Origin of the sequence: Thermaurantimonas sp. (assembly GCF_046299575.1) — a bacterium.
Taxonomy (GTDB): domain Bacteria; phylum Bacteroidota; class Bacteroidia; order Flavobacteriales; family Schleiferiaceae; genus Thermaurantimonas.
Genome location: NZ_JBKBHX010000002.1, coordinates 173,014 through 230,684 on the forward strand (window position 1 = coordinate 173,014; position 57,671 = coordinate 230,684).

Here is a 57,671-nt window from a genome sequence, read left to right on the forward strand (position 1 = left end):
CTTTGAAGAGGTGCTGATTCGTAAGAGTTCTGACGCTGGATGGGTCTAACGGGAATTGTTTCCATCTGACCGCGGTTGTATTGTCTTGTAGCAGGCGCAGTGTATTCAGTTGGTCTTCTTTCTATTCTCTGAGGCAGCTGATAGCCACGAGTTGCTGGCATTTCTGATTGAATGCCTCTTTGAATGCGATCAGCCTGAAGGGTGTTAGCATTTATGCGTTCAGCGTAATCACCTCTAGAAATAGTAGCTGAGGATACATCGCGAGTCCTGCTTAAATCAGAAACTCTGAGACGGCTTACTGGTAAGTTTTCCTGACTTACATTGTTAGTTGTTAGTCTGTAATTCGATGAAATAGGTTCGGTAGCCACGTATTCTCTGCCTGAGCGAAGTTGACTAACGCGATTGGCAGGAGCTTCGGCAGCTGTAGATTTTCTACCCACTCCAGCACCAGTACTTGCATAGCTGCCTGTACGTATGCCTTGAAGAGGTGTAACTAAACGGGGAGGTTGAACTACAATCCATCCGGGGTTCCAACCCCAGCCAAATCCGGGATACCAGGGATTTATCCAGGGATTACTCCAAGCCATAGGATGACCCCAGAAAGGATCCCACATCATGGTGTTGTACATCCAGGGATCCCACATCCACATGCGGTTCATCATCCAGGGATCCCAGTACCAAGGATTGTATGCCCAAGATGGACCCCAACCCATTCCCCAGCGGCTCCAACCCATTCCCCATCCAAAGCCCAAGTTAAGGCCTGGTCTCATCCACATGGGGTAGAAACCCATACCCCACATAGGGTTAAACCCACCGTAAAAGTTATTATTTACAATAGTTTGACCTTGAGATTTGTAATTCGGATCAAAATAATCATCTACAGCAGATGCTGTACTTTCGTTGTTATTGTCTGATTGAGCTAAGCTACCTGTGGGAATGTTACCAATGGCAGGGTTGTAATAAATGCCATCTTCGTAAAAGTTTGATACTATCCTATTCGAAGTATTACATGAGGATACTATCAAACCCACAATTGCTCCTAAAATCAAAATCCGTTTCATGGCGTTGGTGTTTAGGGTTAATAGTTAATTTCGCACACCAAATATAGCGCAATAACTGTACCAACAAAATTCTATGGCAAAAGAACTTACATCGCGAGAATCAGATTATGCCAAGTGGTATAACGATCTGGTAATCAAAGCAGACCTGGCTGAAAACAGTGGAGTAAGAGGCTGTATGGTCATAAAGCCATACGGCTATTCGATATGGGAGAAAATTCAGGCCGAACTCGACCGAAAGTTTAAAGAGACAGGCCACGTGAATGCATATTTTCCTTTGTTTATACCTAAATCTTATTTAAGTAAAGAAGCAGCTCATGTAGAAGGCTTTGCTAAAGAGTGTGCTGTGGTGACACATTACCGATTAAAAAATTCGCCCGATAAAAAAGGAGTAGTGGTGGACGAAGAGGCTAAACTTGAAGAAGAGCTCATCGTTCGGCCCACCTCCGAAACAATCATCTGGGATACCTATCGAAATTGGATTCAGTCCTACAGAGATCTTCCTTTATTAATCAATCAGTGGGCTAATGTGGTACGCTGGGAAATGCGAACCCGCTTATTCTTACGCACTGCTGAGTTTTTGTGGCAAGAAGGGCACACTGCCCATGCAACTCGCGAAGAGGCCATGGCAGAGGCAGAGCAAATGCTCAATGTGTACGCTGATTTTGTGGAAAATTTTATGGCGATACCTGTAATCAAAGGAGTAAAATCGCCAAATGAACGCTTTGCTGGTGCTGAGGAGACCTACTGCATTGAAGCTATGATGCAAGATGGCAAGGCGTTGCAGGCTGGTACGTCACACTTTCTGGGGCAGAATTTCGCTAAAGCATTTGATGTAAAATTTGCCAATAGAGAGGGCCGTGAAGAGTATGTATGGGCTACCAGTTGGGGTGTATCTACCCGATTGATTGGCGCTCTCATAATGACGCATAGTGACGACAACGGACTTGTATTGCCTCCAAAACTTGCTCCCATTCAGGTAGTCATAGTTCCGATTTACAGAGGCAAAGAAGACTTTGAGAATGTCGATTTAGTGGCAAGAGGAATTTTTGAAAATTTAAAAAAGGCTGGTATTACAGTAAAATATGACGACCGCGATACCCATAAACCGGGTTGGAAATTTAACGAATATGAATTGAAGGGTGTTCCTATACGCATAGCCATTGGCCCGAAAGATGTGGAAAACAATCAAGTAGAAATTGCACGTCGCGATACGTTGCAAAAAATTACCGTTTCACAAATTGGACTGACCGATTTTATTAAAAACTTACTCGACGAAATACAGCAAAACATCTACGAAAAGGCCAGAAAATTCAGAGATTCAATGATCACTAAAGCGGATACTTGGGATGAGTTTGTACAAATACTCGAAACCAAGGGTGGATTCATAAGTGCTCACTGGGATGGAACATCTGAAACGGAGGAAAAAATAAAGGAGCTGACGAAAGCAACCATTCGATGCATTCCACTCGACGCACAGCCTGAAGAGGGCAAGTGCATATTAACCGGTAAACCTTCTTCTAAAAGAGTGCTTTTTGCGAGAGCATATTGATTTCTTCGACAGCTTGCCAATGAAGCCTATTTTTGCTCCTTTGATTTTTTAAAAAATTCATTAGCGAATCAAAATGAGACTCATTCAATTCAGAGAAGCCGTAGCCGAAGCCATGAGTGAAGAAATGCGCAGAGATGAGCGCGTATTTCTCATGGGCGAAGAGGTGGCTGAATACAATGGCGCATACAAAGCCTCCAAAGGCATGCTTGATGAATTTGGGCCAAAACGAGTGATTGATACTCCTATTTCCGAACTAGGTTTTGCCGGCATAGGTGTAGGCGCTGCCATGAATGGCCTGCGACCCATCATCGAATTCATGACGTTTAATTTCTCGCTGGTGGCCATTGATCAGATTATCAACAATGCCGCTAAAATTCGCCAGATGTCGGGCGGACAGTTTAGCATTCCCATCGTTTTTAGGGGTCCAACGGGTTCAGCTGGTCAGCTTGCTGCTACGCACAGCCAGGCATTTGAGAGCTGGTATGCCAACTGCCCCGGACTCAAGGTGGTGGTACCATCTAACCCTTACGATGCAAAAGGACTACTCAAATCAGCCATTCGCGATGATGACCCTGTGATCTTCATGGAAAGCGAACAGATGTATGGAGACAAAGGAGAAGTGCCTGAAGAAGAATATTTAATCCCTATTGGAAAAGCTGATATTAAGCGTCAGGGCACTGATGTTACTATCGTTTCCTTTGGCAAGATCATTAAAGTGGCTTATGCAGCTGCTGATGAATTGGCTAAAGAAGGTATCTCGTGTGAGATCATCGATCTTCGCACGGTTCGTCCAATCGACTACGATTGTGTGATAAACAGTGTTAAAAAGACCAATCGCCTTGTTATTGTTGAAGAAGCATGGCCTCTCGGAAGCATCGCCACTGAAGTAGCTTTCGCTGTTCAACGGCTTGCTTTCGACTATCTCGATGCGCCCATACGTCGCATCACAAGTAAAGATACCCCTATGGCTTATGCTCCAACATTGGTAGAAGCCTACCTGCCTCAGCCAAGAGATGTGATCAAGGCCGTAAAAGAAATTCTATACATCGCTTAACTCCCATTAGTAGGCTTTATATCCCCATCAGAAATTGTCAAATCTGATGGGGATTTCTATTTTCTACTTGAAGCATCTGTCATATGGCTGACAGAATGTCTTTCGTTCAGTATTTGGCACTTTATTCGTCAATTTTACGGCATTCGAAAACCAAAAAAAATAGTATGAGTACAACCGGTAGAATAAGTGTAACAGCCGAAAACATCTTCCCGATTATCAAAAAATTCCTCTATTCTGATCACGAAATTTTTTTAAGAGAGCTAATATCCAACGCTGTAGATGCTACTACAAAACTGAAAACTCTAGCTTCCATAGGCGAATTCAAAGGCGAACTCGGCGATCTAACCATCCAGGTCAAAATCGACAAAAACAAAAAGACCATTACCATTTCAGACCGCGGGGTGGGTATGACAGCCGATGAAATCCGTCGGTATATTAATGAAGTAGCCTTCTCAGGTGCTGAAGAGTTTGTAAATAAATACAAAGACAAGGCAGGCGATGCCGGAATCATCGGCCATTTTGGTCTTGGTTTCTATTCCGCCTTCATGGTGGCTGATAAGGTAGAAATCTACACCAAGTCGTGGACTCAAGGTACTGAAGAAGAAGGTACCCACTGGGAATGTACTGGTTCACCCGACTTTGTGATGAAATCAATTCCACGCACTGACCGCGGTACTGATATCGTCCTTCACATTGCTGACGATAGTACTGAGTTTCTCGAAGACTATCGCATACGCGACTTGCTGAAGAAATATTGCCGCTTCTTACCTGTACCCATTCAATTTGGCACCAAAGAAATTACCGAGAAGGACGAAAAGGGCAAAGAGGTTAAAAAGACAGTTCCCGACATTGTAAACAACCCCAATCCTGCCTGGATTAAAAAACCAGCCGACCTCACCCATGAGGATTACATGGCTTTCTACCACGAGTTGTACCCTCTCACCTTCGAAGAGCCTCTTTTCTACATTCACCTCAACGTCGATTACCCCTTCAATCTCACCGGAATTCTCTACTTCCCGCGCATTAAGCCTATGATGGAGCCTACTAGAAATAAAATTCAGCTCTATCAAAATCAAGTATTTGTGACCGATTCACTGGAAGGGGTAGTTCCTGAGTTTCTCACTCTGTTGCACGGTGTAATCGATAGCCGCGACATCCCTCTTAACGTATCGCGCTCATACCTACAGAGTGATGCCAATGTAAAGAAAATCAGCGCGCACATCACTAAAAAAGTAGCTGATAAGCTCGAGGAAATGTTTAAAAACAATCGCACTGACTTCGAACAAAAATGGAACGACGTTAAGATCTTCATCGAGTACGGTATGCTCTCTGAAGAAAAATTTTACGAGCGAGCCCGCAAATTTGCCCTTTTCCCAACTACTGAAGGTAAGTATTACACCCTTGACGAGCTGCGCAAAAATTTAATGGACATTCATACCGACAAAGATGGACAGCTCGTATTGCTCTACACTTCTGACAAAGATGCTCAGCATACCTATATCCAAAAAGCCAACAACGCTGGCTACACAGTACTTGTGCTGGATAGCCCTCTTACTTCACATCTGATCAATCGCCTGGAATACAGCCAGGATGAAAAGCTACGCTTTGCTCGAGTTGATGCTGGTCCACTTGATCAACTCATCCCTAAGAAAGATTCAGCAAAGCTATCAATACTCTCACAAAAGCAAAAAGACGACCTTCGCGATATTATAGCTAAGGCGGTAGATAAAGAAAAATTCTCTGTGCGTGTTGAAGACCTCTCTTCTTCCGACGAGCCGATTATTATTACACAGCCCGAGTTTATGCGCCGAATGAAGGAGATGAACATGATGGGCGGTGGCTTCTACGGTTCCGGTAATCTGCCTGAGAGCTACGACCTCATCGTAAATGCCAATCACCCTATCGCACAGCGCATACTCGATACTTCTGATGCCGATAAGCAAAAACAACTGATTCAGCACTGCACTGAGCTGGCCATGCTGCATCAGAACCTGCTCAAAGGTGAAGCCCTTTCAAACTTTATTCACCGCAGTATTCAGATGCTAAGTCAAATGTAATCTATTATCCACCTTAATTACTTTAATCCCTTTAGCACTATAATTGCTAAAAGGGATTTTTTTTTTTTTTTTAGAGAAATATCATTGCCTTAGGTAAATTTCACTACATTCATACAAAATCTGGATACCTTTGCCTGCAACAGAATCTGAATTGATGAATCCAAACTTCTTTGCAGTAATTCTCGCAGGCGGAGTAGGCTCTCGTTTCTGGCCTGCTAGTACTCAGGCCCATCCGAAACAATTTCACGACATACTTGGCACTGGCAGTACACTCATCCAACAAACCTATCAACGCATTTCTCTCATTTGCCCTCCCGAAAACATTCTGGTTTCAACAAGCGTAGAATATATTGACGATGTAAAACAGCAACTGCCCGATATACCTCAAAATAACATTATGGCAGAGCCAGCTCGCCGAAATACTGCTCCTGCCATAGCTTATGCCGTTTACAAAATCTTCGCAAAAAATCCCAATGCCTCAGTCCTGATCTGTCCGAGCGATCACCTCATATTGAAAGAATCCGAATTTCACCGCATCGCCACCCTCGGACTCACCCTGTCGCAAACTAACGACGTACTCTTTACCCTCGGTATCAAACCTACCCGCCCGGATACCGGATATGGGTATATACAGTACTTACCAGGCCCATCTCTTCACCCTGAAACTCGGAAAGTAAAAACCTTCACCGAAAAACCTAATCTCGAACTCGCCAAAATGTTTCTCGAGAGCGGTGATTTTCTATGGAATGCTGGCATCTTTATCTGGTCTGTACAGTCTTGTCGACGGGCTTTCGAAATGTACCTCCCCGAAATCCATCAAACCTTTGAGCGCGGTCTTCCACTATTTAACACTGACCAGGAAAAAGCCTACATCCAAAAAGTCTATCCCTCATGCGAGAATCAAAGTGTCGATTATGGCATAATGGAAAAAGCCGACAATGTTCATGTCATCCCCGCTGATCTCGGCTGGAGCGACCTCGGCACTTGGGGCTCACTCTACGAACACCTGAAATGGGACGAACACGGTAATGCCAAGGTAGGCGCACACATTCTCAGCTTTGACTCCCGTTCAAACATCATTCGCATCGAAGGTGACAAGGTAGCCGTAATCGACGGCCTCGAGAATTACATCATCGTAGATACTCCACATGCCTTGCTCATTTGCCGGCGCGAAAACGAACAACTCATCAAAAACTATGTAAACGAAGTTAAAATCCGAGCAGGAGAACGATTCGTATAAAAATCTTATTCACCCGACAAAGGTATCCATAGGCTTTTGAGCACGATTTCCAAAAAGATACTCTAACCCTTTGAAGCAAGGTATTCTTTTTGATTCGACCACTATAAATTAAATCAGTAAATTTTGGGTTAGCTTCATGAACGGCAGAGCTAGCTGCCTTTGCCACGGTGAATCTCTTGGGAGCTCATTGTTCGATGGGTGCTTAGCTGCGCTTCGCACTGCCGGTTTCGCCTTCGCTCTACAGGTCTATGAATGTTGACTGAGTTTATAAAACTTTCGTCTGCACATCACGCGGCAGTAGACTCAGTTTGTTTTTAATACATAAACATTAAAGAAAATTGTAACCAAAAATTTTCTTCGCTTTACTGCATGATCTGCGGAATGCTCCTCTTTAAATCCAACCGATTTAGAAAGGGGCTTTGGGAGAGTGATTTTTGAGTAAAAAATTAAATGGTTAAGAAGCTTAAACTCTTACAATAACTAAAACGGAATCTTCTTCTTTTTCGATAGCCTTCGGGTTCTACGGGTAAACTGGTTTAAGGTTAAGAGTTTAGTGTTAGAGGTTTGGCTATGCTTTAAATTATGTTGACCATTTTTAAATTTAAAAAAATTTGAATAAACTGTTTTCTAAAATAAAAAAACCGCAGAAATGAGTAATTGTAAACTCATCACAGCGGTCTTTTAATGCGTTTTCTAATTAGCGAATTACTTCTTTTTCTTACCAGTTTTGGTGTTTATACCGGCTTTTTCTCGCCAATCTTTTAGTGAATTCTGAATCATATCCGCATATCCGAAGGGACGACCTGCTGCCTTAGCCTGCTCATTTCCCATTTTTAGTGCTGTATTTCCGGCATTCACAGCCTCAGCGAAGTTACCTTTCCGGGCTAAGATTTCTCCTTTCAGATAGTGGCTGTACCAGTTGTCAGGATTTAGCTCAATGGAGCGATTGATGTATTCAAGGGCGCGATCTATCTGAATGTTCTTCGTCAAGAAGTATTGAGCTGAGTTTCGGAACACTCGCCAGTCGCGGTGGTTTTCCTTTACAGCGCGTTCGATGTTGGCCATAGCCATCTTATCCACCTCTACATCAATGTTTACGGGCACTTTTACATTTTCCCATGCGAGTACTATTGTGGCGCCATTTTCGCGCAAGGCATCTACCGAAATTGTAAAGGTCTCTATGATATCGCCTTCAAAAACGTTTGGAACCACATCTACACGAAGCACATCCTTTTTTTGGTCATAGCCATCAGAGCCCCATAAGGTGGTGTCTGAATTGAAAATCACTGTCCAACGATCTTCGCGAGGAATAGTGAGCAATCCGTATTTACCAGCTGGTAGTTTCTGTCCTTCCACAATGACTTCTGTGCTTAATGAGATGAGTGTGATTCTGTTAGCACCGGTGCGCCAGATTTGGTTGAAAGGCACCAATTCCCCAAAAATTTTACGGCCTCTGGCACTTGGGCGCGAGTAGTCAATTGTAATGTCCGTGAGTCCGACTCGCTGTTGAACCACAGCCTTAGGACTCGGCTGAGGCAGCTCCTGCCCAACAGTAAAAATTGACAAAGTAGTTGCTGCAAGTATCCAATTGAGGTGTTTCATCTTTTTCCTTTTTTTGCAAAGTAACTTATCAAAAGGTAAAGAGTTTGCTAAAGAATAGAGATTAATATTAAAATAGGATGAAAAATTCCGGATTGAAATCTTTACACCGTGGTAACAATCTAACAGAGTAAGTTTGCAATTGTTTTTTCAACATTACTGTATGAATTTTCACGTTATCACCTGGGATGTGTCGAGGATACTACTGGACCTTGGCATAATCGAGATTCGATATTACAGTTTGCTCTTTGCCCTGGGTTTTGTGCTCGGATATTTCATCATGAAACGCATTTTCAAGGAAGAAAATGTACCACTAGAGCAACTCGATACTTTGCTTACATACGTAGTAATAGCCACCATCATTGGTGCCCGCTTAGGTCATGTGTTTTTCTACCAGTGGGACTATTACAGTCAGCACCCTGAAGAGATTCTGATGGTGTGGGAAGGCGGTTTGGCCAGTCATGGTGCTGCCATAGCTATCATCATTGCACTTATCATTTTTTCAAAAAAAGTTTCCAAACGCTCTTTCTTTTGGATTATCGACCGCGTTGTGATTACGGTGGCTTTAGGGGGCAGTTTTATCAGATTGGGTAATTTGATGAATTCCGAAATATACGGCAGTCCTTCAAATAGCGAATCAGCCTTTGTATATGTGAGTCCGGTACGCGACATTTTCGAGCGATTTTTTGGGAATGAGGTGCAGGAAATCACTTTTAAAAAGACAGACAAAGTCATAAAAACAGATTCGCTGAACTTGCCCGTGTACGAGGTGAAAATGAAAATTGATCAGCGCGTAGATGGTACTCAAGTGGCAATGCTGGTGAAAAATAGACTCTTCCCGTATTTAAGTATGATCGATGCTGACGATCAAAATTTGGTACCAGCTGCTACCAGTAATCCCGAAGTAATAAAGGAAGCTAATGCAACTTTTGTAAAATTTGAACTGCTGGCCATACCGCGTATTCCAAGTCAAATCATTGAAGCTGTGGCGTATTTTCTGATTTTTTTAATTCTCTGGTGGCTGTTTTTCTTCACGAAGTTCAGGTACCAAGAGGGATTTTTGTTCGGAGCTTTTTTGGTTTTGGTATTTGGCTTTCGCTTTGTGATCGAATTTTTCAAAGCCAATCAAGTGGCTTTTGAAGACAATTTAACGCTTAACATGGGGCAATATCTCAGCATTCCGCTAGTGATAGCTGGTGTAGCTTCGATAGTGTATTCTTTTGTAAAAAGGAAGGCGTAAAGACATGGTACATCGACTTATTGCAGTAGCTCTGCTCATCGGAGTTGTTATATCGTGCACTTGTGAAAATGATTCGAAAACCGTGGATCCAATAAGTACTACGTACGAACCCAAGTTCAGAGAAGATGGACAGCTGTGGTTTCTCGACGAAAGCGGTAAAGACACCAATCTACGTATCGCTGTAGAGGTAGCAATGACAGACGAGGAGATTCAGTACGGCATGATGTACCGAAAATCAATGGATGAACTGAAGGGGATGCTCTTTTTGATGAAAAACGAGCGTCCTCAGTCATTTTGGATGAAAAACACCTACATACCGCTTGATATCATTTACATCAATTCTCAATTTCGCATTGTAAGCATTCAGAAAAACGCTGAGCCACTTAGTGAAACTTCGCTTCCGAGCTTTGAGCCGGCACTGTATGTGCTCGAGGTTAATGGCGGATTTTGTGACCGTCATAATGTAAAGGTTGGAGATAAGGTCTACTTCGAGCATAGGAGGCAATAGCCCATGCGTGTCGTAAGCTTAGTACCATCGTTGACAGAACTACTCTACCACCTCAGTGTAAATGTGGTTGGAATTACGAAGTTTTGCATCCATCCGGCGGAGTGGTATCGAACTAAGCCTCGCGTTGGGGGAACGAAAAATCCTGATATCCAACGTATAAAAGAGCTCAGTCCTGACCTAATCATTGCGAATAAAGAGGAGAATCGGAAGGAAGACGTTGAGCAGCTCAGCAAACTAAGCCGGGTACTTGTTACAGATATTACCAATATAAAAGATGCACTTACAGTTATACGCCTAATCGGCAAAGAGTGCAATGCAGCACATGCTGCCAATTGCCTAGTGCACAGCATCGCTGAACTTTGGAAACCACTGCAAGGCAGTGCTGATGGTATCAGAGTTCTATACCTGATTTGGCGAAAGCCGTATATGGTTGCAGGTACTGATACTTACATCCATTCCGTTTTGCAGTACTTAGGTTTTACGAATGTGGTTCAGGAGAGCAGGTATCCTCAGCTTGAAGCTCAGGCCATTAGAGATTTACAACCTGATGTAGTTTTCTTATCTTCAGAGCCTTATCCTTTTCGGGAGAAACACCTCAGTGAGTTAATAGAAATAGCACCTTCAGCAAACGTTCGGCTGGTCGATGGAGAGGCTTTCAGCTGGTATGGCTACAGGATGATTCCAGCAGCTGAGTATTTTTACACATTGATTAAGGATTTAAAAAGTATAAAAAAATGACTTCTTCGTATCGGTTTTTCGCGTTTTTCTTAAGCTTTGTAGTATCAGCAATAGGCTGCAGCAAGAAAGACGATCAGGCGGAAAAGGATGATGAATTGATTCGCAACTATCTGGCCCAGAATGGCCTGGAGGCCACACGTACCAGTAGCGGACTGTATTACTTGATTTCTGAACAGGGCACAGGGCAATTTCCGACGATCGACAGTCGTGTGCGTGTGGTGTACAAAGGCTACTTGCTCAACGGAACTGTGTTTGACGAAACTGATCCTGCTGGTTTGGAGTTTGACTTGCGTGCTGTTATTGCCGGATGGCAGGAAGGGCTTACCTACTTCAGAGAGGGTGGCAAGGGAAAGTTATTCATCCCATCGAGACTGGGATACGGTAAGCAATCGGTTGGCAACATTCCGCCAAACAGTGTTTTGATTTTCGACATTTATCTGCTGAAAGTTCGGTAAACGGAAAATAAAATGTAAGCGTGAAAGGAATTGGAATGATTAGCACGAATAAAAGGCTGCCTTAAAAACGAACTTTTAGAAGAAGATCTTTGATAATTTATATAAAACTCATCAAGATTTTTAACATTTTCTCCCCACCTCCTACTTAAGAAAGCTTCAACAAGCATTATCCGTTCAAGCAACTATCCACGCCCTTATGTGCAATAAAAATGGAAAAATTTGTTTTTTCTGAAATAATTTTTGAAGGAGGTAGAAAAGATTCTGTTTTTCGTAAAAGTTTCAGTTTTAAAATATTGTCTTAGGTCGTTGTTTCGTAGTCAGCACAAGCTTCAGAAGCTGCCCGATAGATCAGTATGCAAGGTGCGCGCCCTGGTAAAAAATGAAAAAGCACCCGGCCATCGGTGGTCGAGTGCTCATGTATCTAAAGGTGTAAGTCGCTAATTTACATCCTCATGCAAGGCGAGATAGGGTAGCTTTGAATGGTATGCTACCTTGGTGGTAACTGACTTGTGGAAGATGGACTCAAAGAAGCTGTAGTTGCGGCTCATCAGGGCAATCATATCTGCGCGGTCTTCAGCGGCAAACTGTAGCAGGGTGTCTTCTACGTTTTCGCCACTGAGTACTTCGAAGCGGTGGGGTATGCCTTTGAGGTATTCGGAGATACGTTGTTTGGCTTCGATTACAGTCTGGTTATCAATGCCATAATTTACAATTACGTGGGCGATTACGACTTCGGCATTGAAGATAGAAGCAATTTCGGCGAGCTGGGTGAGGGCAGTGCCGTTGCGCTTAGATTTGAAATCGGCACCGAAGACGATCTTACGGATGTTTGAGAAGTGAGAGCCTGCAGGTATAGTAATAACAGGTACAGTAACGCTCTGGAGTATGGAGGCTGCATTTGAGCCAATGAGGATTTCTTCGATGCCACTAGCTCCCTTGGTGCCGAGTATTACCATATCAGCTCCTTCTTCCTCTACAGCCTTTTTGACGAGTCGGATGGGGTTACCAACAAGGCAACGGGTTTCAAATGGAATACCAGCTGCTTGGAGTTTTTCTTCCACTTTTTTCATACCTGCTTCTGAGTTTTCTTTCATTATTTCGAGCAGGGAGTGGGTCATCACTGTTTCGGCGTAGGGGAGGTCGTAGGCATTCAGGGCGATTATTTTGGCTCCAGTTTTTTTTGCAAAGTCAATGGCAAAATTGAGTGCCTTGTCGGCATTAGCGGAATAGTCCGTTGGGAAGATGATTGTTTTCATACAGGTTGATTATCTTAAGACGAAAGTAGTGCAGCTGAAAATATGGATTATATGATAATTATCAACCGTATTTAGGTAGATTTTTTAAGGACGAGGCCTTTGAGGTAGCGACCTTCGGGGTGATAGATGCTTACAGGGTGATCGGCGGGCTGATGAAGGCGATACAATATTTGAAAATCAATGCCTGTGTCCATAGCGGCTGATGTGATGGTGTTGACGAAAAGTTCTTCGGAGATGTTTTGGGAACACGAGTAGGTCATCAGCAAGCCACCGGGAGCAAGTTTGTTCATGGCAAGGGCATTCAGGCGCTTGTAGCCGATCACGGCATTGTGCGTGACTCGGTGGCTTTTTGCAAAGGCAGGCGGATCAAGCACGATGATGTCAAAGGTGCGATCGAGGTGGGTGAGGTATTCGAAGGTATCAGCAGTGAGTGAGGTGTGCTTACTGCGATCAAGTTGGTTGATTTCCAGATTATTTTCTAAGAGGTCAATGGCGCGTTGGCTAATATCGAGCGATACTACTTCGCGGGCTCCCGCTGCCAAGGCATAGATGCTGAAGCCACCGGTGTAAGAAAAGGTGTTAAGCACTGACTTGCCAGGGCATAGGTCCGACAGGAGTTTGCGATTCTCCCGTTGGTCGATAAAGAATCCTGTTTTTTGACCTTGCTGAAAGTCGATGAAAAACTTGTGGCCATTTTCACGAGCGATGATTTGAACTGCTGGTTCGCCTGCTGACCATTGATTTTGAAGGGTGGAGTCGTGCAAGGCATCGGCACTCTTGTCGTAGATGGCAGTAAGGCGGCTTCCTAAGTGGCATCGAAGAGCATTGTAAATAGTTTCGCGTATGTGATACATGCCCAGGTGATGGCACTGCACAATGCAGTAGCCGGCGTAGTAGTCCACTACAAGTCCGGGCAATCCGTCGCCTTCGCCAAAGATGAGGCGAAAGCAATCGGTGTGGGCTGAGGAGAAAAAGCCGAGTTGCTCTCGCGTATGAATGGCTGCTTTGATCTTTTGATTAATGTAGTGCTCTACGGGCAGTTTTTCTGCAGTCCAGCTTAGCATTCGAACGGCGATGCTGCCTGAAGAGAGGAATCCGATACCTCTGATAGTTCCTTTGGCATCGGCCACGAATACGGGTGTGCCATCGTCGGCTGATTTTGGGATGCTGCGCAAGGCGCCACTGAAGATCCACGGATGACGTTGAAAGAAAATTTTTTCTTTTTCCGGTTTAATATGTACAACAGGATAGTTTAGTTGTAAGGGTTTCAAAGTTGTGAGGCGATTTTTTTAAGTTGCACAAAATCAGGAATGGTCTTGCTTATGAGGTAGCAGGTATCGCTGGAATAGGTGTAAATATGGTGATCGATGCCATTAGTGATCAATATGGATGGACTTTTAAACCACTTATTGTAGCGCAAGGCCTGGGCAAGAACTTCATCGTCAAGAGAAACTTCGGGGCTTTTGCATTCGGCCAGAAGCATGATGCCCTGAGCACCGAATACGGCTAAGTCAAATCGCTTAGTGAGACCGTAAAGTGTAAAGGCTTTTTCGAGAGCAAGAGTCATTGGGGGGTATCCGCGTGAAAGAAGTTCAGCTACTAAATGTTGTCGCACCCACTCTTCTGGTGTGAGCTGAAGCCAACGACGGCGAATGACATCATACACTTGCCATCCGACGGCAACACTCCTGAAGACGTGTGGTGGAGGAGAATTGAGGTTTAGGGGTTTAAAATCGACAAAAAGATCTTTCATTCGGACAATTGCAAGCTAGTGAAGTATTTGTTTTTTTGGCTTTTGGATACAAATTATCTATAGCCATAGCGCTTAAGTTTTCTTGAGTCATAGCGCCAATTGGGATCGACCTTAACGTAAAGTTCTAAATAGATTTTTTTCATAAAAAAGTGCTCAAGTGCCATTCGCGCGTCGGTACCTACTCGCTTGAGAGCGCTACCCCCTTTACCAATGATGATCGCCTTTTGTGTTTCGCGCTCTACAATGATTACCGCTCTGATGCGTATAATGTTTTCTTCTTCTTTAAACTCCTCAACAACCACCTCACAGGCGTATGGAATTTCTTCTTTGTAGTGCAGCAGTATTTTTTCGCGAATGACTTCCGATACGATGAAGCGCTCAGTTTTATCAGTGAGCTGATCGGTATCGAAGTAGGGTGGATGTAGGGGGAGCAGTTCAAGCAGCCGGTTTTTAAGTTCAATTACATTAAATCCGTGCAGGGCCGATATAAGCCATATTTCGGCTTTTGGTACGGTTGACTTCCAGTATTCAACTTCGGCAAGGGCCTCTTCCTGGGCAATGGTGTCCACCTTGTTAATGGCTACTATTAAGGGTACTTCGCTGTGCACGATGGCATCAAAGAGCTCTTTGTTTTTGGCTTCTCTTTCACCAGGCACAGCAAGGTACAGAGCTATGTCGGCATCTTCTAGTGCTTCTTTTACAGCGTTCATCATTGATTCCTGCAAGGCATATTTTGGCTCAATGATGCCGGGTGTATCGGAAAAGATCATTTGATAGCCGGGTTCGTTAAGTATGCCCAGCATGCGCACGCGTGTAGTCTGGGCTTTGGGAGTAACAATAGCAAGTCGCTCGCCCAGCATTGCGTTGAGCAGGGTCGATTTACCGGCGTTTGGATTGCCGAAGATATTGACGTATCCAGCTTTAAAAGGTATTGTGTCAGAATTTTCCATATCAGGGCAAAATTAACCGAAGTTTCTCGGCGTCCACATTGCCGCCTGTGAGTATTACGGCCACACGTTTTTGTTTAAACATATCCTTGTGCTTCAGCAACACTGCCACCGGTACGGCACAGCTTGGTTCGATTATTACTTTCAGATGGAAAGTAATCCAGCGCCAGGCATCGATAATTTCTTCTTCAGTCACTGTAAGGATGTCGTGTACATACTTACAAATGACTTCGAAGGTGATATCGCCGAGTGAGGTGCGAAGTCCGTCAGCAATTGTATTAGCTGCTCCAACTGGAATGAGCTTACCGGCGTTAAAAGACTGGTATGCGTCGTCAGCATTTTTAGGTTCGCAGCCTATTACTTTTGTTTTTGGTGAGTATTGGCGCGCAGCGAGTGCAGTGCCTGAGAGCAGTCCGCCTCCGCCCACCGGCGTCAATAAATAGTCAGGCTCAAGGTCTTCCTGAAAGATTTCATAAGCACAAGTCCCTTGCCCTTCGATGATGTCCCAGTGGTTATACGGGGGTATAAAGATGGCTCCTGTTCGCTCTACTATTTGTTGAAGTGTTTCCTCCCGAGCCTGAAGGGTTGGTTCGCAAAAGGTGATCTCACCGCCCCAGTAATGCACAGCTTCAATTTTGGTCTTTGGAGCTGAACTGGGCATTACCACGTAGGCGTAAGAGCTAAAAATTTTAGCTGCCCAGGCAAGAGCCTGTCCATGATTGCCGCTGCTGTGAGTTGCTACTCCGTTTTTTAGAAGGCTTTTATCCAGTTTGCTCAGAGCATTTGCTGCACCTCGCGCTTTAAAGGCGTGAATTTTCTGCAAGTTTTCGCATTTAAAAAAAGTAGTATTTTCTAAAAAACCATTGATGTAATCTTCTGTTAGTAATGGTGTACGTAAAATAAAATTTTTTATTCGATGATGTGCTTCGGCGATATTGATTTCCATATTCATTGCAGTGTTTATTTCAATTCTGAAATGTACATAAAACTCTATTTTTGTAATGAATAACAGTGTTTCAAATGGATGATTATATTCTAAAGCGATCAAAAAGTACTCTCTACGCTATTGTAAATCAAGCTCATGAAATAATTCACTGTAATGAAGCTTTCAAAAATTATTTTCAATTAGATGAAAATTTTTTTGGAAAAATTCAGGATTTATTTGTAGCTGAAGAACAGGAAAAATTAAGACAAATTGTATTAAATGTACTTCAAAACGACGAGCATTACACCAATTTAAAATTTGGGACTACTTCCGAATCATTCGGCCAGAATCAAGGAGTGAATTGGGAATTATACAGAATAAATTGTAAAGAAGAAAATTGTGTTTTTTTAATAGGTAGTTTATTGTATACAAATGAACATATCCTACTCACTGAAAATTTAAAAAAACTTGAGGCTATTCTAACCTCTACAAATGAAAGCAGCATCATTTTATCGAAAGATAATCGCGTTGAATACTTCAGTGCTCAGGCGTACAAAGAAGTAAGACAATTTTTCGGAAAGGAAATAAAGGTTGGGGACGATTTTGATCAATACATCATACCTGATTTACGTGAGCTTTTCTACGAAAAATTCAACGATGCACTATCTGGAAAAGAAATTTTTTACGAAATAAATATACCGGTAGGTGGCAGTAATGGATTATGGTTTTTTGTAAAATTTGTTCCTGTGCGTTCAAGCGATGGAACAATCGGGTCAGTACTTTACTCAGCTCGAAACATTAACGATATAAAGCAATACGAATCCGAACTTACAAGGCAAAAGTTTTATCTAAAATCTATGTATGAAAGTACCGATACAGCAATTGCAATTTTTGACAGAAATCTAAAAATGATTTATGCGAATAAAAGAGCTTTTGAGCTGACAGAAATTAAGTTTGGCAGGAAAATTCGTCAAGGTGATTTCGCCCTTGAATTTATCTATTTAGATAATCAGGATTACTTTAAAAATCAAATTGATAAAGCTTTACAAGGCGAAACAGTAATTTTTGAGTTTAATGACGGAGATGAGTTTTGGAAATTTAAAATCTTTCCAATCCTGGATGAAAATAATAACAATTTAGGCATTTCTATACATATTTCAGATATCACTGCCATTAAAAACTATGAGAAAAAAATCATCGAACAGGCACAGTTTCTCAAAAAGCTTGCGTGGTCGCAGAGTCATGAATTGCGTGGTCCATTATCGACAATTTTAGCAATAAGCGAAAACATAAACGACATCGAAGAACCTGATTTAAAAGAAATAGTGCTTAGTAAGCTGAGAAAATATGCAGATCAGATGGATCAGATTGTGAAATCAACGGTTAATAGCATTAATCAGATATCGGAGAAATACGGTATTTGAAGTGTAAGTACTCCGGGCGTTTTAAAATCATACAAATGAGTGAGGGAGGTACACTGATACCTCCCTCTACTTTTGAACAAAATCAATAAAACAATGAAAACGCCGTTCAAGACATTAGGTACTTTAATCTTGCTCCTCTTTGTAAATGTTCAAAGCCTGTTTGCACAAGATAAAGCCTTGGAACAACAGCTGAACCGTTCTGGCTTGAAATTCAGCTATGATAACAATACTAGAAGATACAAACTGATTTTTGATCTAAATGAAGGTCGCTCTCAGGTTGTTTTTATAAATGGCTGGACATACGAATTAGGTGGTTTACAGATTCGAGAAATATTTTCACCCGTAGCTACACTTCAAAACAAGACCGATTTTTCTCAGCGTGTTCTTTTCAACATGCTTGAAAAAAATTACGATTACAAAATCGGCAACTGGCAGATCCACGGTGGAGAGCCTCCTTTTATCTTACAATACTCGATTAAAATCAATTCAGACATTAAAGACGATGTAATGAGAGAGCTTTTGTCGTTCGCTGTTCGAATAGCCGACGCAATGGAAAAAGAACTCACCGGCACAGATGATTTTTAAGAATTATTTTCAATCGAAAAATAACAGCATCGATGAAAGTAGGGGAGGTGATTGCCAATAGATATGAATTGGTCTCTAAGTTGGGTAGTGGAGGCTTTGGAGCAGTATGGAAGGCCACAGACCGACTAGCAGGCAATATAGAAGTTGCTATAAAAATCTATGCCCATGTGACTGGACTCGACGATACAGCTTTGGCTCAGTTTCAGAAGGAATATACATTGGTAATGGATTTACATCATCCAAATCTTTTAACAGCCAAGCATTTCGATATCTGGGAAAATCGCCCTTTCCTCATCTTTCCGCTGATGACGGGCGGAAGCCTCTATCAAAAGATACTCAATTCCGAAGGACTATCGGAAGATGAGATCGCTCAAGTGCTCTATCAAGTGGCCGATGGTTTGAGCTATTTGCACGAAAATGATGTGATTCATCAAGATGTAAAACCTGATAATGTATTGATCGATTCTAAAGGTCGGTATTTACTTACCGATTTTGGCATCAGCAGTCGCATGCGAAGCACGCTACGCAGAGCAACAGGAGTACAAAACAGTAAAACCATATCTTTCGCTCCTCCTGAGCGCTTTGGCAGCAATCAACAAATAGTGCCTGAAGGCGATATCTTCTCACTTGGAGTAATGATATATGAAATGGCAACTACATCGCTTCCTTGGATGGGTATGGGCGGTATGCACCTGATGCCCCATTCAGAGTTGCCAACTCTACCCGATCGGTATTCTGCCGGTCTAAACACATTAATGAATGCAATGCTCAACTACTATCCATCAAAACGTCCAACAGCTCAGCAGATTAAAGCTGCTGCTGCGCGCTATTTGGAGAATGGAATCTGGAATGTGGAGGATTTTTTAAAAATTTCTCAACCTGGCAGTCAACAGGTGCATTTGGGAAGATCCACCAGTGTATTTGAGCCAATCACTTCTCCAATGTCACAGAAATCGTCAGGCTCCAGTGCTCAGAAGACGGTGATTTCATCGCAAATTGCTGCAGAAGAGCGTTCTACTCATGGCGATCAGAAATATCAAGACATCCAAACCAATCACTCAAAACCAAAAGGACGCAAAGCCATGATGGCTGCAATTGCTGCAGTTGTGGTTCTTGTAGGAGGTGTGATCGGATGGACTAAGTACAGTAAAGCTAAAGAAAGTGAACAAATAGAAACATTTAAGGCCAATGCTAATCAGCTTTTAGCTGCAAAGCAATTTAAAAATGCCTATTTCTACACAGATTCCTTATTGGCTCTTTCTAATTACAGTAACTTAGATGAACTTAAATCACTCAGACAACAGGCTCTTGATAGTATGGCTGAAAATTTTAATAAATCTCATGTATTGTTTAGATTGAGTTACATCTTACAAAACAAAGAGGAAATGAAGAAACATCTGGAAGATTTATTGAAATTTACCATTAATCAGGATACCATTGAGAAATACAAAAAAATACTCGCCGATATTTCAACCGATACCCCTGAAAATTTGACTCCCCCAGAACAACTGTTTGGAAATAACAGACAAAAGTCAGAATCGACAACCACAGCCACCACTCTAAAACCATCGACTCCGGCACAATCTACTTCTGCACCAGCTGTCACCACCACCTCAACCGGCAGTAGTACTAAAGTACCCTCACAGTCGTCGGCTTCAGCGATTTCATCAGATATTAATACCTTTTTTGATGACAAGGGAGCGACAATCACAGCTTTGAAAGTTGACCGTCTGTATTGGATGGTGACTCGTTCAAATCCCACAGTGCTTCGGAACAGTTCACCGATAAGACAAATCATCGATCACGAGGAGTGGAACAGCACTTTAGCGCCTGCCTACTTTTTACACAATGGTACTTACCTGTATAATGGTATTGCAACAAACGGAGGCAAGATTTGCCCGGAGGGCTGGCGATTGCCAACTCAGTCAGATTGGGAGAATTTGATTAAATCGCTCACCTCTTCACCTAACGTTCTTTTAGATCACAGGAAATTCGGATTGAAAACTGTTGGCTATCGCAGTGCCGATGGTATGATGAAGGAGGTTGGTTATGCTTTCTTCTGGGTAGCTGATAATGCTGCACCTAATGCAGCTGGTAAATATGCAATTTACCTCTCAGTAAGCAATGGAAAAATTTACTACGACTATGAGCGGCTAATGGGCGATTGGGGCCATACAGGCTTACAATGCAGATGCGTAAAAGAGATTTAGGTTAAAAGGTCTTTTAAAGCATCTTCAATCTCAGAAAACTCGAATGAAAAGCCCTCATTCAGCAATCGCTTAGGAATTACTGCACTCCCCTCCAGTGTTATTGATGCCATTTCGCCCAGCATTAGATGAAGTACAAAAGCAGGAACAGGAGGAAAGAAAAAAGGCTTCCGCAGTACTTTGGCAATTGCGTGCATAAGTTCTCTATTGGTCACCGGACTTGGGGCCGTCGCATTGTAAATGCCTTTCATTTCTTCTTTTACCACCGCTTGCACATAGATGTTGACTAAATCGCGAATATGAATCCAGCTTACCATTTGTTTGCCACTACCTATAGGCGAACCAACACCTAATTTTACTGGAAGCAGCATTTTTTTTAGGGCACCACCTTCCGGGTCGAGTACTATTCCCGTTCTGATTTTTACTACTGATACCCCATTTTTCTCGTATTCATCCGCAGCAGCTTCCCAGATTTTTACCACTTCCGCAGGAAAATCGCTCCCCGTTTGCATGGAGTATTCATCGTATAATCCATCTGGATTTTGCGGATATATACCAATAGCTGAAGCGGTGATAAATTTTTTTAACCCGCTTTCGATAGCCGGTTGCAATAACATCTGTGCACCCTTAACGCGCGACTCGATGATGCTCTTTCGTGCTTTGGGCGTCCAGCGCTGAGCTATCGTGCTACCAGCTAAGTGAATGATTGTGTGTATATTAGTAAAAACTTTTTTGTTAATTTCACCCTTCTCCGGGTTCCAGTAAAAGGTGTTATCGTCTTCCTTGCCGCTGGTGGATAGGGTACGAATGGTATATCCAAATCTTCTAAGCTCTGGAATCAAATGCCTACCAATCAAACCGGTGGCTCCTGTTACAAGTATGGTACGCGACATACCTTTTAAATCCTTGGCTTATTAATTTGTTTATCAGGCGAGAATTTTTTTGGTTTCGTTGATGATCTTATTTCTCAGGGCCTCACTTACTGGCCAAAGAGGCAAGCGCAAATACTCTTTGATTATTCCCAAATGCGCAAGCAGGGCTTTTATTCCGCCTGGATTTCCCTCAGCAAAGAGCAATTTTGTGATTTCAAACAGCCTGTAGTGTTTTTCGCGGGCTTCAGTGATATTGCCTGTCAAGGCATCGCGCACCATTTGTGAAAAGATGTGCGGAAATCCTTGTCCTGAAACACTGATTACCCCATCACCTCCAAGTGCAATGATTGGCAAAGTGAGGTTGTCATCGCCTGAGAGCACCAAAAATTCCTTACGCCTGTCGCGAATGATGGCCATAATTTGCTCCAGATTGCCTGATGCTTCTTTAACTGCTACAATGTTTTGAAAATCAGCCTGAAGGCGTAGTGTAGTTTCAGCCAACACATTCGAAGAAGTTCGGCCGGGCACATTATACACAATTAGGGGTAGGGGAGTTGCTTCTGATAGGGCTTTGTAATGCTGATAAATGCCTTCTTGCGTAGGTTTATTGTAGTAGGGCGAAACACTTAATATGGCCATTACCTCTTTGTATTCAAAGGCTTTTAGCTGTTTTATGGCCTGTTTTGTATTGTTTCCTCCGATGCCAAAAACTACCCCAATTTTTCCTTCGCACTCTTCTATGGCAATTTCGAGCAATTTCTTCTTCTCATCACTATCCGTAGTTGCGCTTTCTCCGGTGGTTCCATTTACCACTACATATTCCACACCTCCGTCAATTACATAATGCAAAAGTCTTTTAAAGGCCTGAAAATCAACATCACCTGTAGCAGTGAACGGAGTAACGAGCGCTACACCAGTTCCTTTAAGTGCATTCATTTGTAAATTCTATTAATTAGGTGGATAAAAGTAATGGCGGATTTTTGTAAATCTTCTTCAGGAGTAAATTTTATGGTGGCTGATTTTGATATCAATTTGCCGACATAGATCATAGAAGAAGTGCTAAAAACCTTCTCCACAAAACGAAGTATAGTAGGATTATTTCCTAAGTAGAGCACTTCATCAATTTTAGTTGTATTGATCTTTAATCTTTTAAGGAGCGATTTTGGAATAATTCGATAGAGAAAATGAACCTTTATTTGCTCGTTTTCAACATTTAAAATATTTTCTTTCGTTGGAATTATAAACACTTTTGAATTTTCCAGAATCTTACTTGCCTTGAGTTGAATTAAAAATTTCAAGAATTCTTCATCTGAAAAAATAATAAGGCTTTTTCCTGAGAAATAATTGTAAGACTTAACTTCCTTTTTTATGAGTGTCATTAAAAAAAATTAAAATTTGATAAATGAATATGAAGCCCTGAATCCCAAATATCTGTCTTGAATGTATGTATCGAATACAGAAAATCCTGATGCTTTATTAGTCATCATTGAATTGGAGAAAAGCTCTAATTGGAGCACGTAGTCGTTTTTTAATCGTATTTTGTACCCTACCCCAATATACCAACCTATTGAAAGATAGCTGTAAGGGTAAAATTCAAAATCATTTGTAAAGTTTTGTACATTATCTAATTTTGATTGGAAGATATTAAGAGATGGAGCGACTTTAATATATGGACTTGTCTTATTTTTTCGCATATACTTGCCAAAAGAACGCAAATGCAATTCGGCGTTTGGTAAAATTTCGATGTTTGAAATAGATATATCCCAAGTATTATTTTCTGCACGTTTATAAGCATTTTTTAGGTGAATATACCCCGCATCTATGCCAAGATGTATTCTATTGAAAAAAGAATTTTTTAATGAACCACCAAATCCCAAAGAGGGTGAAAATGTGTAATTGCCTGAGCTGGCAAAACCCGAGTGAATTTGAGAAGATATGTACACCCCTGATGTCCAATATTTTAAATTGGGTTGGGCTGTCAGGTGATAAATAGATATAGAAAAAATAAGTAAGAGATTTCGAAAAATTCTAAATATCATTTTACATTTAAATTTTTACCGAAATTATATCGTGATAAAATTAATCTTATTCCGCCGTAAGTGTCGTTAAAGCTGTTTACTCTTTTATCTAAATAACCATCTAAAAAGTCTTGATTTGTAAAGTGAAAAACTCCCTCTATGCTCAACGAATAATTATAGCGGATTCGTAGCTTAATACCACCGCCTATAAAATAATTTACAAAAAAATACATTTGGTCTTTTCTTTCAAAGACATTTTCATTGAGTATTTCAGGTTTATGCAGGGTAGGATTTACCATTCCAAATCCAAGTCCTAATTTCCCATAAGGTGCCCATTTTGTAGTGTAATAATATTTGCCAAATCTTCTCGCAATAATTTCGTTTATAATATTGAATTGAATAATATGACTTGTAAATTCAAAGGGTCTCGTAACATTACGGTGATTTGCCTCATTTGCATACAATATGCCATGTGAAATTTCAGTTCCAATGATGTAAAAAGGCGATAAACCTTTATAATATCCTACTCCTAATGTGGGCCGCATTTCCTTAATAATATTAGTAGGATTCGAATAGTTTGGAGTTACATCACCTGAGTAATTTATTGTGCCGATCATTATTCCAAATTGCTCATAATTATATCCCGATTTTTGTCCATAAGTAAATAATATTACACTGATTAAAATGCATGAAAAGAAAATTTTTTTCATATCAAAAAACCAGTTTAGAAATACCAAAAATGATGGAAATGTATTGATCGTTTTTGGGGTTTTGGATGCTGTTGTCAATATATCCATCCATTTTGTCAGTACCGGTGTAGTGTCTGGTGAATTGAAAAAAGAGAGAAGTTTGGTATCCTACTCGCGTTTTTATACCATATCCGTAGAAGATATTATATGTTCCATAAGTATATGGGTGAAGTTCTACTGATTCTGGTAGATTTACAGTATTTTGACCTCTGCTGCTTACCACAAGTGCACCTGCACCCACTTTGAAGTATGGAGCTAACTTGTTCTCCCAGTGCCATTTGCCGTACCGCAAGAAATTCCACTCAAGGCTTAGATTAATATCAAAACTTTCGGAATATACATTCCAGTTTCGCTCTGTCCTTCCGTAGTCAATATCTTTTACGGTACTGTTTCCATAACCGGTTTCAATGCCGTAACTAAACCAAGGAATCGGATTATTTCGAACGAATCCAGTCAAACGAGGTCCAGCTTCATTAAAAAAATTTCCAACAGAAAAATTCTCATTTAAATCGCCTTGGTAGTGATAGAGGCCTGCACCGACGCCCCATTCCCAATATTTGGTTTTTTGAGCTACCAAAATCGACGGGATTAAGAGCCAATAAAAAAACAGTATTTTTTTAAAATGCATAATTATAAATTCTGATAGGCAAACTTATTTAAGAAATTCGGTCTCTTTTAAAAACGAAATGAAATTCACTAGAAAGCTTAGGGTCAAATGTATAATTTTCATAGTCAAAATACTGCAAATTTTCCACCTTTTCAATTTTATTTTTTATAAGGAAACGCGCCATTAATCCGCGCGCTTTTTTAAGGAAGATGTTAACGGGTTTATACTTATTTTTCACTCGGTCTAAAAATGTGCATTCATATACGGGGATTTTAAGTCTTTTAAAATCAATAACATCAGAATATTCTTTTGAGGCCAGGTTAATAATGTATGCATATTCGTTTTTTTCGACATATGCCGTAAGTATTTCTCGCCAAAATTCATAAAGATTTTTACTTGTGCCTACAGGCAAATCAGTACCCATTTCTAACCGATATGGAAGCATTGCGTCGAAAGGCTTAAGTATACCATATAATCCACTCAAAATCCAAATTTTATCTTCTGCAAATTGCAAGTCTGATTCGTCGAGCGTGGAGGCGTCCAGCCCTCGGTAGACGTCGCCCGAGAAAGTAAAAAGAGCCGGTGTTCCTTCTTTTTTAATGCCTTCTACTGTCCAGGCCTGATTTCGCTGGTAGTTGAGCTCGGCTAATTTGGCATTGATGTCGTGCAGTTTGGCCAGTTCCGGTGGTGTTTTTGTCTTTAATTCTGCATGAATTTTTTGGCTTTGTTCCAAAAATTGTGGAACAGATTTAGCCCTATGATTCACTTTTGCATTCAAATTTTTAGAGGGTGAAAGCAAGATTTTCAATCTATAAGAATTTTTGCTTACAAAGGTACACTCCCACAAGTTTAGGCACTTATTTTGACAATTGTACAAAGTGTTATTGGTCAACACAATCAAGAAATTATTGATTGAAATGAATAAATCTTTACTTCTGGCGCTTTTTTCTTCTTTCTTGGTGATAGGAGCTTGCAGCGGCTCAAAGCGCTATTATAAATACGGAAGAAAACTTGAAAGCGCTGGTCTTATTGCTGAGGCCGTCAATAATTATATGGAGGCTCTTCGTCGAAATCCCTCAAACATCGAAGCGCAAATAGCACTCTCTAACGCAGGGAAGATTTATCTGGAGCAAATACTGTCAGAATTTTATGTAGCACATACGGGAGGCGACCATGAGAGAGCTGTGATGCGCTATCAAAGCGCAATGAGGCTCGACAGAGATATGAAAAATCTTGGAGTAAATTCCTCTATATCTGATCATTACAGGCAAATGTACCTTCAGAGTGAGCGCATTTTTGTGCAGAAAGTGGTGGAGCGGGCTGAAGACCTACTGGCTGAAGAAAAGTTTGAAGAAGCTGAAGCTGAGCTAAATAAGCTTAATGAATTGAATATTCGCAACGAGGAATTGAATAATTTGAAAAGTTTAACTCGGGCAGAACCCCGTTACAGAAATGCCATGCGAGCCTATAACGAAGGAAAATTTCGCACTGCTTATTATGGATTCAAAGAAGTGGAATCCATTAGATCCGGATACAAAGACGCAAAGCGCATGATGGATCTTTCGCTCGAAAAGGCACTCTTTGTAATTGCTATTATGCCCGTTGAAACTTCCGTCAACTTGAATGAATATGACCAACAAATTGTAAACGCTATTATAAATCAAATTCTCCGGTCGAATAACCCTTTTGTAAAAGTAGTGGATCGCCGGCGTACAGAGACCCTTATGCGTGAACGAAACCTTACATTACTAAATGCTATGCGTACTTCGCGCGAAACGGGAGAGCTGCTCGGAGCAAACGCTTTGCTCTTCTGTAAAATTACCGACTGGCGTACTAAAGAGGGGCCGCTCCAGCGCGAAGTGAGACCTGGTTATCTCGGCAGAGAGATTAAAATCAGGAATCAGGAAGGTGTGGAAGTAGTAACGGTAGAATACAGCAAGGTGCAATACACAGTATTCAGTCGCGAAAATGAGGTAAGATGCTCCTTCAGCTACCAACTTGTAAGCGCTGAAACCGGCGAGGTGCTTGTGTCAGATGTTATCGAAACTCGGCAAAGTGATCGTGTTGAATATGCTGTTTATCAAGGCGATACAAGATTGCTGTATCCGGGCACATGGCAAAGCATCAACAAACCTCATCCTTCTGACCGCATTGACAACAGTCCGCGCGCCAAGCGCGAGCTCGATCAATTGCTTAGAGCCAGACAAACAGTTGCTGATTTATCAACCTTACAGGAGAGGCTTCTTCAAAACATCAGTTCTCGAGTAGCAAATTCAATTTTAGCATTTAATCCGGAGAAATGAGATTTATTTACTTTCTAATTTTTACAACATTATTTGTTCTTACAGGCTGTAATAGCAAAAAGAAAACAGCAAAAAGCGAAATAAGACCTGCACCTGCTTGGATTACGACAAAACCCGCTGATCCATTCTATTATCACGGAATTGGCGTAAGTCCGAAATACGCCTACAGTGCTAATTACGACTACAAGCAAGTGGCTAAAAACAACGCCTTGAATGACTTAGCTAGCGAAATTTCAGTTAAAGTAAATGCATCTTCTCTTTTAAGTCAGGTAGAGGTAAATCGCCAGTTTAGTGAATCGTTTGTATCGAATACACAAGTTACCTCTACTGAAGATTTGGAAGGCTTTGAACTCGTGGATACCTATGAAACGCCGACGCATTATTACGTATTCTATCGCCTCTCAAAAGAAGAGCACGAGCGCCGAAAGGCTCTTAAAAGAGAGCGTGCATTAGCGGCAGCTGCTGATTTTCTTTCCGCAGCTGAGGAATTCAGAAACAAAAGAGATGCATACCAGGCTTACTTACTTTACATCAAGTCAATGGAAGCTATAAAAAGCTTCTGGTCCGAACCGCTTGAATACACCTATCAAGGAAATCGCATTTTTTTTGGTAATCATTTGATATCCAGAATCATTGGTTTATTAAATGAAATGCAGATTCAGTCGTCCATTAGACAGATTCAGATAACTAGGGGAAGATCTATAGATGATGAGCAATTCGAGATCTTTGTAACCTTCCAAAACATTCGTCAGCCGTCCATCCCGGTCAGATTGTCGTATTCAGGAGGGCGATTACGAAATCCGAATCAGAAAACCAATGCTGCAGGAGCAGTATTTATTGACTTGGGTCGCGTGACTTCAACCGCTCAACGAGAACGGATCACAGCCGTCATTAATGTCGAAGCCTGGACTTCAGAAGCCACACAAAATCAGCAAATTATTGCATTGATGAATCAACTGCGCCTTAAGCCTTTTGTCTTAGATGTTATTGTGCAAAGTCCATCTTTCTTTTTTGTTTCAGATGAGCGGGCTTTTGGAAGACCATTCTCCTCGGCCGTACTTACAGATGCCTTAAAAATGGAATTAGCTAAAGATCAGTTTCAATCTACAGTAATTGCTGACAATGCTGATTTTATCGTGTCGATTTCTTCAGATGTAGAAGACGTTGGCTTCATCAATCGAATGAGCAATGTACAATTATCTTTCAGGATACATATTACCGATCGAAACTTCAACGTAATTTACACTCGTAATGTGAAGAACATCAGGGGAATACAAACAGACGAGCAATCAGCCGCCCGCGATGCATACAACAAAGCTGTGCGTCTCATTCAGCGAGAGTTGTATTTAGAGATTCGAAGAAACTTTATCGAATAAGGGCAAAGTCGTCTTTCCAACCAAAGATAGCCGTTCTCACCCCAATATTAAACCAACGCATAGGATATGCTGATAAAATGGAATGTGTGTTGTTAAAAGATTCGCTTCTAAACGTATAGCTTGCCTCTATGCGCATATTGACAACAGGCTGGAGGACATATCCGATTCGGAGGGAACCTTGAAAAATGGTTCTTTTTACCGGTGAGCCTAAAAAATATCCAAGTTGTCCGTTGCCAAGGTCTTCATAAGATCGGCGAATGTCATTGCCCCAATTGGCTAAAGAGGTATCAGACCCTCTAAAACCAAAGTTGAGTTTTGCAAGTACTTCCCATCTTTTATAGGAGTAGTGTCCGAGCAAGATGGTTTCCCTAAAATTTGTTTCCCAAGGATGTGCCAGCGGTAGGCCCAAATGCTCGTAGTTAGTAAGTGTACTGCGATGCGCATACATGAATGGCCTGGCTTGATTTACTTCAGCTAAAAGAAACAGATGCTTGACTCCAAAGGCATTAGGGTATCGCAGACCCAACTGCCATGCAAAAAAGTTCATGTAATGCCCTTGAGATAATTTATTAAAGCCTTCGAATGAAAAATCATCGAAAACAATCTGAGAATAAGCTGTAATGCGGTTCAAAATTTTATAAGATGATCCAACACCGATCATTGCGTTACCAGTATTAAAGCCACGGTTAGCCTCTAAGGCGCGATAGAGAATGATGGGATTAAAAAAGTTCACATCAAAGCCGCGCTGTACTCCTGAGGTGTCGGAGCCCAACACGATGCTTTCAAAAAAACTCAGATTGAATTTTTTAGAAATATTCCAACTCAGATAATGCATAGCGGCATATTTTGGCAGAAATCTGCCCGAGGTCATGTACGAGCGGGTTATGTCGCTCATTGCTGTGAAGAGGTTGATGTACTTGAATTTCCAAACGGTGGTTTCAATTCGAAAAAAACCGTAAGGTATTGCGTGGTCATCGAGGAACATTGAACGGTAACCTTCGCCAAAAAAGTGATTGCCGTGCCCTGCACTTAGGTTAAAAAATCTACCGGCGTTATATGAAACCTGGCCTAAAGAGTAGGGAAAATCAAATCCACTTCTACTATATCCTCTGTGAAGTGTCCAGCCTAAGGCAGAACCTTTTTGACGAAAATATTCGTTCATGAATTCAGGAAAATATCCTTGATTTTCAATAAAAAAAGTTTGGAATGTAAGATTATCCCCTATTTTTCCATCCACCGTCACTCCTCTGGAATTGAGATAAGTTTTACGTGCAGTAAAAGCATCCATACCAAGCTGTAGGTTAAGAACGGGATTGATGTAAAAAGCATAATCTTTGGTTTTAACGAAAATCAGATCTTCCCTAAGTATTTTTCTATTAATCCACTGAAGAATTCCAGGTCTTTCCGAGCGTTCAGTTTGACTTATCCCAAACCATTCTCTGTAAGTTGATAAATCGCCCTTAAAATATGTTCTGCGCTGAGGCCAAACAGATGTGTGAATGTGTTCTGAAGGCTCTGCATGGTTGAAAATAAAAATCTTTGATTCCAGATTTAAAGGGTGAAATTCGTATCTTCCGTCTGTGGAGCTTTGAGCGTTAACCTTACTACCGAGATTAAAAATTACGAGTAATGCTACAAGAAAATGGTTAGAGTGTTTTATATTTCTTTGCAAGGTTATTTGTCTAACTTCGAATAAACAGAATTATTACTCTTATACTCCTGAACTATTTGTTTGATAGCTGCTACAAGCGAAAAGTCGTCGCCATTATGAAATTTTTCTTCGAGATTTTTCAGCTGATAGGTCAACATTTCGTAATCAATTTCCGCATTTATAGCTTTCATTATTTTGTGATGGTGGGTAGGCAGGTTGTTTTCTTTATCGGCAAGGAGTTCTTCGTAAAGCTTTTCGCCAGGTCTTAAGCCTGTAAACACGATTTCAATGTCTTTACCCAGAACCAAGCCGCTGAGTTGAATCATTTTTTTAGCCAAATCGAGGATTTTTACAGATTCGCCCATGTCAAAAACGAAGATTTCACCTCCATTTCCCATAGCGCCTGCCTCGAGTACCAGATTACACGCCTCCGGAATGGTCATAAAATAACGGGTGATTTCTGGATGAGTAATGGTAATTGGACCTCCAGCTTCGATTTGTTTTTTGAAGAGTGGAATTACACTGCCATTGCTTCCGAGTACGTTGCCAAAGCGGGTAGTAACAAAGTGCGTAGCACAATTTGAACATTGACTGAGCGATTGTACATACATTTCAGCTATTCTCTTAGTAGCGCCCATTACATTGGTCGGGTTTACCGCCTTGTCAGTACTTACCATCACAAATTTGTGAACCACATATTCTACTGATAGATCTGCCAACAGTTTAGTGCCAAAGACATTTACGCGCACTGCTTCATACGGGTGCTCTTCCATGAGTGGCACGTGTTTATAAGCAGCTGCATGAAAAACTATTTGAGGTTTGTACTTCGAAAAGAGTAAATTCATTCGCTGCTCATTCGTAATGTCCGCTATGATATATTCTAATTGCACCCCAAGTTTTTCGACTGTTGCTTTTATTTCGTAGCTCAAATCGTATAATGCGCTCTCTGCCTGATCGAGTGCAATGAGTTTTTTTGGTTTGTAGTATATTACTTGACGGAGTATTTCACTTCCAATAGAACCTGCCGCTCCGGTAATTAGAATAACTTTTCCGTTTAATTCTTTTCTCACATTGGTGGAATCAAGAGTAATAGGTTCTCTCTCAAGTAGGTCTTCGATGCGAACGTTTTTTATTTGCTTGGAGGTCAGAGCACCCTGAATCCATGTTTTTGCCGGAGGTACTACTTTCACCTTTAGGCCAAGCTCCATACCAGTTTCAATGAGTTGCTTTTTGCGCTCGAGCGAGAGATTTTGAACAGCAATGATGAGCTGGTGTATACGCTTTGATTGAATAAATTCCTTGTTCAGAGCCAAATCAGGCTTCAAAACAGGTATTCCATCTTGCAACTTGCCATTTTTAGAAGTGTTATCGTCTAAAAAAGCAACTACTTCATAGTGTTTGGTAACTTCTTTTGCAAGGGTCTGACGAGTGAGCTCGCCCATAGAACCTGACCCAAAAATAATTACTCGGATTCTCCTTAATCCATTGGTGGATTTTTTAAAGTTTAAATACGCCGATTTGATCATGAATCGCACAGCCAATAGCGATAATAAAGTCAGCAGGTAGTGAAGTACTAGAGTGTTTCTTGAAACATTGACCTGAATAACCTTAAAAGAATCAATGAGATATGTAATTAGTAGTAAAGCTGCAAATCCAAATGTAGAAGCTTTAAAAATAAGAAAGGCATCTCTAAGCCCTGTTTGACGAATAATACCTTTGTACGATTCATTGTATAAAAAACTCAGAAGGTAAGTGAAACCTAAAATAAGTGCCACTTCGATGCCAAATGAGGCATCCCGCATTAAGAGAAAGTCAAAGTTGTTTTTGATGAAAACAGCTATTGGATAGGTTAATAGAACGATAAAAACATCAAAAACAAGGATGAGCCACTTTGAGATGAATCGATCTGAAAACTTAGTCAAAATGGACTCAATCATGCTTTAGTATTTGTACAAATGTATTTTCAGTAATCATTGGGATAAATTTTGGACTTTATCAAATAGCTTTTTTTTTTCACGAAATTCCTTATAAAAGTAGAAAAGAAACAGTAAAAAATTTATTAACCGTTAACACTGTCAAAATTTGAATCTTGAAGCAATCCACATGATGAGGGACAAGACAACGGAGAGAATAATTGATGTAAGGATAGGTATATAAATAGTGGTATTTCCGCGCTTGATGAGAATGTCACCGGGCAGCTTACCCGGAAATTTTAAACCATACTTCTCAGCGGCATACCAAATTATTCCGATAATTAAAATCAATAACCCTATAAATATCAATACTCTGCCCATCGCTTTATTGATTTCTAGCTTGTCTATACAAATAGCTGGCTGAAAGTAATACTGCCACTAGAATCAACAAACCAAAAACTCCATAAATGGCTGAAATATTTGACTTTACTACTACTAGCATTACAATGGCAATCAACAACACTGTTGGAACTTCATTGTACAATCTTAATTTAAAAGAATTCATAGTCAATGCATTGCTTTTTAATCTTCGGAGTATCACATCGAGCGATATTTGGTATGCATACAAGGCAATGACCAAAAGATATTTTATTCCCATCCAGGAGCCACTGGAAGAAAGCAAAATTTTATAATAACCTGTTTTAATCAGCATCCAATTGCCGAAGATGAATGTCAAAACTGCCGATGGCCACGTAATAATGTATAAAAGTCGATGTGCCATTAAAATGAGTTGAGCTCTTAGGTCGTTTGATTGTTTCTTCTCGTCAGCTTCACGTATGTACACAAATAGTCTGGGCAAATAAAAAAGGCCAGCAAACCAAGTAACTACAAAAATGATGTGTATTGCTTTGATGTACTGCATTACGCCTTTGAAATTTTAAACAAATGAAAAGGAACGTTTGGATGCAACGCTACATAATTGTATTCAGAATACCACGTCCAAGTATTGCCGGTGATAAAGTCTTGCATGAGCAAATGAGTGCCTACCGGAAGTCCCATTTTTTCAAAGGGCGGACGTACCATACCCTGTCGGGTGTTTAGGTGGTCGAGATTTACCACCATTAAAAAATGCTCACCATTGTCGGTATTGCCCTTGTAGTAGGCTAAGAGATGATCGTCGTTTACAGGACAGAAGGTTAGATTATAGGTTGTCTGAAAGGCTTTATAAGTTTTTCTTATTTGATTGATCAATCGTAATAATACAGTGAGCCGGGTTTCGCGCGACCAATCCCAGTGGTAAATCTCGTATTTTTCGCTATTGAGATATTCTTCTTTGCCAGGATAAGGCTCGTGTATTCCATATTCATATACTGGACCGTAAATTCCGTAATTCGATGAAAGTGTGGCTGCCAAGAAAAGCCTGATCATAAATAAACTCTCATTACCGCCCTGCAGGCTCCATGGATTTATATCCGGAGTATTGGGCCAAAAGTTTGGCCTGAAAAATTCTCGCTGATCGGTAGTGGTGAGCTCAGTGAGGTATTCAGTAAGTTCGGCTTTTGTATTCCGCCAGCAGAAGTAGGTGTACGATTGTGTGAAACCTAGCTTGGCCAGTTCGTGCATGATTTTCGGTCGAGTAAAAGCTTCGCTTAAAAAGATAATATCCGGATGCGTTTTATGTACTTCAGAAATAAGCCATTGCCAAAATTTAAAGGGCTTTGTGTGTGGATTATCCACCCTAAAGATGCTCACACCTTGCTCCACCCAATACTTCACTACGCGCAGCAGCTCATTCCACAGGCCCTGCCAGTCGTCACATTCGAAATTAAAAGGATAGATGTCCTGATATTTTTTCGGTGGATTTTCTGCGTATTGAATGCTACCATCTGATTTTATCACAAACCAATCTGGATGCTCCTTCACATAGGGATGATCGGGGGCACATTGAAAGGCCAGGTCCATGGCGATTTCGATGCCGTATTCTTTGGCCCTGGCAATGAGGTTTTTGTAATCTTCGAGGGTTCCGAGCTCTGGATGTATGGCGTCGTGGCCGCCAAATCGGGAGCCAATCGCCCAGGGCGAACCTGGTTCCCCGGGTTTCGAAATTACAGAGTTGTTTTTGCCCTTTCGATTGATTTCGCCTATAGGGTGAATTGGTGGAAAATAAAGTACATCAAAACCCAAGTCGGCAATTCGCGGCAAGAGGGCTTCGCAGTCTTTAAAAGTGCCATGACGGCCCTTTTCAGGCGATGCTGAGCGAGGAAAAAGCTCATACCATGCACTGAAACCTGCCTTAGGCCGATCCACCCAAATTCTGTATTCTGCGCTCTCAACTGAATTTTTCCGAGTTGGATATTTTTCTAATATTGTTTTAAGCTCTTTGCTTGTACAGGCTTCCAGTGCCTTAAGATAGTCAGATGCTTTGATATATTCTATAGTAGATTTCAGAAAATCATAAGATGTACTGTCGATCGATTTCGGGATGAGTTTTATAGTCTCCTCGAGTAATGGCAGTCCGTCGTTGAGCTCTACTTGAACGTGCTGTCCATCCAAAGCTTTTTTGATAAGTCCGCTTTGCCAATTCAAAGCATAATCGACCCACGCGCGTACCTTGTAGTGATAAAAGCGCTGCTTTTCAACCACAAAAGTTCCATACCAGTCATCATTAACTGCCAGATTAAGTCGGGAAATTGACCACTGAGCATCTGACTCGTGTTTGTACAGAATTTCTGCAGCCACTACATCATGTCCATCGGCAAAGACAGCTGCATAAACATCCACTTTCTCTCCTACGACTCGCTTAATAAAATATTGACCACAATCAATGGAAGGTTTAACTATTGAAATTATTGCGCGCGAGGGTCTTATAGCAGGTAGCAACATGTGCATGGAATTAGAGTTGCAAAAAAACAACTTTTATCTTTTTTAATACATTCAAAAGAACAAGAAGGTCGGTTATTGATTGTTGATTTTGCGAATTTTGTATTTAAAACCGGCCACTATTAAGGTCATCACAGGGCTAATCAAACTGAAAAATGTGAAGGGAAGATAATGTAGGGTAGATACACCCAAAATCCCCGAGTGATATGCCCCACATGTATTCCAAGGAATTAATACAGATGTGACTGTACCGCTGTCTTCTAACGTTCGGCTCAAATTCTCTGGAGCTAATCCTTTGTCTTTGAAGGCTTTGTTATACATCTTACCTGGTATTACCAGCGAAAGATACTGGTCGCTGGCACTTATATTTACAAAGAGTGTAGTACTCACTGTAGCCGTAAAGAGCGAAAATTCACTGCGAGCCATCGACATTATGGCGTCTGTAATTCGCCCTAAAAATCCACTTGCCTCCATTGCACCCCCAAAACACATTGCCGAAATGATCAGCCATACTGTTTTTAGCATTCCAGCCATTCCACCAGTGGTCAGAAGATCGTCGAGCGCTGGCACACCGGTATAAATTTCGTTTTTCGATGTTAGCACATGAATCAATGTTTTGGCTCTTTCCATTGCAGTTAAATTGCGCATCACATGATCGTTCTGGAAAATGAGAGTAATAACAATTCCTCCAAGTATTCCTATAAAAATGGCAGGAAGGCTTGGTAATCTCAAGGCAATTAGCAATATTACAAGAGCTGGAACCAAAAGTGTCCACCCTGATACATTAAAGGTGGTCTCTAGCGTATGAATCATTTCTTGAGATACCGACATATCTACTACATTTCTGTTTTGAAAGAGGGAAATGCCAATAAAAATCAACATAGATATGCTATACGATGGAAATGTCGTAATAGTCATATATCGAATGTGTGTGGCAAGGTCAGTACCAGCCACAGCAGGGGCTAAGTTGGTGGTGTCAGACAGCGGGCTCATCTTATCGCCAAAATAGGCCCCAGTAAGAATAGCACCTGCTGTAATTGCCGGGTTTATTCCTAAAGAGTTGCCTATACCCATCATCGCAATGCCTACAGTAGCCGTTGTACTCCAAGAGCTGCCAGTAGCTACCGATATCACAGATGAAACAAGTACGGTAAGCGGTAAAAAGTAGTCAGGATTGAGCAACTTTAAACCAAAATAGATCATCGTAGGCACAATGCCGCTGAACGTCCAAATGGCTGCTAATGAGCCAATTAAGAGTAAAATGAAAATGGCGGCACTGCTCTGCTGTATGTTCACAGCAATTTTGTCCATTATCATAGGCCACGATGTACCGTAAAAATAACTCAGTGCAAACGTCACAAAGGTGCAGGTGATAAGTATGAGTTGATTGCTTCCGCTAAGAGCGTCGTCTCCGCTCACAAACAAGACGTTGATTGATAGCAGTACAATGAGTAAAAGTACAGGAAGAAGGGCTATCCAAAGAGGAATTCGATGGTTTTTCAACGACTTTTTTGCGACAAATTAAAATTCAAGGCAACCAAAATGGAAATTTTATTGTTTATTGATAAAGAAATCTCAATTTACTACCGATATTTGCAATAGTGTAAATAGTACACTTATGGTACAATACGAAATTGAAAATTCAAATACCTTGTCGGGAAACAAAGTTTTGATTTTCGAAAACGATGAAGTGAATCAGCTCCTTCTAAAAATAATGCTGGAAAACAACGAACTGCAACCAGAAATCATAACCGACACTGCTGACCTTTACAAAAAAATTGAAAGTCATTCTTACGAGCTTCTCTTGTTAGATATGGAAAATAAAAATCCATCGTCCTTCGAAATCATAGATGTGATTCGTAAAGATCTAAAATCTAATATTCCCGTAATTGGATTATCAACAAAAGATTATAGAGGGCGGGCTATTTACCACGGCATCAATGTGTTGTTGCAGCGCCCTATCGAAAATCGCGCTTTAATGCACCACATCATGCGGGTATTGTATGGAAGCTCAAAGTATAAGAACCCGATCACCGTTACGATTTAATATATATTTTCTTCCATCAGTGCTTTCAATTTTCACCTCCAGATTAAGAGGGCTGTTTATCGTTTTAGGTGTTTCATCTAATCTTACATTTTTTATCTGAATTCTTAAAGATGAATTTGAATTATTTTTAAATTCTATTTTTTCTTTTTCAGGAATCCCACTCCAGATGACATCCGATTCTTCTATTTGCCATTTGTTTAAGTATTTAGAAAAAATTGTTTTCTCCTTTGATTTTAGTTTTTGAAATTCGTCTGAAAACATCCAAATCTTTTTGCCTTTGAGGTTTATCATTAGGAGAGGTTTATTCTGAATAAAAGACAAGTGAATTTCTGTAAAAGAATGTAAGATTTTATAAGATTGATGGGCTGAATATATTTTGAATAAAAATAAGAAAGTACATCCTGATATAAATATCCATTTCTTCTTGTTTACTAAGCCATGTAGCAATAAGACTACTGTCAATAATAAAAATGCGAATTGAACAGCATCAATAAATTGTTTATCGAGAATTGAAAATGGTAATTTAATTATTAAGCTGTTGAGGAAATTATTTATTGTAATGAAAAAGGCAGGAATGATACCTAAGAAATCAAAATCTTCAGAAATGAATGAAAAAATAGCAATCGGAAAACCTAAGTACAGTGTAAGAGTGATAAGCGGTATGGCATACAGATTAGCCACAAAAAACCATGTTGGAAATTTTGAGAAGTAATACATTGTAAATGGGAAGGTAAAAAGTTGAGCCGCGATTGATACAGATAAAATTTCTGAAATTTTTCTTAATAAAAAATTATCAGAAATCGATAAAATCTGATTAAAAAATTTCGAAGTACTAACTATGCCATAGACTGCAGCATAGCTTAGTTGAAATCCGATGTCGAAAAGCAATAAAGGCGAAGTTGAAAGCAACAAAAGAGCAGATAAACACAAAGAGTGATAAATGCCTGTTTTGCGCTTCAAATTATTGCCTAACTCTATAAAAGTAAACATTGTAGCAGCTCTTATCACCGATGGGCTTAATCCTGTAAACAAGGCATAAAACCATAAAATTCCAACCAAAAAAATGACCCGAATTGTTTTAAATCTGTTTCCAAAAATCAAAGAGAAGAAATTAAGAAACAATATGTAAATTAATCCCGTGTGGAGACCAGATACCGCAAGTACATGAATGGTACCAGTATCAGCGTAAATCTCTCGGGTTTCATCCGTTAAAAAATCTTTTGATCCTGTTAACAAGGCTATTAATACTTCTTTTGCTTCCTTTTTCAAGGGCCATCTGATTATCGCTTTAATCATTTTTTTATTTACTAGATAAGCAATTCTATACAAGTTTATTTGGCTGTTTGAATAGTGATGAATTACCTTTTTTGAACTCAAGAATATCGCATGAGAAATGCCTTTAGTTTCATAATATTTTTTTGCAGAAAAAGCATAGGGAAAAGTGGTATTTTCAATCAGATTCACAGAAGAATTGCAAACGATGAAGTCGCCAGGTAAAAATGATTCTGTAATGCTATCTTTCTTGATATATAAGATCGCTTTAAACAAATACCTTCCAACACTATCAATACAGAGACCTTTAGCATGTAGCAGATGGTCCTTCTGCTTGAGTATTCGTTCTATTTTTATAGTGCTTATTCCCCTATAATTCTTGTCATATTCATTGATTTTTTTAACTTCTAAAGTGTAGAGAATAGTTCCTAAACTAAAAAACATAAAAAAGATCAGAAAGCCCCTGAGTGCAATAAAAAAAAGATAGAGAGAAAAAGAAGCGATAAAAATGAATAGAAAATGATTTAAATCACTTGCATCAAAAACAAATCGAGCTGTAAGAATACCAAGAATAAACGAAAATGTGATTTTAAAAAGCCAATTGTGGGGCTTCGGCCATGAGTTGTCTGTACGAACTAAGGCTTTCAAGCTTCACATTTTCGTAGTAAAAGTAAATAATTTCACGATATGTAAAGCCTTGTGACGCCATATTTATAGCTCCTTCTTGAGACATTCCTACCCCATGACCATTACCTCTGCCTTTCAATAGATAATAATTTCCATCTGGCTCAATGTCGAAAAAAGTGGAGCGCAACTGAAAATGAAAGCGAAAATCTCTGAGAGGAAAAGATTTATTTTGATACCGAAAATGATTCAGCCTTTCTGGCTGCTTAAAAGTATCGATGGCAGCAATGAGCTCAGGAGTTAGTTTTGTATGCAGCTTGCGCGCAATGTATTCTTGAACGTCCTTTTTTGGCAGCTTTTTCGTCCATTCATACGAGTTCATTCCCTCCGAATATGGATCTGGTTTTGCGACAAGGTTAGGCAATTTCTTGTGCCATGCATCCTCGGCACATACGGTATGCCCGCCACTATTAGCGTGAAAGGCAGCGAAAATGGGTGCACCTGAAGCACTATCTACCACGATTGTATCGCGGGTTTCTAAAACAGCTTGCCGGATTAGATCTGAATTTCGGTAATAGGCTCTGCTCAGATACACTTGTGAAGAAATATCGTCTTTTAAGTTGTAGCCTTCACGAATGTGTTTATTGTAGTTTCTAATTGCAAATGTTCTTGCTAATATTGCTTGGGCTTTGAAATATTCCAGCTGCGGAAAATTGCCTCCTTCAGATTCTACAACACCTGCTACATATTGTTCAAGATTTACTTGGTTTATTGCTTGTAAATTTTGGTTGTTAGCGAATAAAATTAATGAACCATCATACCAGCGTTCTTTCTTGTTTACATGTATCAAAAAATTCGAAGAAGTATCTGCGGCTAAAAAGGAAATTGCATAAAAATTTCCCAAGTGTTTTCTCCCGTTTTTTAAGGAAACAAAGGGTCCAATTCTTTGGATGGAAAAAAGTGTTTCTAGTGATTTTGAATGTGCATAATAAATTGTATCAATAAGTCCACCATTTTTGTCAAGAGCTATTAAAAAGTATTCGCCATTTTTTATTCTAAAAAGACATTCGGAAAAATTCTCATTGCTAAAAATACGAACTTTAATGTCTGAAGGAATTGCTTTCAGATGAATGGTGAATAAAAGCAAACAAAATAAAACCAATAATTTATTGTGTAATTGCTTCATTTTTTAAAAAATTATTAATGCACAAAGCAGTACGTTCTGATGCGCCTTTCCCACCTAATTTCTTGCGAAGTTCCGCAAATGCATTCTTTTGAGCTTTTATTGCGGAATTGTCTTCCAAAAGTTTTTTTATTTCTATATCCAGGTTTGCAGTATTCAGTTCATCTTGTATTAATTCAGGCACAGCTTTTCTGTCAAGAATCAAGTTTACAAGTGAAATATACTTCACTCTGACAAGTTTTTTAGCTATTAAATAACTCAACTTATTGCCTTTATACACTACTACTAAGGGAGTATTAAGTAAAGCCGTTTCAAGAGTGGCTGTTCCGGAAGCTACAATTGCTGCTCGCGAGTAGCGAATTACATCATAGGTTTTTCCTTCAATAACTTTAACGTTTTCTACTCCTAAGATGTATTTTTCATAAAAAGATTTTTCAATGGAAGGTGCAGCAGCAAGAGCAAATTTTAAGTTTGGATTTTTTAAAGCGAATTCAATCATTACTGGCAAAATATTTTCTATCTCTTGTTGTCGGCTACCTGGCAATAGAGCTATATCGAATTCAGTTGATTTTTCTGGAATATTTTCTGTACAACCCATGTCAATAGCATCGAGTAGGGGGTGACCTACATATTCTACTTTGTATCCGTATTTTTCATAAAAAGCTTTTTCAAAAGGCAGAATGGTAATCATCAGGTCAATATCTCTCTTGATTTGATGCACTCTCCCTTCTTTCCAGGCCCATATTTGAGGACTGATGTAGTAAATGTTTTTAAATCCCTTTTCTTTAGCAAATTTGGCTATTCGCATATTAAATCCGGGGAAGTCAATGTAAACGATGACATCAGGCTTATTTTCTACGATCCAATTTTTACAAAATTCGAGGTTTTTTAAAATTTTTCGAAGGTTTTTTAGTACTTCATAAAAGCCCATGAAAGCCATTTCTCGATAGTGCAGCAGAAGGATTCCACCTTCGCTTTCCATTTTATTTCCTCCGAAACAATAAAAATTGCTTTCTGGGAATAATTTTTTCAAATTTTTTAATAGATTGGCGCCATGTAAATCTCCTGAAGATTCACCAGCGAGCAGAAGAAATTTCATAGTTTAGGAGTACATATCAAAGAAAAAGAAATTCTATGATCGGATCAATTGCTTCTTCCCTTTTTTATAACAGGAATTTGTGAATAACTGCTGCTAAAAGTACGATCAGAGTGGCAGCCAGAATGCCTTGTGATGTAGATTCTTTTTTAAATCGCAGAAATAAAAAAAACAGACCTACATTAATTAAAAGTCCTAAGCTCGTTATTTGAAAAATAAGAGTTTTAAACTGAAGTTTCGTTAAGCTAGATTCGTCTGAGAGCAAGACAGGAAACTTTAGAAACAACAAAACCAGGCCACCCACAGGTGCTATTAAGGCAATTAAAATTCCTTGAACTAAACTTCCCGAGGTATGGTTTTGTTGATTTCGAAATTCCATTTAGACATGGTTTTCAGTTGTTCATAAGCTGTAAAATCGACATTTATTGGCACTATCGATATGAAATAATTTTTTAAGGCATACTCATCAGTGTCAGTTCCGGTATCATGGTTTACAAATTGGCCTGAAAGCCAGTAATACTTTCGGCCTCTCGGGTCAGTGCGCACGTCGATTTCTTCTTCCCATACGGCATCGGCCTGGCGACAGATGCGCACCCCTCTGTAGTCTTCGCCGTTGATGACTTTAGGAATATTAACATTCAGGCATATTCCCTTTGGTAGACCGTGTTTCAACACCATTTTGGATATGACGCGTACCCAACGCCTGGCTTTTGAGAAGTCGGCTTCCCATGCGTAGTCGAGCAGTGAAAATCCAATAGAAGGAATGTTTTCTAAAGCACCTTCTACTGCTGCTGACATTGTACCGCTGTAAATCACGTTGATCGACGAGTTAGATCCGTGATTTATGCCAGAAACGATCAGATCAGGTTTGCGCGGCAGAATATATGATACAGCGAGCTTAACACAATCTACAGGAGTTCCGCTGCAAGCATATTCAGTTTGTGGTCCGTCATCAATCTTGATAGGGTCGCAACGCAGAGTGGAGTTAATCGTAATCGCATGCCCCATGCCCGACTGAGGCTTGTCGGGGGCTACTACTACCACATCGCCAATATCGCGTACAGCTTGTATCAAATTTCTTATCCCCGGGGCTGTGATTCCATCGTCATTGCAAACCAATATGAGAGGTCTCTTCATTACCTTACTTAATACCTTGCAAAAATAGCTTCTGCCAAAATGACCCTTCTTTGCGGAGGCATGTGATTTGTTATTTTTGTACTAAAATTCTAAAAGGATATGATTCTTATTCTAATTGTTTTTGCGATTGTTGGCTTCATTGTACAAGCGCGATTGAAATCTAAATTTGAAAAATACAGCAAAGTGCCTGTAGCTGCTGGTCTTACCGGTGCTGAAGTAGCTGAAAAAATGCTTCACGACCACGGAATTTTCGATGTACGTATTATCAGTGTGCCCGGTAAACTCACTGATCACTACAACCCACTGGACAAAACAGTTAACCTATCTCCCGATGTTTATCACGGCCGTTCTGTGGCAGCAGCAGCAGTGGCTGCTCACGAAGTAGGTCACGCTGTACAACATGCTACGGCTTATGCTTGGCTGCAGATGCGATCTGCCCTGGTGCCTATTGTGAGTTTCAGCAGCCGAATGCTTTCGTTCATCTTCTTGTTCATGCTCTTTGGAAACATCATCGTTCACATGTTCTCACTTGAAACAGTGCTGCTCACAATAGTGATTTTACAAAGTGCTATTACACTTTTCACCCTTATCACCTTGCCGGTAGAGTACGATGCCAGCCATCGGGCACTTGTTTGGCTTGATCGGGCAGGTATTACTTCAGTGAGAGAGCACAATATGGCGAAAGACGCTTTGAAGTGGGCTGCTAATACCTATCTGGTAGCCGCTTTGGCTTCATTAGCACAATTACTTTACTACATTATGTTGTATTTAAATAGCAGAGATTAATCTAAAAAGATAACGTTCAAAAAGAGCCGCCCATCGTGGTGGCTCTTTTTGTTTTTTGCTGTAAGGTTTCATCAAGCTGATTAAATAAATATTAAGGCATTTGTATTGTAGTTTTGACGCACTTTTTAAAATTTAAGACAAAAATTCACTCAAACGCCCCCTTTTCATGGATAGGTTTTCGTTTCTGAATGCAGCCCATTTGCAGTTTTTCGACGAGCTCTACCAACAATATCTCGAAAATCCTGACATTATAGAGCCTTCATGGAGGGCTTTTTTTCAGGGTTTTGATTTTGCCAATGAGTATGCTGACTGCTCACCGGTTGAGAGGGTGAAGGTGATTGAAAAAGCGGTTGAGCAAACAGCTGACCTAAGCCATATTATTAAGGAGTTTAGAGTCATTGAACTTATCAACGCATATAGGCAGCGTGGCCACTTGTTTACTGAAACAAATCCAGTACGAGCACGTCGTAAATACTCGCCTACTTTAGATATTGAAAACTTTGGACTCGATGCAAGTGATCTGGACAAGCCTTTTGAGGCTGCACGCGAGTTAGGTTTAAGTGGTCCGGCACCGCTTCGCCGTATCATTCAGCATTTGAAGAATGTGTATTGCCGTTCGATCGGGGTTGAGTTTATGTATATACGCGATGTTGAGCGTCGCAAATGGATCATTGATCGGTTAAACGTAAACGAAAACATTCCAAATTTTACTCCTGATCAGAAGAAATACATTCTCACAAAGCTGACGGAAGCCGTTGGTTTCGAAGCATTCCTCAATACAAAATTCGTAGGTCAGAAGCGCTTTTCTATCGAAGGAGCCGAATCATTGATTCCGGCACTCGACATGGCCATCAATCACGGAGCAGAACTTGGAGTGCGTGAGGTTGTGATGGGTATGGCACATCGGGGCCGTTTGAATGTCTTGTCAAATATTTTCGGCAAGACTCAGAGAGATATCTTTTCTGAATTTGAAGGCAAAGAGTACGAAGACGAGGATTTCGATGGAGATGTGAAATACCATTTGGGATACAGTACACTTAAAGTACTCGACGACAGTACTCAAATACGTTTGACCTTGTCGCCCAATCCATCACACCTTGAGGCGGTAAATGCTGTGGTGGAGGGCATTGCACGCGCACGCATCGATTACAATCACTATGGCAACGTATCGGCTGTACTACCAATTCTGATACACGGTGATGCAGCCATTGCTGCTCAGGGAATCGTGTACGAGGTGGTACAAATGGAAACTCTGGATGGTTATAAAACCGGAGGTACTATCCATTTCGTAATCAACAATCAAGTAGGATTTACCACAAACTATCTCGATGCCCGTTCGAGTACCTACTGTACTGATGTAGCAAAAGTGATCTTGGCACCGGTATTTCACGTGAATGGCGACGATACAGAGGCCGTAGTTCACGTAGCTAAATTTGCCATTGAATATCGCCAACGCTTTTTGCGCGACATTTTCATCGATCTGCTGTGCTATCGCAAGTACGGTCATAACGAGGGCGATGAACCTCGCTTTACACAACCACTCCTTTATAAAATTATTGCCAAGCATCCCAATCCGAGAGATATCTACATGAAAAAGCTCAAAGAAGAGGGCCTGGTAGATGAAGACTTTCTAAAAAAAGTGGATGCTGATTTTAAGGCCATTCTCGAGATGCGGTACGACGAGTCGAAAAAAATCGAGAAAAACCGCATTACTCCCTTCTTGCAAGAAGATTGGGAAGGCTTCAGAAAGGCAACGCTCGAAGATTTTCACACTTCGCCTGAAACAGGTGTAAGCCGAGAAAAACTTCTAAAAATAGCAAAAGCCCTTACCACCCTGCCGGCTGATAAAAAGTTCTTCAATAAAGTAGTGCGTCTGGTAGAAGACCGTCGTAAAATGATTGAAGAGCGCAATGCACTCGACTGGGGAATGGGTGAGTTAATGGCCTACGGCTCGTTGCTGATCGAAGGCATCCCTGTGCGAATCTCAGGTGAAGACGTGGAGAGGGGTACCTTTTCGCATCGCCACGCCATCATCCTGGTTGAAGATTCCGAAGAAGAAATTGTACAGCTCAATCACATCGAGCCTGGCCAGGCACGATTTGAGATTTACAACTCGCTGCTGAGTGAGTATGGTGTATTAGGCTTTGAGTACGGTTATGCCTTAGCTCGTCCGAATCACTTGGTGATATGGGAGGCTCAGTTTGGTGACTTTGCCAATGGAGCTCAAATCATCATCGACCAATTTATTTCTGCCGCTGAAGACAAGTGGGCTGTTCAAAACGGTCTGGTGTTGTATCTGCCTCACGGGTACGAAGGTCAGGGTGCTGAGCATTCAAGTGCCCGCCTGGAGCGCTTCTTACAACTTTGCGCCCAGCTCAACATGATCGTATGCAATCTCACAACCCCGGCACAGCTCTTCCACATGCTCCGAAGACAATTTGCATGGCCCTTCCGCAAGCCCGTAGTGTTGATGTCGCCTAAGTCGCTCTTACGTCACCCCAGAGCCACCAGTACCTTGGAAGAGCTGGAATCTGGCCGTTTTCAAGAAGTAATTGACGATCTTCTGATCGAAGACAAAGCTGCTGTAACAAAACTTGTTTTCGTGACGGGTAAGTTTTACTACGAATTGCTTGAAGAGCGCGAAACCGAGAAGCACTTTGATACCGCTCTGGTGCGCATAGAGCAGCTTTATCCACTCCCAACGAAGAAAATTGAAGAAATCATTGCCAGTTATCCGAATGCGAAAAAAATTGTTTGGGCTCAGGAAGAACCTTCCAACATGGGAGCCCATTGGTATATGAAGATGAAATTTCCGGTAAAAGATCTACTTGTGGTGAGTCCTAATGCAAGTGCCAGTCCGGCCAGCGGTTCACACCAGGCGGCTATAGCTTTGCAAAAGCGCACCATTAAAAAAGTATTCAGCATTTAATGACCCCAATCATAAACACCTCGCTATGATTTTAGAAATGAAAGTGCCCTCTCCGGGCGAGTCCATATCAGAAGTAGAAATAGCCCAGTGGCTCGTAAAAGATGGAGATTACGTAGAGAAAGATCAGGATATAGCCGAAATCGACAGCGATAAGGCTACTTTGGCATTGCCTGCAGAGGCATCTGGAGTCATCAAAATACTCGTGCCAGCTGGCAGTACGGTAGCTGTGGGCGATGTAGTGTGCACTATCGACACTTCAGCACAGGCACCGGGGAAAGCCGCACCCCAGGCTGAATCGCCTAAAAAATCAGAAGAACAAACACCTTCACCTAAAAAAGAAGAAACTAAGCCCACACCTGTAGCCGAACAAAAGCCCACATCTTATGCTACGGGTACTCCATCGCCAGCTGCACGCAAACTGATGGAAGAAACCGGCATAAGCCTGTCGCAAGGCACTGGCAGAGATGGCCGCATCACTAAAGCCGATGTGCTGAAAGCCGCTGAAGAGGTAAAAGGTCGCGCTTCAATGGGCTCGCCGGGCACGGGTAGCCGCAGCACACAGCGCAAGCGCATGTCGGCCTTGCGTCGCAAATTGTCCGAGCGCCTGGTATCTGTAAAGAACGAAACAGCTATGCTTACTACCTTCAATGAGGTAGATATGAAAGCCATTTACGACTTGCGGGCCGAATACAAGGAAGCTTTTGCAGCTAAACACGGTGTAAATCTGGGCTTTATGTCTTTCTTTACTCTTGCCTGCGTGAGCGCATTAAAAGCCTTTCCTCAAGTGAACTCAATGATCGACGGCGAAGACATGGTCAGCTTCGACTTCTGCGATATTTCCATTGCCGTAAGTGGTCCTAAGGGCCTCATGGTGCCAGTACTTCGCAATGCCGAAAACATGACCTTTGCCGGAGTCGAAAAAGAAATCAAGCGCCTTGCTACACGCGTGCGCGACGGCGTAATTACCGTAGATGAAATGACTGGCGGAACGTTTACCATCACCAACGGCGGTGTCTTTGGTTCTATGCTTTCTACGCCTATTATCAATCCACCACAGTCGGCCATCCTCGGCATGCATAACGTAGTGGAAAGACCCGTAGTACGCGACGGCCAGATTGTCATCCGCCCTATCATGTTTGTAGCCCTCAGCTACGACCACCGCATCATCGACGGCCGCGAGTCAGTAGGTTTCCTCGTTCATGTGAAAGAATGCCTTGAGAATCCCGTCGAAAAGCTCATGAACGGCGATCCACGTCGCGCCCTCGAACTCTGATTCGAATGCACTATCTCAGGCAAATAGCAAAGATTTTATACACCGACTTTAAAATAGAGTGGCGAGAAAAGCACCAGCTTTTCTCGCTTTTTCTTTACATTGCATCATCTGCTTTCATCGCCTACATGATTCTTAAGGCAGATGTAGCCCCACGCATCTCTATTTCAGTCTTTTGGATCATTTTAGGCTTCGGGGCAGTCACTTCTACCTCTCGTTGCCTCGTCCGCGAAACATCAACGCGCTTCCTTTTTTATTATCAGACAGTGCCCCCTTCGCAGCTCATTGTTTCAAAAATTGCCTTTAATGCAACTTTGCTTTCCGTGGTATCTGTTTTTACCGCCTGGCTATTCGATCTGTTGTTTCAAACTCAGTTCACCTTGTCATATCTCTTAGGAATCAGCCTTCTGGGAGCTTTGGCCTTTGCCAGCACACTCACCCTCATTGCAGGCATCTCAGCAGCCGTACAGGGCAATGCTGCCATCATGGCCGTTTTATCCTTTCCGCTGCTCATCCCGCAGCTGCTGGTACTCATCCGCATTAGCGAGGCCATGCTCATCGGCGTAGAGAGCCTTCACTTTGTTGTCGCTTCGCTTTTACTCGATCTTATCACCATAGCTTTAAGTGTGATGTTGTTTCCTTTCTTATGGAAAGAATAATTTCGTAGCCATGAAATTTCGATTCAATTTCACCATCTCTGAGCCCCCTTTTCACATACGGCTGGCAGTCAGCACGCTAAGTTTTTTTCTGGCATCTTACATTACACCAGGTGTTGAGCTTCGCGACATTCTTGCTGCTTTTATTGTAGCTTTGGTATTGAGTATTTTCAACGTCACTGTCAAACCTTTGCTGATACTGCTTACCCTTCCGGTCACGCTTATTACATTTGGAATTTTTCTCTTTGTTATCAACGCAATTGTGATTCTTATCGCTGCCGAACTGGTCAGTGGATTTGAAGTCAGCAGCTTCTGGAGTGCACTGCTTTACAGTTTTTTCGTTTCGCTAATCAGTGGAATTTTACATGCGTTCGCTCAAAACATTGGCAAAAGGTCGCCAGATCATTTTTGACATGCTGCCGAATGGATATTTCTGAAAAGAAATCATTACATTTAAGTGCTATATGAGCGGCAGAAATGACAGGGGACACCATACGATTTCTTCCAATGTTTAGGCTCCTATTCTTTTTGTTTTTGTATTTTCAGGTAAATACAGTAGCTGCACAGCCATTGTACTTCCCACCGGTTACGGGCAATGTTTGGGACACCATCTCGCCCCAGTCGCTCGGCTACTGCCAGTCAAGAATCGACAGCTTATATGCCTTTCTTGAAAACAATAACACCAAAGCTTTTATCCTACTCAAAAACGGAAAAATTGTGCTTGAAAAATACTTCGGCACACATACTCAGAACACTCCCTGGCAATGGGCATCAGCAGGCAAAACAATTATGGCATTCCTTGTAGGTATTGCACGGCAGGAAGGATATCTCAACATTACAGATACAACTTCCTCTTATTTGGGTAAGGGTTGGACGAATTGTACAGCAACACAGGAAGATAAAATCACCATACGCCATCAGCTTACCATGACCACAGGTCTCGACGATGCTGTAGCCGATCCTACCTGTACGCTTGATACCTGTCTTATTTATAAAGCCGATGCCGGAACGCGTTGGGCATATCACAATGCACCTTACACCCTCCTCGAACAGGTATTAGAAAATGCCACAGGAAAGTCCTTAAACATCTACACAAACCAGAAACTCAAAAACCTGACAGGGATGTCTGGCTCGTTTCTAACGTTTGGTTATAACAGAGTTTTTTACAGCAATGCACGAAGTATGGCCCGTTTTGGACTGTTGATGCTCAACAAAGGAAACTGGGATGGAATTCAGATTCTGACCGACACTCTTTATTTCAATCAGATGATAAGTACCTCACAGATGCTCAATCAATCCTATGGCTACCTCTGGTGGCTAAATGGAAAGCAGAGCTACATGGTGCCAACATCGCAGATGGTGTTTCAGGGACCGCTGTTTCCAAATGCACCTTCTGATATGATCTCTGCGATGGGCAAAGGAGGTCAGTTTTTAAACATCGTACCGAGTCAGAATCTCATCTGGCTCAGGATGGGTGAAGATCCATCCAATGTGCCCGTTCCGTTTTTACTGAATAATCTTATCTGGAATTACATCAATGCCCTGCCATGTACTACCACCCACACCGAAGAGCAAAATTCCACAAATCGGAAGTTGGATGTTTTTCCCAATCCTGCAGATGACCTATTATGTGTGAAGTCTGATATTGAAATTTCTGCAATTGAGCTTTTAAACCTTCAGGGTCAGCTTTTAATATCAAAAAATCCCAGCCTCAATGAAATTTTTATCGATTTGAGCAAAATCAGCAAAGGAACTTATGTATTGAAAGTGTATTTTTCAGATGAAACAATGCAAATAAAAAAAATATCAGTAGTTAAGTAGCTCTTTCACATTTTCTGCCTTCATTAGTTGAGCCTTATAATTTTCAGGATTTGACCGTCTAAAAACGGAACGATTTCTCAAAAAATTTAGATGATTCAGCGAAGTACAAAAGATTGTTTAACCATTAAAACAGCAAACTATGAAAGGAGGTATTACAAAAGAGGTATTTGAAGAAGCGGAAAAACAACTTCAGAAATTATTTTTCGATGTGGAATTTCGGAAATTAATGGTATGTGATTCCGAAGGTATATTTCCTGTCAAAAACTTCAAAGCTTTAGTAAGAAAAGGAACGGATAAGGTGTTTTCCGTAGTCTCTCCGGAATATACCCTTATTACAAACAATTATGCAATCAAAATCGGGAGAGAAATATTCTCAAAATTGTTTAATGTAAATGATGTAGAAAAAATAAGGCCATATTTTGTCCGATATCCTGAAACATATAGTTATTGTCAAATCAAACTGGTTCACGAAGATGTTAATTTTAATGTTTTTGAACAAGATACCTGGCTTCCCTTCATTTACATTGCAAACAGCTATAACAAGCAGTTTGCTCTAAATTATGAAGTTGGATTTGTACGATCACTGTGCCTTAATGGTGTAGTGTTTGATAAAGAAATTATTAGTATCCGATTGCCGCACAATCAGATCAATAAACTTAATTTGGAAAATTTGAGATTTGATATGTATGATCAATTAAAATCAAATTTTATCAATAACATCAGAAAACTTAGAGATTTTAAAGTTGAAAACAAATTTGTTATGCCGCTTGTATGCAAGATTTTTAGCCTGAATTTTAAATCAGTTAATGAGCATAAAAACGATGATTCTTTTAATTCAACTTCTGCCGAAATAAAGGCAAATAATGATGAAGTAAAGCTAAATGAACTTAAATATGTGGTGAACAATCTAACCAATAAATATTTCCGGGAAATCGGAGATAATGCCTACGCCGTATTTAATATAGTTACAGATTTGGTTTCAAATGAACAAGAGGGTTTCAGATTGCTGAAAAAATTTAATTCTATTTCAAATTCCCTTCTTTCTCAACCGGGAAAATGGTTTGAAGAATTCTCAGAAAAGATCAGCTCACCGACTTTTAGACTCGAAGATTACTTAAAAAATGATAATTAATACGCTTTATAAACAACTTAGCCGCAAGGTGTAGGTTCTTTAAAAGTACGAATGAAAAAACATGATGGTGTTCAATTTCTGTTGATACCGTAATTTTTATTGGTCAGAATTAGTGTCGGGAAAAAATTCAGCTTTAAAAAATTTTTATTTCAGAATATTGCTTTTTTACAATCATTATAATTTATCATTAAATCAACACCGGATATGTCAAGAAATTACAAAAGTGTATCACACACTTTACTATTGCTTTCAATGGTGCTGACCCTTCTTATTTCGTCCTGCAGTGGATTAAAAATTTCATCCAAAACTTTTGAGCCAGACAGAGGTACATGCTATCAGCATTCATCTGACAGACGATACTCAGTAGATGAGCTTCCCAAACCTTTTCACACTTTAGAATTTGACAGTGTGTTGTTCAACAGATTTTCGTTCAGATCGCTAAATGTGGCACATGCCATCGGTTTGATTGACCAATTGACTGCCCTTATTCGAATCAATGAGGAACGTTCATCAAATCCTTCCTTAGAGAAAAAACTTGAAATGATACAACTCTTACAAGATATTAATCAGAAAATTCATCGTGCATCACTCGAAATCTCTGCTGTAGCTAGCGAAATGGATTGCGAAGAAGAACGAGCTGACCAGATAGCGGCTTATTTAAAAGGATTGGAAGATCAAACAGAAACAATGCTTACGGTAGCAGCCATAGCCGTTGGAGCAGTAGGAGCGATAGCCTCTGGAATTCTGCTGGCTGGTGGATCTGATGGAAATCTACCCGAGTTTATAGGTATAGGTGCTGGTCTTACTGAAGCAATTCTAGCTACCCGAATCCTGCGTCAGAAGAAGACTATTTATTTCTCTCATTCCAGGAATGCACTAAGTGACATTTGGACGGCCCCTCACACTTCGGCTATTTTTCCTCCATCGGTATGGTATTATCTGACTTATGAAAACCCTGCCACACAGGAAAATTCACTGCGTCAGCAGATCGTGGACAAATGGTTGGGATTCGGACAATTAGCTGACATCCGTGACAGGGATCGGGAAAAAATATACAAGCTTTTTTTTGGTGATGGCGGAATTTATACAGCCGAACAGCTGGCCAATCGCGCAAATATGTATGACCAGATTGAGGCACAGGTAAACCTGATGAAACAGGATTTAAAGCTCCTCGTCTCCGAACTTGAAAGGTTTTTAAACAAATAATTGCTGCTTAATGACAGCTTAGCCGGATAATATGCGACTCTTCCCGGCTCGGGTGCTAAAGTAAATCTGTCTAAATTCCTGTAAGCTTACTCATCTCAGGAATTCACTTCGCAATCGAATGACCTGATTGTCTGAATAGCCGGAATCAATACATAGATCTGATGATATCTCTGATAAAATTATCCTGAAATAGTATGGAGAAACATTTGATCATCGTCTGAAGCAATTTGAACTTTCCGGATTTTCATTTTTAGGGTGAATGTAAAATATTGTCCGAATTGAATTAAAAAATAAAATATTTTCCGTCCTGTTTCTTTGATTTTTTACTTTTACTTCTTAACAAGCAAAATCGACTATATAAAGTAATCAGTACGGTCGGTTTTTATTAATATTATGTGAGTATGCTGAAAATCAGCGGAACCATAAATTTCTAACATTTAAAATATGCCAACAAAATTTTTCACCAACAGTGACGACAATACACTGATCAAAAAATTTGAAGGAATCTTTACGTACAATCCAAACATACATTATTTCGATGCCCTGGTGGGGTATCTGCGTGCTTCGGGCTATTTTCGTTTACGCCCATTCCTCGAAAAGGTACCTAAAATCAGAATTCTGGTGGGTATCAATGTTGATAAACTCATTGAAGAGGCTCACCGAAGAGGCCTTGACTTTTTTAGAAATGTTGAAAAAACAAAATCGGGATTTATTGAAGAAATCAAAAGCGATATTGGGCAGGCTGACTATGATAAAAATGTAGAAGTCGGTATTATCCAATTCATTGAAGATATCATTGAAAAAAAGATTGAAATCAGAGCGCATCCTGCTAAACGCATTCACGCAAAAGTTTACATTTTCAGGCCTGAACCCTTTAACGAACATACACCAGCCGCTGTCATCACTGGTTCATCGAATATGACCGATGCCGGCTTGGGTAGTGGCAGTACGTATAATTATGAGTTCAACGTTCAGCTCAATGATTATGAAGATGTGGTTTTTGCTACAGAAGAATTTGAAAAACTTTGGTCAGAGGCTGTAGAAATACTCCCCACAGATGTACAGAAATTAACGAAAGAAACTCACCTGAACGACGAGGTTACTCCTTTTGAAATTTACATAAAGCTACTGATTGAATTCTTTGGAAAAAACGTAGATTTTGAGGACTACTCTTCGGGGTTTTTGCCTGATAATTTTAAAAAGTTGTCATATCAGATCGATGCAGTCAATGAGGGCTTCAATATGCTGATGAAACATAACGGATTTTTTCTCTCCGACGTCGTCGGTCTGGGTAAGACAGTAATTGCTACCATGATTGCCAGAAAATTTCTGCTACAGAATGGTACAGAAAATACTAAAATACTGGTAGTATATCCTCCAGCTGTGGAAAAAAACTGGAAGAACACCTTCAGAATGTTTAACATTGACAAATACACGAAATTTATCACTAATGGAAGTTTACACAAGATCCTTGAAGGTCATCAGGATTACTGGAATAAGGAAGAGTACGACCTGATCATCGTAGATGAAGCACACAAATTCAGAAACCACACCACGGGCGCCTTTCAGAATCTGCAGTTGATCTGCAAGAGCCCGAGAAAAAACAAGGGATTGATCGAAGGGCCACAGAAAAAAGTTATTCTGGTATCGGCCACACCACTCAACAACAAACCAGAAGATATTTTCTACCAGATTCAGATGTTTCAGGATGTACGGCAATCTACTCTGCCTAAAACCAACTTAACCTCATTTTTTGCACCCCTGGTAGAACAGTACAAAAAACTCAGGTACAACGACGAGTTAGACATTGAAACACTACGCAAGATTTATGGTCAGATTCGCAAAAACATCATTGAGCCCATCACTATCAGAAGAACCAGGAAAGATCTGGAGAATATTCCTGAATACTTAAATGACCTGAAAGCTCAGGGTATTATATTTCCAAGAGTAGAGCCCCCACAGAAGATAGAATATCTAATGGATAATACTTTGAATGAGCTCTTTCATAAAACAGTTTCATATCTAACGGAAGAAGATAAGCTTTCCTACGCCCGCTATCAGGCTATTGCCGGATTAAAATCAGAAGTGGCTCAGGGACTGTATGAGCGGGCAGAGTTGGTTTCAAAAAGCCTGGCGTTTATCATGAAAACCATGCTGATCAAGCGCCTGGAAAGCAGTTTTTATGCCTTTAAAATTTCACTATCTGCCTTCACAAGGGCCACCGGACGAATGATAGAAATGTTTGAAAAAGACAAAATATACATAGCACCTGACCTCGACATCAATAAACTTCTAGACAAAGGTTGGAGCGATGAGGACATCGAAAGAGAAATTGAACGACTTAGCGAAGAAAACCCTAAAAACAAGGTATTCAGGGCATCCGATTTCAAACCGGAGTTTATCGAAAATTTGAAAAAAGATAAAATTCTCCTTGATGAACTCTTGAATTCGTGGAAGCAAATTAACTACGATCCGAAACTCGACGTGTTTTTAAACCGCCTGGAAGAAAAATTTCTCGACAGTAGTATCAACACAGAAGGCAAACTTGTCATTTTCACAGAGTCAAAGGACACATCCGATTATCTCAGACAAAAACTGGAAGACAAACTCGGAAGAGCCGATGTGCTCACCGTATCATCTGAAAATCGCAGTGAACTCCACGAAACCATAGTGGAAAATTTTGATGCGAATCTTGATCCGAAAAGTCAAAAAAATGATTTCAACATTATCATCACTACTGAGGTATTGGCTGAGGGGGTAAACCTGCATCGCTCCAATGTGATCGTTCATTACGATACTCCCTGGAATTCCACCCGTCTCTTACAACGCATAGGCCGCGTTAACCGTATCGGAACCAAAGCAGATGCCATCTACAATTTTGTGTTTTATCCCTCAGCCCAAGGTGATTCTCAAATCAATCTGAACAAAACGGCACTAATGAAAATTCAGGCCTTCCATACCGCTTTTGGGGAAGACAATCAGGTGTACTCAGAGCAAGAAGTACTTGACGAAGTAAAACTCTTTAACAATCAAGCCATACGCGAAGAAGAGGACGAACGTCTTAAATATCTCTATTTCCTGCGCAGATTTAAAAAAGAAAACAAAGCATGGTTTGAGAAAATTAAAAATCTGCCTTTAAAGTCCAGAACCGGAAGAAATTCGGAGATCATTGGTAAACCAGTGTTAAAAAACGGAACAGCAGTATTCCTAAAAACCAGCCGGAAACTCGAATTCTATTGGGTGAACAGCGATAACCAACCCCTGGAAATTACCCCGCTCGAGGCATTCAGAATCTTTGAAGCCGATTTAAATGAATTGCCTTTCAAACTCATTGATGATCACCACATTCATGTAGCTGCAGCCATTAAGCACTTTGTCTCGATTCAGCAGGATGAAGCGGCTAGTCAGTCTGACCCCGGGGCTTTAGGCGGAGTGGCACAAAGAGCAAAAAAATTTTTGTCAGATATCTCAAAACACGCCGGTGTAACAGAATCTCAAAAAGTTTACATCCGAAAATTGATCGGGTTAATAGATATCGGTAAGTATACTAACCTTCCAACTGAAATAGACCGCCTTCAGAAGAAAAAACCTAATCTGAACGTAGCGTTGTCAGAAATAGAAAGAATTAGCAAAAAATATGTTGCCGATGAAGCAGATGTCCATAAAGAGCAGAAAGATGAAGCAGAAAAACCCATTCTGATTATTTCAGAATCTTTTGAATGATGGAGTATGCATTTGAAGGAGTTAAGCTAAAAGCTATGAATAATACAAATAAGCACGAATCTATTCGTGCCTTCGTTGCAACTAAAATCAAATCATTTATATGTTATAATTAAAATGGAAAATCAAATCTTTGAAAAAGATCTATTTATTTTATTTTACAAAAATTATGGGCTTATTTATTGACAAAATAAAAATAAAAAACATTAAACGATTGATAATCAATAAGTTTTATTTGACAAAATGTGGGGTAAAAAATCCTCGATTGTCAATAATTCGTAAAATAAAAAGGGAAAATATTGAACCACGAATACACACGAATTTCATTCGTGCATTCGTGGCAAATAAATAAAATTATTTATGAATCTTGAGAAATCGCAAATAGAGTTTATCGCTGCCATTAAGCAAAAAATCCGGCAAGCCCAATACGAGGCACTCAAAGCCGTTAACGTGCAACTCATCAACTTGTATTGGGAAATTGGAAAATCCATAGCCGAAAAACAATCGGAAAGCTGGGGAAAAGCCATTGTGCCCACCCTATCCAAAGAACTGCAGGCCGAATTTCCGGGTATGAGCGGTTTTTCTACCACAAACTTATGGCTGATGGCGCAGTTTTATACTGAATATCACCAAGATGAAAATCTCCAACCACTGGTTGGAGAAATTAGTTGGTCAAAACACATAGTTATTTTAAATAAATGCTCGAATAGCTTAGAGCGTAAATTCTACATCCTGGCTACCAAAAAGTTCGGATGGTCGAAAAATGTACTTATTCATCAAATAGAAAACAAAACCTACGAAAAATACCTGCTCAACCAAACCAATTTTGAGCAAACACTGCCCGAATCCCTCAAAAGTCAAGCCGTGCTTGCTATTAAAGACGAATATACCTTCGACTTCCTGGAACTTTCAGCACAACATTCGGAGCGGGAACTGGAAAATGCCCTTATTCAAAACATTCGTAATTTTTTGCTCGAAATGGGGCCTCAGTTTTCATTTATAGGCCATCAATATAAATTACAGGTTGAAGACAAGGAGTATTTCATTGACCTCTTGCTCTATCACCGCAGGTTGCAATGCCTCGTAGCCGTAGAATTAAAAGTGGGAGAATTTTTACCCGAATACAAAGGCAAAATGGAATTTTATTTATCGGTGTTGAACGATACCCTAAAACTTCCCCACGAAAACGACAGCATCGGCATCATCATTTGCAAAGAAAAAAACCGTACTATTGTAGAGTATTCGCTCAAAACATCCATGCAACCCATCGGGGTGGCTACCTACACACTAACTCAACATTTGCCCGAAAAATACCAAAACCTGTTGCCAAGCAGCAGCGAAATAAGCGATAAAATCAATAAATATTTTAGCAAATTATGACCAAAGAAAAAATTTTTCAACTTTTTCAGCAGCCCTATAACCAAGCCCAATGGAAACAATTTCTGGGCGAAACTTTTACCCATGCCCGCCTGTTGGCAACACCCGAAACTCTTGCTGGCATTGACACGAATGTAGCAAGCAACGGGACATATTGTTCTAAACGAAAACGGCATTGAACGCTACATTGCCGTGTATGAAGTGAAGCTGCAGCCCGGCATCGTGCTGGAGCGAAACCGCGTGGGCCTTCGAAACCTGCTGCGCAAATACTGGAAAAATATTGACGCGGCATTTATTGTGTATCACAATCCCCACAATGAAAAGTGGCGTTTTTCTTATGTTTCCGAACTTACGGGCTTTGATGCCGAACGTAACTTTCAGAAAATACAAACCGAGCCCAAACGCTACACCTACGTGCTGGGCGAAGGCGAAAGCGTAAGAACCGCTG

51 protein-coding genes (2 of these 51 only partly in view) are annotated in these 57,671 nt (G+C 40.7%); 26 read left to right on the forward strand and 25 right to left on the reverse strand.

All coding sequences use genetic code 11. The features are described 5' to 3' along the window. On the reverse strand, positions 1 to 1,061 hold the 5' portion of the coding sequence (locus ACK4EX_RS03260; protein WP_409769670.1) for a hypothetical protein. 118 nt of this gene lie to the left of the window's left edge; 1,061 of the gene's 1,179 nt are visible here — the first part of the coding sequence; its start codon is at positions 1,059 to 1,061; its stop codon lies off the left edge, out of view. 73 nt (positions 1,062 to 1,134) lie between these two features. On the opposite strand from ACK4EX_RS03260, the gene proS reads away from it, so the two are divergent. From proS to ACK4EX_RS03280, 4 genes are all read left to right on the forward strand, one after another. Continuing rightward, positions 1,135 to 2,610: a proline--tRNA ligase gene (proS, locus tag ACK4EX_RS03265; protein WP_409769671.1), complete on the forward strand. Its 1,476-nt coding sequence runs from the start codon at positions 1,135 to 1,137 to the stop codon at positions 2,608 to 2,610. 73 nt (positions 2,611 to 2,683) lie between these two features. Continuing rightward, positions 2,684 to 3,664 carry a pyruvate dehydrogenase complex E1 component subunit beta gene (locus tag ACK4EX_RS03270; RefSeq protein WP_409769673.1) on the forward strand — a complete coding sequence of 327 codons (981 nt, stop codon included), beginning with the start codon at positions 2,684 to 2,686 and terminating at the stop codon, positions 3,662 to 3,664. Between the two features lie 164 nt (positions 3,665 to 3,828). Beyond that, entirely contained in the window at positions 3,829 to 5,721 is a 1,893-nt protein-coding gene (gene htpG / locus ACK4EX_RS03275; RefSeq protein WP_409769675.1) for a molecular chaperone HtpG, read from the forward strand. A gap of 154 nt (positions 5,722 to 5,875) precedes the next feature. Beyond that, positions 5,876 to 6,961 carry a mannose-1-phosphate guanylyltransferase gene (locus ACK4EX_RS03280; protein WP_409770376.1) on the forward strand — a complete coding sequence of 362 codons (1,086 nt, stop codon included), beginning with the start codon at positions 5,876 to 5,878 and terminating at the stop codon, positions 6,959 to 6,961. A 705-nt stretch (positions 6,962 to 7,666) separates the two neighbouring features. Here ACK4EX_RS03280 and ACK4EX_RS03285 read toward each other — a convergent pair. Further along, the gene (locus tag ACK4EX_RS03285; protein ID WP_409769677.1) at positions 7,667 to 8,563 is read right to left on the reverse strand and encodes a DUF2911 domain-containing protein; all 897 of its coding nucleotides are present in this window, start codon (positions 8,561 to 8,563) and stop codon (positions 7,667 to 7,669) included. 160 nt (positions 8,564 to 8,723) lie between these two features. Here ACK4EX_RS03285 and ACK4EX_RS03290 point away from each other — a divergent pair, with 160 nt between their 5' ends. From ACK4EX_RS03290 to ACK4EX_RS03305, 4 genes are read left to right on the forward strand one after another with little or no spacing between them, the layout of a single operon-like run. Then, positions 8,724 to 9,800, forward strand: a complete 1,077-nt coding sequence (locus ACK4EX_RS03290) for a prolipoprotein diacylglyceryl transferase (protein WP_409769679.1) — start codon at positions 8,724 to 8,726, stop codon at positions 9,798 to 9,800. Positions 9,801 to 9,804: 4 nt separating this feature from the next. After that, positions 9,805 to 10,308, forward strand: coding sequence for a DUF192 domain-containing protein (locus ACK4EX_RS03295; RefSeq protein WP_409769680.1), 504 nt, complete (start codon positions 9,805 to 9,807; stop codon positions 10,306 to 10,308). Between the two features lie 3 nt (positions 10,309 to 10,311). Further along, positions 10,312 to 11,046 carry a helical backbone metal receptor gene (locus ACK4EX_RS03300; RefSeq protein WP_409769681.1) on the forward strand — a complete coding sequence of 245 codons (735 nt, stop codon included), beginning with the start codon at positions 10,312 to 10,314 and terminating at the stop codon, positions 11,044 to 11,046. Next, complete coding sequence (locus ACK4EX_RS03305) at positions 11,043 to 11,501, forward strand: FKBP-type peptidyl-prolyl cis-trans isomerase (RefSeq protein ID WP_409769683.1); 459 nt, start codon at positions 11,043 to 11,045, stop codon at positions 11,499 to 11,501. The genes ACK4EX_RS03300 and ACK4EX_RS03305 overlap by 4 nt, the downstream gene beginning before the upstream one ends. A gap of 437 nt (positions 11,502 to 11,938) precedes the next feature. On the opposite strand, the gene ACK4EX_RS03310 is transcribed toward ACK4EX_RS03305, so the two are convergent. The 5 genes from ACK4EX_RS03310 to ACK4EX_RS03330 all read right to left on the reverse strand — a co-directional run bounded on the left by ACK4EX_RS03310 (position 11,939) and on the right by ACK4EX_RS03330 (position 16,403). Next, entirely contained in the window at positions 11,939 to 12,757 is an 819-nt protein-coding gene (locus ACK4EX_RS03310) for a universal stress protein (RefSeq protein ID WP_409769685.1), read from the reverse strand. A 71-nt stretch (positions 12,758 to 12,828) separates the two neighbouring features. Further along, positions 12,829 to 14,028, reverse strand: a complete 1,200-nt coding sequence (locus ACK4EX_RS03315; protein ID WP_409769687.1) for a class I SAM-dependent rRNA methyltransferase — start codon at positions 14,026 to 14,028, stop codon at positions 12,829 to 12,831. Then, positions 14,025 to 14,510, reverse strand: a complete 486-nt coding sequence (locus ACK4EX_RS03320; RefSeq protein ID WP_409769689.1) for a type I restriction enzyme HsdR N-terminal domain-containing protein — start codon at positions 14,508 to 14,510, stop codon at positions 14,025 to 14,027. The genes ACK4EX_RS03315 and ACK4EX_RS03320 overlap by 4 nt, the downstream gene beginning before the upstream one ends. A 53-nt stretch (positions 14,511 to 14,563) precedes the next feature. Beyond that, positions 14,564 to 15,460: a GTPase Era gene (gene era / locus ACK4EX_RS03325; protein WP_409769690.1), complete on the reverse strand. Its 897-nt coding sequence runs from the start codon at positions 15,458 to 15,460 to the stop codon at positions 14,564 to 14,566. 1 nt (position 15,461) lies between these two features. After that, entirely contained in the window at positions 15,462 to 16,403 is a 942-nt protein-coding gene (locus ACK4EX_RS03330; RefSeq protein WP_409769692.1) for a threonine/serine dehydratase, read from the reverse strand. A gap of 74 nt (positions 16,404 to 16,477) precedes the next feature. Between ACK4EX_RS03330 and ACK4EX_RS03335 the strand changes: the two genes are divergently transcribed. From ACK4EX_RS03335 to ACK4EX_RS03345, 3 genes are all read left to right on the forward strand, one after another. Continuing rightward, a complete protein-coding gene (locus tag ACK4EX_RS03335; protein ID WP_409769694.1) occupies positions 16,478 to 17,806 on the forward strand; it encodes a PAS domain S-box protein in 1,329 nt (442 codons plus the stop codon). A gap of 93 nt (positions 17,807 to 17,899) precedes the next feature. Further along, a complete protein-coding gene (locus ACK4EX_RS03340) occupies positions 17,900 to 18,391 on the forward strand; it encodes a hypothetical protein (protein WP_409769696.1) in 492 nt (163 codons plus the stop codon). 32 nt (positions 18,392 to 18,423) lie between these two features. After that, the gene (locus ACK4EX_RS03345) at positions 18,424 to 20,601 is read left to right on the forward strand and encodes a protein kinase domain-containing protein (RefSeq protein WP_409769698.1); all 2,178 of its coding nucleotides are present in this window, start codon (positions 18,424 to 18,426) and stop codon (positions 20,599 to 20,601) included. Here the strand turns inward: ACK4EX_RS03345 and ACK4EX_RS03350 are convergent. Genes ACK4EX_RS03350 through yaaA form a run of 7 tightly spaced genes read right to left on the reverse strand, consistent with a single transcriptional unit; the run spans position 20,598 to position 25,691 of the window. Continuing rightward, the gene (locus tag ACK4EX_RS03350) at positions 20,598 to 21,491 is read right to left on the reverse strand and encodes a TIGR01777 family oxidoreductase (protein ID WP_409769700.1); all 894 of its coding nucleotides are present in this window, start codon (positions 21,489 to 21,491) and stop codon (positions 20,598 to 20,600) included. The genes ACK4EX_RS03345 and ACK4EX_RS03350 overlap by 4 nt on opposite strands. A gap of 33 nt (positions 21,492 to 21,524) precedes the next feature. Further along, positions 21,525 to 22,406, reverse strand: coding sequence for a 4-hydroxy-tetrahydrodipicolinate synthase (dapA, locus tag ACK4EX_RS03355; RefSeq protein ID WP_409769702.1), 882 nt, complete (start codon positions 22,404 to 22,406; stop codon positions 21,525 to 21,527). Further along, the gene (locus ACK4EX_RS03360; protein WP_409769704.1) at positions 22,403 to 22,849 is read right to left on the reverse strand and encodes a hypothetical protein; all 447 of its coding nucleotides are present in this window, start codon (positions 22,847 to 22,849) and stop codon (positions 22,403 to 22,405) included. The genes dapA and ACK4EX_RS03360 overlap by 4 nt, the downstream gene beginning before the upstream one ends. A 9-nt stretch (positions 22,850 to 22,858) precedes the next feature. Further along, on the reverse strand, positions 22,859 to 23,509 hold the full coding sequence (locus tag ACK4EX_RS03365; protein WP_409769706.1) for a hypothetical protein: 651 nt from the start codon (positions 23,507 to 23,509) through the stop codon (positions 22,859 to 22,861). Further along, positions 23,506 to 24,198 carry a DUF6089 family protein gene (locus ACK4EX_RS03370; protein ID WP_409769708.1) on the reverse strand — a complete coding sequence of 231 codons (693 nt, stop codon included), beginning with the start codon at positions 24,196 to 24,198 and terminating at the stop codon, positions 23,506 to 23,508. Before ACK4EX_RS03370 ends, ACK4EX_RS03365 begins: the two co-directional genes overlap by 4 nt. A 1-nt stretch (position 24,199) precedes the next feature. Further along, a complete protein-coding gene (locus ACK4EX_RS03375; RefSeq protein WP_409769709.1) occupies positions 24,200 to 24,865 on the reverse strand; it encodes a DUF6089 family protein in 666 nt (221 codons plus the stop codon). A gap of 28 nt (positions 24,866 to 24,893) precedes the next feature. Then, positions 24,894 to 25,691 (reverse strand): peroxide stress protein YaaA, encoded by a 798-nt coding sequence (yaaA, locus tag ACK4EX_RS03380; RefSeq protein WP_409769711.1) that lies wholly within the window; start codon positions 25,689 to 25,691, stop codon positions 24,894 to 24,896. 70 nt (positions 25,692 to 25,761) lie between these two features. Here yaaA and ACK4EX_RS03385 point away from each other — a divergent pair, with 70 nt between their 5' ends. Together ACK4EX_RS03385 and ACK4EX_RS03390 are read left to right on the forward strand one after the other, a co-directional pair. Continuing rightward, positions 25,762 to 27,147 (forward strand): hypothetical protein, encoded by a 1,386-nt coding sequence (locus ACK4EX_RS03385; protein WP_409769713.1) that lies wholly within the window; start codon positions 25,762 to 25,764, stop codon positions 27,145 to 27,147. Continuing rightward, positions 27,144 to 28,523, forward strand: coding sequence for an LPP20 family lipoprotein (locus ACK4EX_RS03390; protein WP_409769715.1), 1,380 nt, complete (start codon positions 27,144 to 27,146; stop codon positions 28,521 to 28,523). Before ACK4EX_RS03385 ends, ACK4EX_RS03390 begins: the two co-directional genes overlap by 4 nt. Here ACK4EX_RS03390 and ACK4EX_RS03395 read toward each other — a convergent pair. From ACK4EX_RS03395 to nhaC, 6 genes are all read right to left on the reverse strand, one after another. Beyond that, positions 28,513 to 30,195, reverse strand: a complete 1,683-nt coding sequence (locus tag ACK4EX_RS03395; RefSeq protein WP_409769717.1) for a hypothetical protein — start codon at positions 30,193 to 30,195, stop codon at positions 28,513 to 28,515. The two genes, ACK4EX_RS03390 and ACK4EX_RS03395, sit on opposite strands and share 11 nt — an antisense overlap. A gap of 2 nt (positions 30,196 to 30,197) precedes the next feature. Next, positions 30,198 to 32,111 carry a polysaccharide biosynthesis protein gene (locus ACK4EX_RS03400; protein WP_409769719.1) on the reverse strand — a complete coding sequence of 638 codons (1,914 nt, stop codon included), beginning with the start codon at positions 32,109 to 32,111 and terminating at the stop codon, positions 30,198 to 30,200. A gap of 138 nt (positions 32,112 to 32,249) precedes the next feature. Next, positions 32,250 to 32,468 carry a DUF2905 domain-containing protein gene (locus tag ACK4EX_RS03405; protein WP_409769721.1) on the reverse strand — a complete coding sequence of 73 codons (219 nt, stop codon included), beginning with the start codon at positions 32,466 to 32,468 and terminating at the stop codon, positions 32,250 to 32,252. A gap of 4 nt (positions 32,469 to 32,472) precedes the next feature. Beyond that, positions 32,473 to 33,009 (reverse strand): CopD family protein, encoded by a 537-nt coding sequence (locus ACK4EX_RS03410; protein WP_409769723.1) that lies wholly within the window; start codon positions 33,007 to 33,009, stop codon positions 32,473 to 32,475. Beyond that, a complete protein-coding gene (locus tag ACK4EX_RS03415; RefSeq protein ID WP_409769725.1) occupies positions 33,009 to 34,970 on the reverse strand; it encodes an alpha-1,4-glucan--maltose-1-phosphate maltosyltransferase in 1,962 nt (653 codons plus the stop codon). The genes ACK4EX_RS03410 and ACK4EX_RS03415 overlap by 1 nt, the downstream gene beginning before the upstream one ends. 72 nt (positions 34,971 to 35,042) lie before the next feature. Beyond that, the gene (gene nhaC / locus ACK4EX_RS03420; protein WP_409769727.1) at positions 35,043 to 36,470 is read right to left on the reverse strand and encodes a Na+/H+ antiporter NhaC; all 1,428 of its coding nucleotides are present in this window, start codon (positions 36,468 to 36,470) and stop codon (positions 35,043 to 35,045) included. A 115-nt stretch (positions 36,471 to 36,585) separates the two neighbouring features. Here nhaC and ACK4EX_RS03425 point away from each other — a divergent pair, with 115 nt between their 5' ends. Further along, a complete protein-coding gene (locus tag ACK4EX_RS03425; RefSeq protein WP_409769729.1) occupies positions 36,586 to 37,014 on the forward strand; it encodes a PleD family two-component system response regulator in 429 nt (142 codons plus the stop codon). On the opposite strand, the gene ACK4EX_RS03430 is transcribed toward ACK4EX_RS03425, so the two are convergent. From ACK4EX_RS03430 to surE, 5 genes are all read right to left on the reverse strand, one after another. Beyond that, a complete protein-coding gene (locus tag ACK4EX_RS03430; protein WP_409769731.1) occupies positions 36,979 to 38,934 on the reverse strand; it encodes a ComEC/Rec2 family competence protein in 1,956 nt (651 codons plus the stop codon). The genes ACK4EX_RS03425 and ACK4EX_RS03430 overlap by 36 nt on opposite strands. Continuing rightward, positions 38,876 to 39,814 (reverse strand): SpoIID/LytB domain-containing protein, encoded by a 939-nt coding sequence (locus tag ACK4EX_RS03435; protein ID WP_409769733.1) that lies wholly within the window; start codon positions 39,812 to 39,814, stop codon positions 38,876 to 38,878. Before ACK4EX_RS03435 ends, ACK4EX_RS03430 begins: the two co-directional genes overlap by 59 nt. A 262-nt stretch (positions 39,815 to 40,076) precedes the next feature. After that, positions 40,077 to 41,192: a lipid-A-disaccharide synthase gene (gene lpxB, locus ACK4EX_RS03440; RefSeq protein ID WP_409769735.1), complete on the reverse strand. Its 1,116-nt coding sequence runs from the start codon at positions 41,190 to 41,192 to the stop codon at positions 40,077 to 40,079. Positions 41,193 to 41,256: 64 nt separating this feature from the next. After that, positions 41,257 to 41,568, reverse strand: a complete 312-nt coding sequence (locus tag ACK4EX_RS03445; protein ID WP_409769737.1) for a hypothetical protein — start codon at positions 41,566 to 41,568, stop codon at positions 41,257 to 41,259. Then, positions 41,526 to 42,326: a 5'/3'-nucleotidase SurE gene (surE, locus tag ACK4EX_RS03450; RefSeq protein WP_409769739.1), complete on the reverse strand. Its 801-nt coding sequence runs from the start codon at positions 42,324 to 42,326 to the stop codon at positions 41,526 to 41,528. Before surE ends, ACK4EX_RS03445 begins: the two co-directional genes overlap by 43 nt. Before the next feature lie 99 nt (positions 42,327 to 42,425). Between surE and ACK4EX_RS03455 the strand changes: the two genes are divergently transcribed. The 12 genes from ACK4EX_RS03455 to ACK4EX_RS03510 form a co-directional block, all read left to right on the forward strand. Further along, positions 42,426 to 43,112 (forward strand): zinc metallopeptidase, encoded by a 687-nt coding sequence (locus tag ACK4EX_RS03455; protein WP_409769741.1) that lies wholly within the window; start codon positions 42,426 to 42,428, stop codon positions 43,110 to 43,112. A gap of 166 nt (positions 43,113 to 43,278) precedes the next feature. Beyond that, on the forward strand, positions 43,279 to 46,041 hold the full coding sequence (locus ACK4EX_RS03460; RefSeq protein ID WP_409769743.1) for a 2-oxoglutarate dehydrogenase E1 component: 2,763 nt from the start codon (positions 43,279 to 43,281) through the stop codon (positions 46,039 to 46,041). 25 nt (positions 46,042 to 46,066) lie between these two features. Further along, the gene (gene odhB, locus ACK4EX_RS03465) at positions 46,067 to 47,314 is read left to right on the forward strand and encodes a 2-oxoglutarate dehydrogenase complex dihydrolipoyllysine-residue succinyltransferase (protein ID WP_409769745.1); all 1,248 of its coding nucleotides are present in this window, start codon (positions 46,067 to 46,069) and stop codon (positions 47,312 to 47,314) included. 5 nt (positions 47,315 to 47,319) lie between these two features. Then, positions 47,320 to 47,970: a heme exporter protein CcmB gene (locus tag ACK4EX_RS03470; RefSeq protein WP_409769747.1), complete on the forward strand. Its 651-nt coding sequence runs from the start codon at positions 47,320 to 47,322 to the stop codon at positions 47,968 to 47,970. A gap of 10 nt (positions 47,971 to 47,980) precedes the next feature. Then, positions 47,981 to 48,379: a phage holin family protein gene (locus tag ACK4EX_RS03475; RefSeq protein ID WP_409769749.1), complete on the forward strand. Its 399-nt coding sequence runs from the start codon at positions 47,981 to 47,983 to the stop codon at positions 48,377 to 48,379. Positions 48,380 to 48,474: 95 nt separating this feature from the next. Further along, complete coding sequence (locus ACK4EX_RS03480) at positions 48,475 to 49,788, forward strand: serine hydrolase (RefSeq protein WP_409769751.1); 1,314 nt, start codon at positions 48,475 to 48,477, stop codon at positions 49,786 to 49,788. Positions 49,789 to 49,927: 139 nt separating this feature from the next. Beyond that, entirely contained in the window at positions 49,928 to 50,920 is a 993-nt protein-coding gene (locus ACK4EX_RS03485) for a DUF932 domain-containing protein (RefSeq protein ID WP_409769753.1), read from the forward strand. A gap of 204 nt (positions 50,921 to 51,124) precedes the next feature. After that, complete coding sequence (locus tag ACK4EX_RS03490) at positions 51,125 to 52,126, forward strand: hypothetical protein (protein WP_409769755.1); 1,002 nt, start codon at positions 51,125 to 51,127, stop codon at positions 52,124 to 52,126. A 444-nt stretch (positions 52,127 to 52,570) separates the two neighbouring features. Then, complete coding sequence (locus tag ACK4EX_RS03495) at positions 52,571 to 55,849, forward strand: helicase-related protein (protein ID WP_409769757.1); 3,279 nt, start codon at positions 52,571 to 52,573, stop codon at positions 55,847 to 55,849. Positions 55,850 to 56,206: 357 nt separating this feature from the next. Then, positions 56,207 to 57,226, forward strand: a complete 1,020-nt coding sequence (locus tag ACK4EX_RS03500) for a YhcG family protein (protein WP_409769759.1) — start codon at positions 56,207 to 56,209, stop codon at positions 57,224 to 57,226. After that, entirely contained in the window at positions 57,223 to 57,402 is a 180-nt protein-coding gene (locus ACK4EX_RS03505) for a hypothetical protein (RefSeq protein ID WP_409769761.1), read from the forward strand. The genes ACK4EX_RS03500 and ACK4EX_RS03505 overlap by 4 nt, the downstream gene beginning before the upstream one ends. A gap of 13 nt (positions 57,403 to 57,415) precedes the next feature. Next, positions 57,416 to 57,671: the beginning of an Eco57I restriction-modification methylase domain-containing protein gene (locus tag ACK4EX_RS03510; protein WP_409769763.1), read on the forward strand. It continues 3,026 nt past the right edge of the window; 256 of the gene's 3,282 nt are visible here — the first part of the coding sequence; its start codon is at positions 57,416 to 57,418; the stop codon falls past the right edge of the window.

Excerpts from the sequence above, each read along its gene's own strand:
- odhB (WP_409769745.1), top strand. The coding sequence starts at position 46,067 with ATGATTTTAGAAATGAAAGTGCCCTCTCCGGGCGAGTCCATATCAGAA.
- ACK4EX_RS03480 (WP_409769751.1), top strand. The coding sequence starts at position 48,475 with ATGTTTAGGCTCCTATTCTTTTTGTTTTTGTATTTTCAGGTAAATACA.
- ACK4EX_RS03400 (WP_409769719.1), bottom strand. The coding sequence starts at position 32,111 with ATGATTGAGTCCATTTTGACTAAGTTTTCAGATCGATTCATCTCAAAG.
- dapA (WP_409769702.1), bottom strand. The coding sequence starts at position 22,406 with ATGAATGCACTTAAAGGAACTGGTGTAGCGCTCGTTACTCCGTTCACT.
- ACK4EX_RS03345 (WP_409769698.1), top strand. The coding sequence starts at position 18,424 with ATGAAAGTAGGGGAGGTGATTGCCAATAGATATGAATTGGTCTCTAAG.
- ACK4EX_RS03415 (WP_409769725.1), bottom strand. The coding sequence starts at position 34,970 with ATGTTGCTACCTGCTATAAGACCCTCGCGCGCAATAATTTCAATAGTT.
- ACK4EX_RS03475 (WP_409769749.1), top strand. The coding sequence starts at position 47,981 with ATGAAATTTCGATTCAATTTCACCATCTCTGAGCCCCCTTTTCACATA.
- surE (WP_409769739.1), bottom strand. The coding sequence starts at position 42,326 with ATGAAGAGACCTCTCATATTGGTTTGCAATGACGATGGAATCACAGCC.
- ACK4EX_RS03505 (WP_409769761.1), top strand. The coding sequence starts at position 57,223 with ATGACCAAAGAAAAAATTTTTCAACTTTTTCAGCAGCCCTATAACCAA.
- ACK4EX_RS03375 (WP_409769709.1), bottom strand. The coding sequence starts at position 24,865 with ATGCATTTTAAAAAAATACTGTTTTTTTATTGGCTCTTAATCCCGTCG.
- ACK4EX_RS03280 (WP_409770376.1), top strand. The coding sequence starts at position 5,876 with ATGAATCCAAACTTCTTTGCAGTAATTCTCGCAGGCGGAGTAGGCTCT.
- ACK4EX_RS03445 (WP_409769737.1), bottom strand. The coding sequence starts at position 41,568 with ATGGAATTTCGAAATCAACAAAACCATACCTCGGGAAGTTTAGTTCAA.
- ACK4EX_RS03470 (WP_409769747.1), top strand. The coding sequence starts at position 47,320 with ATGCACTATCTCAGGCAAATAGCAAAGATTTTATACACCGACTTTAAA.
- ACK4EX_RS03385 (WP_409769713.1), top strand. The coding sequence starts at position 25,762 with ATGAATAAATCTTTACTTCTGGCGCTTTTTTCTTCTTTCTTGGTGATA.
- ACK4EX_RS03425 (WP_409769729.1), top strand. The coding sequence starts at position 36,586 with ATGGTACAATACGAAATTGAAAATTCAAATACCTTGTCGGGAAACAAA.
- ACK4EX_RS03340 (WP_409769696.1), top strand. The coding sequence starts at position 17,900 with ATGAAAACGCCGTTCAAGACATTAGGTACTTTAATCTTGCTCCTCTTT.
- ACK4EX_RS03405 (WP_409769721.1), bottom strand. The coding sequence starts at position 32,468 with ATGGGCAGAGTATTGATATTTATAGGGTTATTGATTTTAATTATCGGA.
- ACK4EX_RS03330 (WP_409769692.1), bottom strand. The coding sequence starts at position 16,403 with ATGGAAATCAATATCGCCGAAGCACATCATCGAATAAAAAATTTTATT.
- ACK4EX_RS03305 (WP_409769683.1), top strand. The coding sequence starts at position 11,043 with ATGACTTCTTCGTATCGGTTTTTCGCGTTTTTCTTAAGCTTTGTAGTA.
- lpxB (WP_409769735.1), bottom strand. The coding sequence starts at position 41,192 with ATGAAATTTCTTCTGCTCGCTGGTGAATCTTCAGGAGATTTACATGGC.
- ACK4EX_RS03290 (WP_409769679.1), top strand. The coding sequence starts at position 8,724 with ATGAATTTTCACGTTATCACCTGGGATGTGTCGAGGATACTACTGGAC.
- ACK4EX_RS03460 (WP_409769743.1), top strand. The coding sequence starts at position 43,279 with ATGGATAGGTTTTCGTTTCTGAATGCAGCCCATTTGCAGTTTTTCGAC.
- era (WP_409769690.1), bottom strand. The coding sequence starts at position 15,460 with ATGGAAAATTCTGACACAATACCTTTTAAAGCTGGATACGTCAATATC.
- ACK4EX_RS03350 (WP_409769700.1), bottom strand. The coding sequence starts at position 21,491 with ATGTCGCGTACCATACTTGTAACAGGAGCCACCGGTTTGATTGGTAGG.
- ACK4EX_RS03485 (WP_409769753.1), top strand. The coding sequence starts at position 49,928 with ATGAAAGGAGGTATTACAAAAGAGGTATTTGAAGAAGCGGAAAAACAA.
- ACK4EX_RS03360 (WP_409769704.1), bottom strand. The coding sequence starts at position 22,849 with ATGACACTCATAAAAAAGGAAGTTAAGTCTTACAATTATTTCTCAGGA.
- proS (WP_409769671.1), top strand. The coding sequence starts at position 1,135 with ATGGCAAAAGAACTTACATCGCGAGAATCAGATTATGCCAAGTGGTAT.
- ACK4EX_RS03490 (WP_409769755.1), top strand. The coding sequence starts at position 51,125 with ATGTCAAGAAATTACAAAAGTGTATCACACACTTTACTATTGCTTTCA.
- ACK4EX_RS03500 (WP_409769759.1), top strand. The coding sequence starts at position 56,207 with ATGAATCTTGAGAAATCGCAAATAGAGTTTATCGCTGCCATTAAGCAA.
- ACK4EX_RS03495 (WP_409769757.1), top strand. The coding sequence starts at position 52,571 with ATGCCAACAAAATTTTTCACCAACAGTGACGACAATACACTGATCAAA.
- ACK4EX_RS03370 (WP_409769708.1), bottom strand. The coding sequence starts at position 24,198 with ATGAAAAAAATTTTCTTTTCATGCATTTTAATCAGTGTAATATTATTT.
- ACK4EX_RS03455 (WP_409769741.1), top strand. The coding sequence starts at position 42,426 with ATGATTCTTATTCTAATTGTTTTTGCGATTGTTGGCTTCATTGTACAA.
- ACK4EX_RS03335 (WP_409769694.1), top strand. The coding sequence starts at position 16,478 with ATGGATGATTATATTCTAAAGCGATCAAAAAGTACTCTCTACGCTATT.
- htpG (WP_409769675.1), top strand. The coding sequence starts at position 3,829 with ATGAGTACAACCGGTAGAATAAGTGTAACAGCCGAAAACATCTTCCCG.
- ACK4EX_RS03270 (WP_409769673.1), top strand. The coding sequence starts at position 2,684 with ATGAGACTCATTCAATTCAGAGAAGCCGTAGCCGAAGCCATGAGTGAA.
- ACK4EX_RS03365 (WP_409769706.1), bottom strand. The coding sequence starts at position 23,509 with ATGATATTTAGAATTTTTCGAAATCTCTTACTTATTTTTTCTATATCT.
- ACK4EX_RS03300 (WP_409769681.1), top strand. The coding sequence starts at position 10,312 with ATGCGTGTCGTAAGCTTAGTACCATCGTTGACAGAACTACTCTACCAC.
- ACK4EX_RS03295 (WP_409769680.1), top strand. The coding sequence starts at position 9,805 with ATGGTACATCGACTTATTGCAGTAGCTCTGCTCATCGGAGTTGTTATA.
- ACK4EX_RS03320 (WP_409769689.1), bottom strand. The coding sequence starts at position 14,510 with ATGAAAGATCTTTTTGTCGATTTTAAACCCCTAAACCTCAATTCTCCT.
- ACK4EX_RS03285 (WP_409769677.1), bottom strand. The coding sequence starts at position 8,563 with ATGAAACACCTCAATTGGATACTTGCAGCAACTACTTTGTCAATTTTT.
- ACK4EX_RS03390 (WP_409769715.1), top strand. The coding sequence starts at position 27,144 with ATGAGATTTATTTACTTTCTAATTTTTACAACATTATTTGTTCTTACA.
- ACK4EX_RS03410 (WP_409769723.1), bottom strand. The coding sequence starts at position 33,009 with ATGCAGTACATCAAAGCAATACACATCATTTTTGTAGTTACTTGGTTT.
- ACK4EX_RS03310 (WP_409769685.1), bottom strand. The coding sequence starts at position 12,757 with ATGAAAACAATCATCTTCCCAACGGACTATTCCGCTAATGCCGACAAG.